The 50,925-nt window shown below is 73.0% G+C and carries 50 protein-coding genes, 1 pseudogene and 1 riboswitch (1 of these 52 cut by a window edge); of the genes and pseudogenes, 17 read left to right on the top strand and 34 right to left on the bottom strand.

Translation table 11 applies throughout. The features are described 5' to 3' along the window. Positions 1-390 precede the first annotated feature (390 nt). The 5 genes from ACZ7N4_RS16215 to ACZ7N4_RS16195 form a co-directional block, all read right to left on the bottom strand. Complete coding sequence (locus ACZ7N4_RS16215) at positions 391-819, bottom strand: PRC-barrel domain-containing protein (RefSeq protein WP_471358773.1); 429 nt, start codon at positions 817-819, stop codon at positions 391-393. A gap of 36 nt (positions 820-855) precedes the next feature. Continuing rightward, the gene (locus ACZ7N4_RS16210) at positions 856-1,422 is read right to left on the bottom strand and encodes a PRC-barrel domain-containing protein (protein WP_471358771.1); all 567 of its coding nucleotides are present in this window, start codon (positions 1,420-1,422) and stop codon (positions 856-858) included. Further along, positions 1,419-1,565: a hypothetical protein gene (locus tag ACZ7N4_RS16205; RefSeq protein WP_471358769.1), complete on the bottom strand. Its 147-nt coding sequence runs from the start codon at positions 1,563-1,565 to the stop codon at positions 1,419-1,421. Before ACZ7N4_RS16205 ends, ACZ7N4_RS16210 begins: the two co-directional genes overlap by 4 nt. Before the next feature lie 231 nt (positions 1,566-1,796). Continuing rightward, positions 1,797-2,021, bottom strand: a complete 225-nt coding sequence (locus tag ACZ7N4_RS16200) for a hypothetical protein (protein WP_471358767.1) — start codon at positions 2,019-2,021, stop codon at positions 1,797-1,799. A 272-nt stretch (positions 2,022-2,293) separates the two neighbouring features. After that, positions 2,294-2,668 (bottom strand): hypothetical protein, encoded by a 375-nt coding sequence (locus ACZ7N4_RS16195; RefSeq protein WP_471358765.1) that lies wholly within the window; start codon positions 2,666-2,668, stop codon positions 2,294-2,296. Between the two features lie 532 nt (positions 2,669-3,200). Between ACZ7N4_RS16195 and ACZ7N4_RS16190 the strand changes: the two genes are divergently transcribed. Beyond that, positions 3,201-3,605: a MerR family transcriptional regulator gene (locus tag ACZ7N4_RS16190; protein ID WP_471358763.1), complete on the top strand. Its 405-nt coding sequence runs from the start codon at positions 3,201-3,203 to the stop codon at positions 3,603-3,605. Positions 3,606-3,752: 147 nt separating this feature from the next. After that, positions 3,753-4,618, top strand: a pseudogene (locus tag ACZ7N4_RS16185) (SigB/SigF/SigG family RNA polymerase sigma factor). A 6-nt stretch (positions 4,619-4,624) separates the two neighbouring features. Here the strand turns inward: ACZ7N4_RS16185 and ACZ7N4_RS16180 are convergent. The 3 genes from ACZ7N4_RS16180 to ACZ7N4_RS16170 form a co-directional block, all read right to left on the bottom strand. Next, complete coding sequence (locus ACZ7N4_RS16180) at positions 4,625-5,083, bottom strand: response regulator (RefSeq protein WP_471358762.1); 459 nt, start codon at positions 5,081-5,083, stop codon at positions 4,625-4,627. Beyond that, positions 5,080-6,681, bottom strand: coding sequence for a sensor histidine kinase (locus tag ACZ7N4_RS16175; protein WP_471358826.1), 1,602 nt, complete (start codon positions 6,679-6,681; stop codon positions 5,080-5,082). Before ACZ7N4_RS16175 ends, ACZ7N4_RS16180 begins: the two co-directional genes overlap by 4 nt. Positions 6,682-6,781: 100 nt before the next feature. Continuing rightward, positions 6,782-8,026 carry a PP2C family protein-serine/threonine phosphatase gene (locus ACZ7N4_RS16170; protein WP_471358759.1) on the bottom strand — a complete coding sequence of 415 codons (1,245 nt, stop codon included), beginning with the start codon at positions 8,024-8,026 and terminating at the stop codon, positions 6,782-6,784. A 328-nt stretch (positions 8,027-8,354) separates the two neighbouring features. Here ACZ7N4_RS16170 and ACZ7N4_RS16165 point away from each other — a divergent pair, with 328 nt between their 5' ends. Next, positions 8,355-8,921 carry a MarR family winged helix-turn-helix transcriptional regulator gene (locus ACZ7N4_RS16165; RefSeq protein ID WP_471358756.1) on the top strand — a complete coding sequence of 189 codons (567 nt, stop codon included), beginning with the start codon at positions 8,355-8,357 and terminating at the stop codon, positions 8,919-8,921. Positions 8,922-8,969: 48 nt separating this feature from the next. On the opposite strand, the gene ACZ7N4_RS16160 is transcribed toward ACZ7N4_RS16165, so the two are convergent. From ACZ7N4_RS16160 to ACZ7N4_RS16135, 6 genes are all read right to left on the bottom strand, one after another. Continuing rightward, the gene (locus tag ACZ7N4_RS16160; RefSeq protein ID WP_471358753.1) at positions 8,970-10,157 is read right to left on the bottom strand and encodes a PP2C family protein-serine/threonine phosphatase; all 1,188 of its coding nucleotides are present in this window, start codon (positions 10,155-10,157) and stop codon (positions 8,970-8,972) included. Between the two features lie 42 nt (positions 10,158-10,199). After that, the gene (locus ACZ7N4_RS16155) at positions 10,200-12,173 is read right to left on the bottom strand and encodes a PP2C family protein-serine/threonine phosphatase (protein ID WP_471358750.1); all 1,974 of its coding nucleotides are present in this window, start codon (positions 12,171-12,173) and stop codon (positions 10,200-10,202) included. Positions 12,174-12,306: 133 nt separating this feature from the next. After that, positions 12,307-12,753 (bottom strand): anti-sigma regulatory factor, encoded by a 447-nt coding sequence (locus tag ACZ7N4_RS16150; RefSeq protein ID WP_471358747.1) that lies wholly within the window; start codon positions 12,751-12,753, stop codon positions 12,307-12,309. Beyond that, entirely contained in the window at positions 12,753-13,184 is a 432-nt protein-coding gene (locus tag ACZ7N4_RS16145) for an STAS domain-containing protein (protein ID WP_471358745.1), read from the bottom strand. Before ACZ7N4_RS16145 ends, ACZ7N4_RS16150 begins: the two co-directional genes overlap by 1 nt. Then, complete coding sequence (locus tag ACZ7N4_RS16140; protein WP_471358742.1) at positions 13,181-14,077, bottom strand: STAS domain-containing protein; 897 nt, start codon at positions 14,075-14,077, stop codon at positions 13,181-13,183. The genes ACZ7N4_RS16145 and ACZ7N4_RS16140 overlap by 4 nt, the downstream gene beginning before the upstream one ends. A gap of 132 nt (positions 14,078-14,209) precedes the next feature. After that, the gene (locus ACZ7N4_RS16135) at positions 14,210-15,382 is read right to left on the bottom strand and encodes a PP2C family protein-serine/threonine phosphatase (RefSeq protein WP_471358739.1); all 1,173 of its coding nucleotides are present in this window, start codon (positions 15,380-15,382) and stop codon (positions 14,210-14,212) included. A gap of 198 nt (positions 15,383-15,580) precedes the next feature. Between ACZ7N4_RS16135 and ACZ7N4_RS16130 the strand changes: the two genes are divergently transcribed. After that, positions 15,581-16,015, top strand: a complete 435-nt coding sequence (locus ACZ7N4_RS16130) for a MarR family transcriptional regulator (RefSeq protein WP_471358823.1) — start codon at positions 15,581-15,583, stop codon at positions 16,013-16,015. A 543-nt stretch (positions 16,016-16,558) separates the two neighbouring features. Here ACZ7N4_RS16130 and ACZ7N4_RS16125 read toward each other — a convergent pair. Beyond that, a complete protein-coding gene (locus ACZ7N4_RS16125) occupies positions 16,559-17,524 on the bottom strand; it encodes a LysR family transcriptional regulator (protein WP_471358737.1) in 966 nt (321 codons plus the stop codon). Between the two features lie 137 nt (positions 17,525-17,661). On the opposite strand from ACZ7N4_RS16125, the gene ACZ7N4_RS16120 reads away from it, so the two are divergent. The 7 genes from ACZ7N4_RS16120 to ACZ7N4_RS16090 all read left to right on the top strand — a co-directional run bounded on the left by ACZ7N4_RS16120 (position 17,662) and on the right by ACZ7N4_RS16090 (position 22,580). Continuing rightward, positions 17,662-18,582 (top strand): zinc-binding dehydrogenase, encoded by a 921-nt coding sequence (locus ACZ7N4_RS16120; protein WP_471358734.1) that lies wholly within the window; start codon positions 17,662-17,664, stop codon positions 18,580-18,582. A gap of 150 nt (positions 18,583-18,732) precedes the next feature. After that, positions 18,733-19,152, top strand: a complete 420-nt coding sequence (locus tag ACZ7N4_RS16115; RefSeq protein WP_471358732.1) for a nuclear transport factor 2 family protein — start codon at positions 18,733-18,735, stop codon at positions 19,150-19,152. Between the two features lie 286 nt (positions 19,153-19,438). Then, the gene (locus tag ACZ7N4_RS16110) at positions 19,439-19,624 is read left to right on the top strand and encodes a hypothetical protein (RefSeq protein ID WP_471358729.1); all 186 of its coding nucleotides are present in this window, start codon (positions 19,439-19,441) and stop codon (positions 19,622-19,624) included. A 166-nt stretch (positions 19,625-19,790) separates the two neighbouring features. Next, positions 19,791-20,141, top strand: a complete 351-nt coding sequence (locus ACZ7N4_RS16105) for a helix-turn-helix domain-containing protein (RefSeq protein ID WP_471358726.1) — start codon at positions 19,791-19,793, stop codon at positions 20,139-20,141. Positions 20,142-20,371: 230 nt separating this feature from the next. Beyond that, on the top strand, positions 20,372-20,575 hold the full coding sequence (locus ACZ7N4_RS16100) for a cold-shock protein (protein ID WP_031482971.1): 204 nt from the start codon (positions 20,372-20,374) through the stop codon (positions 20,573-20,575). A 213-nt stretch (positions 20,576-20,788) separates the two neighbouring features. Then, a complete protein-coding gene (locus ACZ7N4_RS16095) occupies positions 20,789-22,273 on the top strand; it encodes a DEAD/DEAH box helicase (protein ID WP_471358721.1) in 1,485 nt (494 codons plus the stop codon). Between the two features lie 19 nt (positions 22,274-22,292). Beyond that, complete coding sequence (locus tag ACZ7N4_RS16090; protein ID WP_471358719.1) at positions 22,293-22,580, top strand: SCO5918 family protein; 288 nt, start codon at positions 22,293-22,295, stop codon at positions 22,578-22,580. A gap of 22 nt (positions 22,581-22,602) precedes the next feature. Here the strand turns inward: ACZ7N4_RS16090 and ACZ7N4_RS16085 are convergent, their stop codons facing one another. Then, positions 22,603-23,346 carry a helix-turn-helix domain-containing protein gene (locus ACZ7N4_RS16085; RefSeq protein ID WP_471358716.1) on the bottom strand — a complete coding sequence of 248 codons (744 nt, stop codon included), beginning with the start codon at positions 23,344-23,346 and terminating at the stop codon, positions 22,603-22,605. A gap of 18 nt (positions 23,347-23,364) precedes the next feature. On the opposite strand from ACZ7N4_RS16085, the gene ACZ7N4_RS16080 reads away from it, so the two are divergent. After that, positions 23,365-23,589 carry a hypothetical protein gene (locus ACZ7N4_RS16080; RefSeq protein WP_471358713.1) on the top strand — a complete coding sequence of 75 codons (225 nt, stop codon included), beginning with the start codon at positions 23,365-23,367 and terminating at the stop codon, positions 23,587-23,589. A gap of 140 nt (positions 23,590-23,729) precedes the next feature. Here the strand turns inward: ACZ7N4_RS16080 and ACZ7N4_RS16075 are convergent, their stop codons facing one another. From ACZ7N4_RS16075 to ACZ7N4_RS16060, 4 genes are all read right to left on the bottom strand, one after another. After that, complete coding sequence (locus ACZ7N4_RS16075) at positions 23,730-25,352, bottom strand: ABC transporter substrate-binding protein (protein ID WP_471358710.1); 1,623 nt, start codon at positions 25,350-25,352, stop codon at positions 23,730-23,732. Between the two features lie 5 nt (positions 25,353-25,357). Then, a complete protein-coding gene (locus tag ACZ7N4_RS16070; protein ID WP_471358707.1) occupies positions 25,358-27,517 on the bottom strand; it encodes a hypothetical protein in 2,160 nt (719 codons plus the stop codon). Positions 27,518-27,770: 253 nt separating this feature from the next. Then, a complete protein-coding gene (locus ACZ7N4_RS16065) occupies positions 27,771-29,255 on the bottom strand; it encodes a hypothetical protein (protein ID WP_471358705.1) in 1,485 nt (494 codons plus the stop codon). Between the two features lie 221 nt (positions 29,256-29,476). After that, the gene (locus tag ACZ7N4_RS16060) at positions 29,477-30,076 is read right to left on the bottom strand and encodes a TetR/AcrR family transcriptional regulator (RefSeq protein WP_471358703.1); all 600 of its coding nucleotides are present in this window, start codon (positions 30,074-30,076) and stop codon (positions 29,477-29,479) included. 119 nt (positions 30,077-30,195) lie between these two features. On the opposite strand from ACZ7N4_RS16060, the gene ACZ7N4_RS16055 reads away from it, so the two are divergent. Both ACZ7N4_RS16055 and ACZ7N4_RS16050 read left to right on the top strand, forming a co-directional pair. Then, positions 30,196-30,342 (top strand): hypothetical protein, encoded by a 147-nt coding sequence (locus ACZ7N4_RS16055; protein WP_471358701.1) that lies wholly within the window; start codon positions 30,196-30,198, stop codon positions 30,340-30,342. Positions 30,343-30,436: 94 nt separating this feature from the next. Continuing rightward, the gene (locus tag ACZ7N4_RS16050) at positions 30,437-31,087 is read left to right on the top strand and encodes a peroxiredoxin-like family protein (RefSeq protein WP_471358700.1); all 651 of its coding nucleotides are present in this window, start codon (positions 30,437-30,439) and stop codon (positions 31,085-31,087) included. A 19-nt stretch (positions 31,088-31,106) separates the two neighbouring features. Here ACZ7N4_RS16050 and ACZ7N4_RS16045 read toward each other — a convergent pair whose 3' ends face one another. The 9 genes from ACZ7N4_RS16045 to ACZ7N4_RS16005 all read right to left on the bottom strand — a co-directional run bounded on the left by ACZ7N4_RS16045 (position 31,107) and on the right by ACZ7N4_RS16005 (position 42,666). Then, positions 31,107-32,459: a M64 family metallopeptidase gene (locus ACZ7N4_RS16045; protein WP_471358697.1), complete on the bottom strand. Its 1,353-nt coding sequence runs from the start codon at positions 32,457-32,459 to the stop codon at positions 31,107-31,109. 282 nt (positions 32,460-32,741) lie between these two features. Then, on the bottom strand, positions 32,742-33,407 hold the full coding sequence (locus ACZ7N4_RS16040; RefSeq protein ID WP_471358695.1) for a hypothetical protein: 666 nt from the start codon (positions 33,405-33,407) through the stop codon (positions 32,742-32,744). Next, positions 33,404-33,724: a hypothetical protein gene (locus tag ACZ7N4_RS16035; RefSeq protein WP_471358693.1), complete on the bottom strand. Its 321-nt coding sequence runs from the start codon at positions 33,722-33,724 to the stop codon at positions 33,404-33,406. Before ACZ7N4_RS16035 ends, ACZ7N4_RS16040 begins: the two co-directional genes overlap by 4 nt. A 1-nt stretch (position 33,725) precedes the next feature. After that, positions 33,726-38,921, bottom strand: coding sequence for an HD domain-containing protein (locus tag ACZ7N4_RS16030; RefSeq protein ID WP_471358691.1), 5,196 nt, complete (start codon positions 38,919-38,921; stop codon positions 33,726-33,728). Positions 38,922-39,097: 176 nt separating this feature from the next. Then, positions 39,098-40,045, bottom strand: a complete 948-nt coding sequence (locus ACZ7N4_RS16025; protein WP_471358688.1) for an MIP/aquaporin family protein — start codon at positions 40,043-40,045, stop codon at positions 39,098-39,100. An 89-nt stretch (positions 40,046-40,134) separates the two neighbouring features. Further along, entirely contained in the window at positions 40,135-40,425 is a 291-nt protein-coding gene (locus ACZ7N4_RS16020) for a hypothetical protein (protein ID WP_471358685.1), read from the bottom strand. A 43-nt stretch (positions 40,426-40,468) separates the two neighbouring features. After that, entirely contained in the window at positions 40,469-41,134 is a 666-nt protein-coding gene (locus ACZ7N4_RS16015) for an SDR family NAD(P)-dependent oxidoreductase (RefSeq protein WP_471358682.1), read from the bottom strand. Between the two features lie 32 nt (positions 41,135-41,166). Further along, the gene (locus tag ACZ7N4_RS16010) at positions 41,167-41,883 is read right to left on the bottom strand and encodes a DUF4328 domain-containing protein (protein WP_471358679.1); all 717 of its coding nucleotides are present in this window, start codon (positions 41,881-41,883) and stop codon (positions 41,167-41,169) included. A 96-nt stretch (positions 41,884-41,979) separates the two neighbouring features. Further along, a complete protein-coding gene (locus ACZ7N4_RS16005; RefSeq protein ID WP_471358676.1) occupies positions 41,980-42,666 on the bottom strand; it encodes a DUF6445 family protein in 687 nt (228 codons plus the stop codon). A gap of 255 nt (positions 42,667-42,921) precedes the next feature. On the opposite strand from ACZ7N4_RS16005, the gene ACZ7N4_RS16000 reads away from it, so the two are divergent. Beyond that, a complete protein-coding gene (locus ACZ7N4_RS16000) occupies positions 42,922-43,644 on the top strand; it encodes a DUF4142 domain-containing protein (protein WP_471358820.1) in 723 nt (240 codons plus the stop codon). A gap of 100 nt (positions 43,645-43,744) precedes the next feature. On the opposite strand, the gene ACZ7N4_RS15995 is transcribed toward ACZ7N4_RS16000, so the two are convergent. Both ACZ7N4_RS15995 and ACZ7N4_RS15990 read right to left on the bottom strand, forming a co-directional pair. Next, positions 43,745-45,403 carry a glycoside hydrolase family 13 protein gene (locus ACZ7N4_RS15995; RefSeq protein ID WP_471358673.1) on the bottom strand — a complete coding sequence of 553 codons (1,659 nt, stop codon included), beginning with the start codon at positions 45,401-45,403 and terminating at the stop codon, positions 43,745-43,747. Positions 45,404-45,483: 80 nt separating this feature from the next. Then, complete coding sequence (locus ACZ7N4_RS15990; protein ID WP_471358670.1) at positions 45,484-45,834, bottom strand: metalloregulator ArsR/SmtB family transcription factor; 351 nt, start codon at positions 45,832-45,834, stop codon at positions 45,484-45,486. Between the two features lie 81 nt (positions 45,835-45,915). Further along, a riboswitch (cobalamin riboswitch) is annotated at positions 45,916-46,099 on the top strand. Between the two features lie 26 nt (positions 46,100-46,125). Here ACZ7N4_RS15990 and nicT point away from each other — a divergent pair. Continuing rightward, entirely contained in the window at positions 46,126-47,196 is a 1,071-nt protein-coding gene (nicT, locus tag ACZ7N4_RS15985; protein WP_471358667.1) for a Nickel transporter NicT, read from the top strand. Here nicT and ACZ7N4_RS15980 read toward each other — a convergent pair whose 3' ends face one another. Then, positions 47,197-48,159 carry a nucleoside hydrolase gene (locus ACZ7N4_RS15980; protein ID WP_471358664.1) on the bottom strand — a complete coding sequence of 321 codons (963 nt, stop codon included), beginning with the start codon at positions 48,157-48,159 and terminating at the stop codon, positions 47,197-47,199. It lies immediately after the preceding gene. 31 nt (positions 48,160-48,190) lie between these two features. Next, positions 48,191-49,429 (bottom strand): threonine--tRNA ligase, encoded by a 1,239-nt coding sequence (gene thrS / locus ACZ7N4_RS15975; protein WP_471358661.1) that lies wholly within the window; start codon positions 49,427-49,429, stop codon positions 48,191-48,193. Between the two features lie 361 nt (positions 49,430-49,790). On the opposite strand from thrS, the gene ACZ7N4_RS15970 reads away from it, so the two are divergent. After that, entirely contained in the window at positions 49,791-50,582 is a 792-nt protein-coding gene (locus ACZ7N4_RS15970; protein ID WP_471358658.1) for a hypothetical protein, read from the top strand. A 4-nt stretch (positions 50,583-50,586) separates the two neighbouring features. Here ACZ7N4_RS15970 and ACZ7N4_RS15965 read toward each other — a convergent pair whose 3' ends face one another. Then, positions 50,587-50,925: the 3' end of a helix-turn-helix domain-containing protein gene (locus tag ACZ7N4_RS15965; RefSeq protein WP_471358655.1), read on the bottom strand. The gene runs 1,005 nt beyond the window's last position; only the last 339 of its 1,344 coding nucleotides appear in the window; the start codon falls outside the window, past its right edge; its stop codon occupies positions 50,587-50,589.

Genomic DNA, 50,925 nt, shown 5'->3' with positions numbered 1-50,925 from the left:
TGAGTTCTCAAGGAACGGTCGCTTCCTTTGTACTCACCCTCTCGGGCTTTCCTCCGGGCGCTTCCCTTCGGTCTTGCGTTTCCGACTCTATCAGACCCTTTCGGCGTCCGATCCCCGGTCGGCGGGGTTTGTCTTCCCGGCTGTTGGGCCGTTCCGACGTCTCAAACCTTAGCGGATTCTTCCGGCTGCTCATAATCGAGCCGACGGAACTAATTCGCGCATGCGGACATGCTCGAATCCGTCCCACGGGAGACCCGCCAGCGGTTTGCTGCTGTTGCCTGAGCGGCGATGAAATCGCGCTGTCGAGCCGTTACGGCTCCGGGCAACCTGAGCATGATACGGAGCCCGCCGGCGGGCGTCAACCTCGGGCAGAACAGGGGCCTGGCGGGCTCAGATGGGTTCGGCGCGCACCACCGCGGCGTAGGAGCCGAGGCCCATCAGGCGTGCGCCGGCGATCTCGCCGAGGGCGGTGTACAGCGTGACGAGGCGGCCGGAGGCGGGGTCGAAGGCGACGTCCCTGACCGTGCCGTGCTCGACGCCGTGCTCGGTCAGTACCCGGCTCCCCAGGAGTCGGTGATGGGCGGGCACGCGGTCCTGCCCCTGCTCGGCCGTGACGCGTGAGTGGACTATCACCGCGTCCGGGCCCACCGCCTCCACAGCGCTCCACGCCAGTGCCTCGGCACGGTCGGCCGCCCCGGACAGCCGTACCGCGGCCACTGTGGCGTCGCGTGCGTCGACGGTCAGGTCGGCCACCTTGCCGACGGTGGTCGCGTCATCGGCTGTGATCACCGGTAGGCCGAAGGCCTGGGAGAAGAGCAACGCGGGTCCTCCTTCGTCGGGCGGAGCGGTGCCGGGTCAGCGGTGCCGCATGTGGGTGAGGAAGGCTTCGACCTGGGCGGCGAAGCTGGGCAGGTCGTCGGCGACGAAGCGCTGTGCCTGCGCCGGAACCACCAGGGCCTCACCGGAGACGGCCAGGGACTGGCCGCGGGGCACGAACACCTTGTGGTGCCGGCGGTCGAGCTTGTCGTAGGCGGCGACCTCGAAGCCGACCACCTGGCCGCTCGTCCCCGTCTCGATCACCACGTCGGCCACGGTGCCTATGTCGGTGCCCTCTTCGGTGAGGACCGGAGCTCCCAGGACTCGGCCGCGATCGGCTTCACCGCGTCCGACGACCGCGTCCCGGTCCTCGAAGAGGGCCGGGCTGACGATCATCACCGCCGACGGTCCGACCGCGTGCACGCGGGAGAAGGGAAGGCTCTGTTTCAGCGGGCCGGCCAGCAGGCCGCGCCCGCTCAGGGTGAAACCGGTGATCCGGCCGGCCGGTCCGTCGAAGACGACGTCCTTGATCTGTGCCACCGCCTCCCCGCCGAGTGTCACCACCACCCGGCCGGACAGGTCGGAGGCGAGTACGAGCGTGCTCACCGTCCGCCTCCCCGGCCGGCGCGCCCGCGGTTGACGGCGATCACCGTCCCCGATCGGCGTCGCGCCTGGACGAGGGTCGTCGCCCCGGCGAGCAATGCCACCACCGCGACGAGGGCGACCAGCCAGACCCACCACATCGTCATCCACCTCCCTGCCGCCGGTCACCCGTCGTGACCGACGATGCGCTCAGCGACCTCTCCGTGGTAACCGGTTGCCCTCCGTACCGGCGGACACGCCTGCACACCGCGCGGGATTCCGAGTGGGACACCGGTCGATCGAGTGTTCAACCGGGGTCGGCGGAAAGGTACTTGCGCTTGTCCTGGTCGGGCGCCTGGTCGGATGGGGGCGACCGCTTCGTCGGGTGCCGTCCGGGTTCACCTGTCGGGGCCGGGCCACGTCGTCACGAGTGCCTCCCCGTCCGGGAAGCGGGGGCCGCCTGCCATCGCCGTCTCCCGCGTGGTCTCGCCGTTGCGCCGGCGCACCTGCTCGGGGCCGCCGTCGCCGGGGCCGAACAGGCAGCGCACTCCGCCGCCGGCGGCGGTGATGGCGGTGAACGCCTTCCTGATGGTGGCCGACCGCGCGAACAGGCGGCCGGTCACCGTCGGGCAGGGTGATCCCCAGCGGCTCTACGACACGGGCCGGTGGCGCCTACTCCGCCGGACCCGTCAGTGTTCTGGCGAGGTCGCAGCTTTTCGCGGCCCTCGCCTGGGGGCTTCCCCGGCAGGACGGAAGCCGACCCGGTCCGCGGTCGGCGTCACGTGGAGGATCCGGATCGAGGAGATCGAACGCCGCCTCGCCACTACGTACGCGTACGGGCGGGCGGGGGCCCGCCCTCGCGAGTGCCGGGGCGGCGACAGGCTTCTCCCGGCTCCTACTGGTCGAAGTAGCTGAGATCGCCCACGGTCCAGGCGCTGACGTCCTTGATCGCGACTCGGTACATGCCGCCCGACTCCGGGATTCCGAGGCTGCCCTGCAGGATCCGGGCGAGATGGAAGTGCAGATGCGTGGGTGCCTCGTCACCACCGGGCCGGTTCCCCCGCGGGCTGCGGGCGAAGACGTCCGAGAACGGGCCGAGACGGTCCGAGTCCTTGAGGACCTCCGCCACCCGCTCCCGCCACACGGCCTCGGGAGCCAGTCGGCCGGTGATGACGGCACCGCCGACGACCACGGTCAGCGACATCTGATTGCTTCGCTCGGACTCCACCGCGGCGGAGATGGCGACGAGCAGCTCATCCGGGTTCGACATGACAGCAGAGCTTATTCGGCCCGGCCGTGCCGGCACCGCCCGCGGGGCGAGAAGGAGTGTGCGCGGGCGGCGGGGTGCGGCGCGCGAAGTGACCTCGCGGTGACCTGCGCGTTTGATGACGGCAGGGTTTCCGCTCCGCCGAACGAATGAAAACTGCTTTAGTCAGGGTAGATTTTCACTCCCAGCATGGGTATGGTTCTTCTCGTAGACACGGTCGAACGAGACCCGCCGAAGACGACGGGCGGGTGACTGACGGGTAGTCGGTCCCGAGTGGACCCGAGAGGAACGGAGGAGCAGACGCCATCAGGATCGCCCGGTCCGAGAAGCTCGGCCCGGGTACCGCAAGACCCCGGATTGGATGGTGGTCCCCGGTCACGCAGCTGCGATCCCCCGCTCCGCGCCCTGTCGGGCCGGCTGGCGGACACAGAAGGTCGGCATGGCGGTAGCCGCCGACAGATGGTGTTGAATTTCCTTCGGGGCCCTGGTGCCGTACGGCATCAGGGCCCCTCGACGCGTTGCACAGCGAGGTGACATGACATCGGACAACCCTCTGAACGATCGTCTTGACGACGACGACTACCCCGCGTACACGATGGGCCGGGCGGCCGAGATGCTCGGCACCACCCCCGCCTTCCTCCGGGCCATCGGGGAGGCCCGCCTGATCACCCCGCTCCGCTCGGAAGGGGGACACCGCCGGTACTCCCGCTATCAGCTGCGGATCGCCGCTCGCGCCCGCGAACTCGTCGACAAGGGAACCCCGATCGAGGCCGCGTGCCGCATCGTCATCCTTGAGGACCAGCTCGAGGAAGCGCAGCGCATCAACGCCGAGTACCGCCGCGCCGCCGGCGAATCGGCGGCCAGGTCCGGTTCCGGAACCGGTTCCGGATCGGGAGCCGGAGCCCGATTCGGTGCGGGAGCCGGGGCAGGAGCCGGCTGAGCGCTTGGGCGCGGACGGGTTCCCGGCCCGTCGGGTGCCCACGTGGTGGGGGGCTCTTTGTCGGGCACATGACGTCCCGTCGACCGGGTGGGCGCGGAATGACGACCTGCTCGCGAAAGCGGGTGCCGACGGCAGGGAGGGCCTGGGATGACGACGGTGCTCGTCGCTACGACGACCGGTTCCGGTACGGCTTCCGGTACGGAACTCCCGGCACTCCCCGGGATCGCGGATCCGCAGGAGGTCGTACCCCAGGAGCCCGCGAGCTGACCAGGACGTTCCTGGACCGGCTCGCCGTGCTGGAGGACGGGACGCACGAGTACCAGTACGCGCGCAACACCCTCATCGAGATGAACATGTCGTTGGTGCGCTTCGCCGCTCGGCGGTTCCGCGACAGCGATGAGGACATGGAGGACGTCGTCCAGGTCGGCACGATCGGTCTGCTCAAGGCGATCGACCGGTTCGAGGTCTCCCGCGAGGTGCAGTTCACCAGCTTCGCGGTGCCGTACGTCGTCGGCGAGATCAGGCGGTTCTTCCGGGACACGTCCTGGTCCGTGCACGTGCCGCGGCGGCTGCGGGAGGCGCGTGCCAAATTCGCCAAGGCGAGCGAGGAGCTGCGCAGCCGGCTGGGGCGTGCGCCGCGGGTCTCCGAGCCGGCCGCGCTGATGAACCTCACCGAGGAACAGGTCGTGGAGGTCCGGATCGCGGCGAACGGCTACCACTCCGCTTCCCTCGACGCCGCGATCACCGGTGACACCGACGACGCCGAGGCGGCCCTCTCCGCGTTCATAGGCGAGGAGGACGCCGCTCTCGAACTCGTGGAGGACTTCCACAGCCTCGCCCCGCTCGTCGCCGGTCCGGACGAGCGCGAACGGCGGATCCTGCACCTGAGGTTCGTCGAGGAGCGGACTCAGGCGGAGATCGGCGAGGAGCCGGGCGTCTCGCAGATGCACGTCTCGCGGCTCATCTCGCGCACCCTGACGCGGCTGCGCTCGGGGATGCTCGTCACCGGCTGACCCGCGTCACCTCTGCATGGGGTACGGACGGGGCAGGCGTACGACCGTCACGAAGAACTCGTCGATCTGGCGGACCGCGGCGATGAACTGGTCCAGGTCGACGGGCTTGGTGACGTAGGCGTTGGCGTGCAGCTTGTAGCTGCGCAGGATGTCCTCCTCGGCGGAGGACGTCGTCAGGACGACGACGGGGATGTGGGCGAGGTCCGGGTCGGACTTGATGCGCTCCAGGACCTGTCGGCCGTCGTACTTGGGCAGGTTGAGGTCCAGGAGGATCAGGTCGGGGGTCGGCGCCTGGGTGTGGGCGCCCCGGCGGTAGAGGAAGTCGAGGGCCTCCTCGCCGTCGCGTACGACGTGCAGGGTGTTGCCGATCTTGTTGTCCTCGAACGCCTCCCGGGTCATCAGCTCGTCGCCGGGGTCGTCTTCGACGAGGAGGACCTCGATGGGCTGGGCGCCGGGCGTGGTCATGCGGGTTGTCCTTCCGGGGTGGTGTGGGCGGGGGCCGCTCCCTCGGGTGAGGCGGGGACGCCGGCCGGGGTGGTGGGCAGGGTGAAGCAGAAGCGGGTGCCGCCCGTGTGGGTGGGGTCGATCCAGATGCGGCCGCCGTGGAACTCCACGATCTTCTTGCAGACGGCCAGGCCGATGCCCGTACCGCTGTAGGCGTCCCGGCCGTGCAGGCGCTGGAAGATGACGAAGACCTTCTCGGCGAACTCCTCCGGGATGCCGATCCCGTTGTCCGTCACGCTCAGCCGCCATGTGTCGCCGCCGGCGCCGGCGCCGCCTTCGGTGCCGGCTTCGGTCGCGGTTTCGGAGTCCCGCTCGCAGGTGATCTCGATGTGGGGGGTCCGGTCGAGGTGGCGGAACTTGATGGCGTTGCCGACCAGGTTCTGCCAGAGCATGACCAGCAGCATCGGGTCACCGGTGATCTCGGGCAGGTCGGCGGGGCGCTGGATGACGGCACCGGCCTCCTCGGCCGCCGCGGTGAGGTTGGCCACCGCCTTGTCCAGGGTCTGCCCCAGGGAGACGGGGACATGGGCGTCGTTGACCCGGCCGACCCGGGAGAAGGTGAGCAGGTCGTTGATGAGGGTCTGCATCCGCTTGGCGCCGTCCACGGCGAAGGCGATGTACTGCGTGCCGCGTTCGTCGAGCTTGTCGCCGTACCGCTTCTCCAGCAGCTGGCAGAAGGAGGCGACCTTGCGCAGCGGCTCCTGCAGGTCGTGCGAGGCGACGTAGGCGAACTGCTCCAGCTCGGCGTTGGACCGGCGCAGCTCCACCGCCTGGGCGTCCAGGTCGGCTGCCTGCCGGGCGAGGTGCTCGTGCTGGACGCGGGAGGCGTCGAGTTCCGTCACCAGGCGTCGGCGCATGGCTTCGACGTCGTTGGACATGGCCCGGATGTCGGCCGGCCCCTCCGCGGGGATGTGGCGCTGGAACTCGCCCTGGGCCACCCGGCGCGACGCGGTGCGCAGGCCGGTGAGGGGCCGGGCGACCAGGGTGTGCACCAGCACCGCCAGGATCACGGCGGTGATCAGGAAGGCGGCGACCATGCCGGCCAGCACCCAGTTCCGTACGGTGCGGATGTGGGACAGCTCGCTCCGGCTGTGGTCCCTGGCCTCGACCAGGTGCCTGTTCTGGGTGCCGAACAGGGCGCGGATGTGGTCGAAGGCCGCCTTGCCGCGTTCGGTGGTGGACTTGCCGGCCGGCCGTGGAGCGCCCGGGGAGACCCCCGCGATCAGGGGATCGGCGTACGTGCGGCGCCAGTCGGCCGCCGCGCGCTCGATGGTGTCCAGGTCCCGGCGCAGGACCGGCCGGTCACCGATGCGGCGCCGCAGCCGGACGGCGGAGTCCTTCTCGGCCTGACGTCCCTCGGTGTACGGCGTGAGGAACTGCCGGTCCGCGGCGAGGACGTAGCCGCGGGCGCCCGTCTCCTGGTTCAGCAGGGCGTTCTGCAGGCGGAGTGCCTCGGAGCGGGCCGGCTGGATGTCCTCGATCAACTGGTCGGAGACGCGCGCGGTCCGCGCCAGCAGCTCCGCGCCCACCACCGAGCCGGTCACCACGAGGGCGATCATCACAGCGAGCACCAGGTGGAACCAGCCCTGCACGGTGATGCGGCTGCGCCGACGGGGGCTGGGCGATGCGGGGGACGTTGTCACCGTCAGGGTTCCTTGTTCACTCGGGCTGCCGGTGCCACCGCAGGTGCAGCACGGCCACGTCGTCGGCGAGACCGCCGTAGTCCTCGGCCAGTGCCTCGGCACGGCCGATCAGTTCGTCCACGAACGCCTCCGCCGGCAGGGTCGCCACCGAGCGGGCCAGATCCCGCAGGCCCTGCTCGCCGAGCCGTTCGCGTCCGGGCCCGGTCCGTCCCTCGAACAGACCGTCGGTGAAGAGGACGACTCCCGCGCCGTCCGGCAGGGCGAGGTCGACCACCGGCCAGTGGGCCGTACCGCTCGGCAGCACCCCGAGCGCCGGTCCCCCCGGCACCTCGACCCAGTCCACGCTCTCGCCGGCGCGCAACAGCATCCCGGGGTGGCCGGCGCGCATCACCCGTGCCGAGCGGCCGTCCGGCAGCAGTTCCAGGCTGGTCAGTGTGGCGAAGATCTGCTCACTGGTGCGTTCGGCCACGAGGATCTCCTCCAGCGTGCTCAGCTGCCGGGCACCGGTGGCACCGCTGACCACGAGGGTGCGCCAGGCGATGCGCAGTCCCACACCGAGCGCCGCCTCGTCGGGGCCGTGGCCCGAGACGTCGCCGATCAGCACGTGCACGCAGCCGTCCGGCGTCTGTACGACGTCGTAGAAGTCGCCGCCGAGCAAGGCCTGTTCGCGGCCCGGCAGATAGCGGGCGACCACCTCGAGGCCCGTCGCCTCGCGGAGCAGCGGCGTGGGCAGCAGTCCGCGCTCCAGCCGGCGGTTCTCCTCGGCACGCAACTGGCCCGCCTGCAAGGCCGCGGCCGCCTGTTCCGCCAGCTTGCGCTGGATGGCGTACCGGACGGCCCGGCCGAACAGCTCCGCTTCGACGCGTCCCTTGACCAGGTAGTCCTGTGCGCCGGCGGCGACGGCGGCCAGGCCGGTGCTCTCCTCGGCCAGCCCGGTCAGCACCACGACCGCGACGTCCGCGAACTGCCGTACCCGGGCCACGCCCTCCAGCCCGTGGGAGTCGGGCAGGTGCAGATCCAGCAGGACGCAGTCCGGCGCCTCCGCCACGAGTACGGCGCTCGCCTCGGCCAGGGACCGCACCCAGGTCAGCCGCATGCCCGGGGAGCAGTCGGCGACCAGTTCCTCCACGAGGAGGGCGTCCGCGTCGTCGTCCTCGACCAGGAGCACCGAAGGCTCCTGCCAGGCCCAGGAAGCGCCCGCCACCGTGGTGGAACCAGGGGTGACCCGTACGCCGACGAGCCCATGCTGTGTTGGGAGCATCCGTCCCTGCTTCCCCTCCAACGCCTCGGCCGAGCTTCTCGGAGCTCCTCATTGCCATAGGGCAATGAACGAAGCCTACTGGCAGCGATCCGTTCTGTCCCCTGGGGAGGCGATCGGAGCGGACTGTGGATCTCTTTCCGGCCACGGCCCGGTGATCCGCGTGCGTATCGTCTTTCCGTGAGCCGTGGGCGGACGCGGGGCTCGCCCGGCGGGCAGTGCGCTTGCCCTTGCCCCTCGGCCGGCGCGCTTGCCCGGCGGCTCCTCGGGTACCGCGTGTGTATGAGGGTGGTATCCGTATGGGCAGGCCATTACTGAAAGCGATGTGTTCGTGACTCGTCTCACCGGCTTCGGGGACGACCAGCCGAACGGCCCGGGTGACGATCTTCTGTCCGTCGCCCGGGAGGTCGCCGATGCCGTGGACGCTCTCGCGACCCTGTGGTCGGTGGCCGCCCAGGGGGCGAGTCTGCGACTGTCGCCGCACCAGTTGCGGGCCCTGCGGATCCTGGAGGCCGAACCGGGGCTCAATCTCACCGCGTTGGCGGAGGGCATGGAGATAGGCCCGCCGACGGCCAGCCGGCTGTGCGACCGGCTGGAGGCGGCGGGCCTGCTGGAACGCATGCTGCACCCGCACAAGCGTCGCGAGGTGCAGTTGGTCCTCACGGGGCGCGGCCGGCAGGTGCTGGGTGAAGTGGCCGAGCGCCGATCACAGGCGCTCGCCGTGGTCCTCGCCGGGATGGAGACCGCCGAGCGGGAGGCGCTGAGCCGGGGGATGCGGGCGTTCCTGGCCGCTCAGGACGGGACCGGCGGATCCGGCGGCACCGGCGGCACCCGTCGTACCAGCCGCGGCGGCGGTGGCGGCGGTGGCGGTCGGCAGGGCGACGCTCCGCGGGCCTGACCGGGGGCCGGGCGGGCGGACGGGCGGGGCGCGGGCGGGCGGAACGGGTCAGCTGCTGCGGCCGTGCCAGTCGAGGCAGACCACGGACGCGTCGGACACCAGTTCGCTGCTGCCGTAGTGCTCGATCAGTCCGGCGACGACCGCGCGCGCCGTCTCGTGGGGCGGTGCGGGACGGGTGGCGCCGAGGATCTGGCGCAGGACCTGTTCACCGAAGAGATCGCCCGCCGTGGAGCGGGTCCCGTGCACCCCGGTACTGACCGCGATGAGCCGGTCGCCCGGCTCGACCTGGAAGGTCTGCTCGGCGTAGAGGGTCTCCTCGAACATCCCGAGCGGTAGCTGCGCTTCCAGATCGATCCGCTCGGTGTGGCCGTCGCGCTGCCGGAACAGCTGGGGGGAGCCCGCGTCGACCGCGTGCACCGTGCCGGTGGCCAGGTCGAAGTGCAGCAGCAGCGTGGAGGCGTACACCTTGCCGCCGTACTGGGCGTACACGGCCTGATCCGCGAGGCACGCCTGGTCGGCGAGGCCTATGCCGGCCCGGCGGGCGTTGCGCAGGGCACCGACCGCGAGGCTGGTGAGCAGAGAGGCGTCGATGCCCTGGCCCATGCCGTCGGTGACGGTGAGGGCGAGGTGGTCGGCGCTGGTGGACCAGTCGAAGTTGTCGCCGCCGATGGCGTAGGCGGGTTCCAGATGGGCCCCGATGACGAACTCCTCCCGGGCGCAGCCGCGGCCGGGCAGGAGCTGCCACTGCATCTCGGCGGCGAGGGTGAGCCGGCGGGTGCGGCGGGCCTGGAGGTAGAGGTCGGTGTCGCGGCTCGCGGTGGCCACCTCGTGACCGAGTGCCGTGGCGAAGTCGCCGAGCCGGAGGACGGTGTCCGGGTCGGTGGCCCCGGCGGGCAGCCGTACGCAGAGGACTCCCAGGCGGTCGCCGCGCACCGTGATGGGCAGGTGCACCAGGTGGCCGGCCGGCTCGTGGAGGACTTCCACCACGGGTTTCTGGGTGAGGAAGGCGCTGCCCGCGGGGCCGTCGTGGGCGGGGACCGGAGTGCTGGTGTGCGGCAGGTGGGACACCGGTTGCAGGACGTTCAGGCCGTAGTCGGCGAGGAGGAGGGTCACCTCCTGGGCTCCCGCCCGCTCGCCGAGCAGCCGGCGGGCCGTGGCGACCAGCGCGTGCGGCGCGGCGGCGCGCAGTTGGGCTTCCGCGGACGGAAACGGTTCGAAGACTGTCACGGCATCCACCCTCTCGCCCTGTGTGCTCCACGCTACCGCCGGCGGCGGACGTCAGGGCCCGGCTGCGGACTTCAGGGTGTGGCACAGCAGCAGGCAGACGTCGTCGTCGCGCGCGCAGTCGTGCAGGAGGGGCTTGAGCAGGGCGTCGGCCGCGGCCTCCGGGTCCTGCTCCAGCTCGGCGGTGCCGAGGGTGCCCAGCGCCCGGCCGAGGCGTTCGATGCCGGGGTCGATGCCCTGCGCCCGGCGTTCGACCAGGCCGTCGGTGTACAGCACCAGGGACGAGCCGGCGGGCAGGTCGGCCCGGTGGTCCGTGTGGACGTACGGCACCGGGATGCCCAGCATCACGCCCGGTCTGGTGTCGAGGACCCGGACGGTGCCGTCGGCTCCGCGCACCACGGCGGGCGGGTGACCCGCCGACGCCCACACCACCTCCGGTTCGCCGGGCCGGAAGCGGGCGATCATCGCGGTGGCGTACAGCTCGGGTTGCAGGTGCCGGAGCATGCGGTGCAGGCGGGTGAGGATCGCCGCGGGGCTGTCGTTCTCGACGGCGTAGGCGCGCAGGGCGGTCCGCAGCTGGCCCATGACGACGGCGGCGTGCAGGCCGTGCCCGGTGACGTCCCCTATGACGGCCAGCAGGCTGCCGTCGGGCTGGAGGAAGGCGTCGTACCAGTCACCGCCGATGTTCAGGCCGCGGGTGGCGGGGAGGTAGCGCGCGGCCAGCAGCAGCCCGGCGGGGGTGGGCAGTTCGGTCAGCTGGGCGCGTTGCAGGGCCTCGGCGGTGTCGCGGTACTGCTCGTAGCGCAGGGCGTTGTCCAGGGCGATGCCGGCACGGCGGGCCAGTTCGACCAGCATCACCGAGGTGTCCGCGTCGAAGCGGGGGCCCGGGGAGGTGAGGGTGAGGACGCCCAGCGGACGGCGGGCGGCCAGGGGGATGGCCAGCAGGGGGCGCCGCGGGGACAGGACGGAGGGCGGGAGGTCGTCCACACCGGGCAGCGCGCCGGGGTGGGCGGCGGAGTGCTGGGGGCGGCCGGTGCGGGCGGCGACCACCGCGGCCGCGGAGCGCGGGCGCACCCCGCGGGGGTGTGCGGCCGCGTTCTCGTCGTGGTGCTCGCGAACCCGACCGTCGTCGCGTCCTTCGCGGCACCGGCCTCCTTCGCCGTCCTCGCGGCCTTCGCTTCCCTCGCGCCCTTCGCCGTCCTCTCGGGCTTCGCTCACCTCTCGGGCTTCGCCGTCCACGCGGGCCTCGCGCTCGTCCCGCTCGTCCCACTCCTCCCGCTCGTCCCGCTCCTCGCGCTCTTCCCGCTCCTCGCGCTCGTCCCGCTCCTCGCTCTCCTCGTCGAAGAGCCATACGTCGAGATGCTCCGCGTACTCCGGCACCAGGAGGTCGGTCAGGCGGCGCAGGATGGCCGGCGGGCTGAGGGATGCCGTGATGGCGGCGCTGGCGTCGCCGAGGAAGGTCAGCAGGCGCCGGGCCCGCTCGGCCTCGGCGCGTGCGGTCCGCTCGGCGTCCAGCAGGTCGCGCTGGACCAGTGCCGCGGCCTCCAGATCGGAGTGCAGGGCCAGGACGCCCTGGTTGGTGTGGTGCAGTTCCTCCCGGTGCAGCCGGACGAGGCGCTCCTGCTCGTCCAGGAGACGCAGGACGGCCGCGGTGTCCTCGTCGGCGCGCAGCAGGGCCTCGGGCAGCGGCGGATCGACGGGCGGGCCGCCCTGGGCGGGCCGGTGGCGCAAGGGGCAGACGAGGGCGGGCTCGTCGTCCGGGACCGGCGCGGACGAGGACGCGGCCGACCGCAGCCACACGGCGAGCCGGGCGTCGTGCTCGGTGGTGGCCTGCCGGACCCGGAGCAGCAGTTCCCACACGCCGCCCTCGCTGAGGCAGCGGCGCAGCCGTGCCGTGAGCGCCGTCAGGAAGCGGGCCCGTTCCAGGGCCGGCGCCCCTCCGTCGGCGGCGACGCCGGCGACGGCCGCACGGGCCCGGGCCGCGTCGGCCGCCGACCCGATCTTCCAGACCTCCGGGTTCGCCGTCATGGGCACCCGTCCCGTGGGCCGAGGGCCGCAGCGGCCGCAGCGGCCGCACAGGTGTCGTCGCACGGGGGACGTACGGCGCTGCCGGCGTCCCGCGCCCCGGTGCTCTCGCGGGCCGGGATGTCGCGGACCCCGCTCACGGCGCACCCGCGCGGGGTGAGGGCAGACCGGAGGCCCAGTCGGTGAGGGTGACGGTGGTGCCCCGGCCGGGGGTGGTGTCGAGGGCGAATTCCTGGACGAGCCGTCTGGCTCCGCTCAGGCCCAGCCCGAGGCCGCCCCCGGAGGTGTAGCCGTCGGTCATCGCCAGGTCCACGTCACGGATGCCGGGGCCGGCGTCGACGAAGGACAGGCGCAGCCCGCGACGGGCGCCGTCGCCGAGGAGCGTCATCTCCATGTGGCCGCCGCCTCCGTGCACGAGGGTGTTGCGGGCCAGTTCGCTGGCGGCGGTCACCAGTTTCGTCTGCTGCACCAGTCGGAATCCGAGGTCGGCAGCGGCCTGGCGCACCATCTGGCGCACCCGGGACAGATCCGCGTCCGAGCCGATGGGCAGACGGGTGGTGGGGACGAGTGGGGCAGCATGCATCACGCACCCTCTTCCGGGTGAGCGGATGGAATCGCCGGAGGACCGTGGCCCAGCAGGAACAGTGCTCGCTCGACATCCAGGGCCGTTTCCAGGCCGGGCAGGGTGAGACCCAGCTCGACCAGGGTGACGGCCACTGCGGGACGCATGCCGGCCAGAACCGTGCGGGTGGCCAGCAGGCGTGCGTGCGCGGCGGTCTCGACCAGGACGCGGCCGAGGAAGGAGTCGACGATCTCCACACCGGAGATGTCGATCACGACTCCGCCGACCGGCGCCGGGCTGGACGCGATGCGCCGGGCGATGTCGCGCTGAAGCTGCTCGGCCGCCCCGTCGTGCGGTTCTCCCTGCAGGGTGACCAGCAGGACGTCTCCCAGCGCCAGCACCGGCACCGGCACCGGCACGGGTCCCGCACGGGTGGCGGAGGGGCCCGTCACCGCGGGCCCGCTCCCGCGGCCGGACGTGGGGAGACGACGATGCCCTGCTGGGTGAGCGCGTACGCCAGGGCGTCGGCGAGACCGGCCCGCGTGATGATCGACCCGAGGTCGATGCCGAGGTGGACGATGGTCTGCGCGATGGCGGGACGGATACCGGAGACGACGCACTCCGCGCCCATCAGACGGGCGGCGGCGACCGTCTTCATGAGGTGCTGGGCCACGAGCGAGTCGACGGTCGGTACGCCGGTGATGTCGAGGATGGCGTACCGGGCCCGCTGGTCCACGATCGCCTCCAGCAGGCTCTCCATCACGACCTGGCTGCGGGCGCTGTCCAGGGTGCCGATCAGCGGTACGGCGACGATGCCCTCCCACACCTTGATGACCGGGGTGGCCACCTCCAGCAGCTGCTGGCGCTGCCGCGCTATCAGTTCCTCGCCGGCGCTGACAGTGGTCTCCATGACCACGAGACGGAGCGTGCCCATCAGAACCGTCAGCGCGAGCGTGCACGCGTGCGCGTGCGCGTCGGCGGGGTCCTCGGACTCGGCCCGCAGCAGGGCGGCGACCGGCTCGCGCAGACCGGCGACCTCGCCGGCGATCCGGGAGGGGTCGGATCCCGCCTGGGCCCGGGAGGCCGCCATCCGGCCGAGCTGCTCCCTGACGGTGCGGAAGCCCGGAGCCTCGACGTTCTCCAGCCGCCCGGTGCGGGCCACCTCGGCCAGGGCGTCCACCACCGCCTTGCACGCTTCGACCGCCTCGTCGCGGGAGACGGTGAAGACCGTACGGAACAGGGCGGCGTCCGCCCACCGCTGGGCGATCTGCTCACGGCGCCGTTCCAGGAAGGCGCCGAGATCCTTCGCCACCTCGGGTGCCGTGTGGTACTCCGCCACCTGCATCGTCTCCCTGCTCCGAGCACCAGCGGCCGCCCGCCAGGGCGAACCATCAGACAATTATTGCTGCACGACAAGCTAGCGTGCGTGGTCACGGGCGGACCACACGCGATCGTCACAACCGGGCGGTCCCGCCGCTCAGGCGCCGGCCGGCCTCCCGTGCCAGTCGAGGCACACGATCAGGGCGTCGTCGTCCGGGACGAGCCTGCCGCGGTGACCGGTCAGCTCCCGCAGGATCGCGCGCGGCACCTCGGCGGCGGGCAGCAGCCGCGTGGAGTGGATCGCCCGGGCGAGTGCCGAGTCCCCGTACGCCTCCCCCTTCGGGGAGGCCACCGCGTGCACCCCGTCGCTGACGAAGACGAGACGGTCGCCGGGCTCGACCTGGAAGTCCTGGGCGACGTAGTCGGTCTCCTCGAACATGCCCAGGGGCAGCTGCGCGTCGAAGGCGACGCGCTCCACGGAGCCGTTCCGCAGCCGCAGCATCTGGGGGGAGCCCGCGTCCACGACACGGGTCCGGCCGGTGGCCAGGTCGAAGTCGAACATCAGGACGGACAGGTAGCAGCGGCCCCGGTAGTGGGCGTAGACGGCCTGGTCCGCGAGGGCCGCCTGGTCCGCGATGGGGATGCCGGCGCGCCGGGCGTTGCGCAGCGCGTTGATGGCCAGGTTCGTCAGCAGCGACGCTTCTATGCCCTCCCCCATGCCGTTGGTGACGTACAGCATGAGGCGGTCGGCGGTGGCGGACCAGTCGAAGTTGTCACCGAAGATGGCGTACGCGGGCTCCAGCTGGGCACCCAGCTCGTACTCGGGGCGGGAGCAGGAGCGGCCGGGCAGCAGCTGCCACTGCATCTCGGCGGCCAGGGTGAGCCGGTCCTTGCGGCGCGTCTGCAGGTACAGGTCGGTGTCGCGCTCGGCCACGATCACCTCGCGCCCGAGCAACTCGGCGATGTCGGCCAGTTCCGGCTCCCAGCGGCGAACGGCGTCGGCGTCGGGCAGCGTCACGGTCAGCACCCCGAGCCGGTCGCCGCGCACACTGACGGGAAGGTGCAGGCGCGCCCGCCCGTCGCGTGCGTCCTCGCAGTACGGCCGCTGGGAGCCGAAGGCACGGCCGGCCGGGCTGTTGTGCACCGGCACCGGCTCCAGGGTGTCGGGCAGCACCGACACCGGCTGCAGCACGCTCATGCCGTAGTCGGCCAGAAACAGCTCGACGTCCTCCGCGCCGTACTGCTCGATCAGTACGGCACGGGTGGCGTCGAGCAACGCATGGGGGGCCGCTGTGCGCAGCGCGCGTTCAGCGGCCACGAATCTGTTCATGGGGATATTCACCAATCCTTCGCCGGACAACGTAGGTGCCTCACCCAAGAGGCCGGGTTGCTGCACGAGCCGCGTCGGCCACCCCGGTCACCCGTGACCGGTGCGCACGCCTAGTACGCTGACAGGCACCCCAGTGCCTGCGAGAGTGTGACCGTGACTGCCTTCCGCCGCCGCCCAGAGCCCGAAGAGGTCGCGCGGGTGACCACCACGGCCGTCGAGCTGCTGGAGGTCGTGTGGGGTCGCGCCTCGACCGCGCCCACCTCCGCGTCCCAACTGCGCGTGCTGCACATCCTGGAGCACCACGACGGGATCAACCTGCGCACCCTCGCCGAGTACCTGGCCTCCACCCCGCCTTCCACCAGCAGGCTGTGCGACCGGCTGCAGGCAGCCGGTTTCGTCGAGCGGATGGCGAGCCCGGGGGACAGGCGGGAGGTGCGCCTGCACCTCAGCAGCCGGGGCGGCGCCTTCCTCGCCGACCTGCGGGCCCGCAGGGAGAGGGAGTTGCGGAAGGTGCTGGCGGATATGCCCGCCGCCACGCGGACCGCACTGATGGAGGGGCTGGAAGCGTTCTGCGCCACCGCGGCGACGCAGATACTCGGCGACGCCTCGGAGCCGGGCAGCCAGACAGCCTGAGCCACTGTTCGCGGCACCGGCGCCACCGCCGCCTCTCGGCGAGGGTGGCCGGCACACGGAGCGGTCTCCGTCCACCGGAGCATTCCTGGTCCTTCCCCGCGCACGTCCGACACGGTTACTTTGTTGCCTGGTGGCTATTGTTGTCAAACGGCAACAATACGTTGGACAACCCTTGCTCCGACTCGGATACCCCGTGGCGGCCCGTTCTGCCAGGGGTGTGCGGCATGTCTCCGAAGGAGGGATGCGGCGCATGTTCGGAGCGATCCCGGGAAGCCGCCGCGCGAGGCCGCGCGGTGCGAGGCCGCGGGTTCGGTGTCCGGCCGGCCGGAGGCCTGGCCGACCGGGGGTGTGACCGGCTGGGGGCCCTTCCGGCCGGAGGCCTGGTCACCGGGGACCTGGCCGCTGCGGGCCGGGGCCTACCGACCCGAGGCTTGGTCACCGGGACCTGACCGACCGACGCCCCACCGGCCGAAGGCCACACCGCCGGAGGCCTGGCCGGCCGGTGCCTGCTGCCGGCTGGTGCCTCCTGCCTGCCGGTGTTCCCTACTGGCCGGGGGCCTGACGGCTCGCGAGTTTGGGGTGGTCGGTGTCCGGAAGCCAGTCGCGCCGCGGCCGGTACTCCAGCCAGCGCCGGGTGCGGCCGGATTCGGTGAAGCCGCGCAGCAGGGCGGCGAGCAGGGGGTGGCGGGACGACTCCCGCCAGGCCAGCGACCACGCGTACAGCGGGGTCGGCTCGACCAGCGGGATGGAACGCAGGCCCAGGTGGTCCGGCAGCGGCACGTCGGCGGGGAAGACGGTGAAGCCCTCGGGGGCGGTGCGCAGGTGCTGGGCCAGGTGATCCAGCCCCAGGTTGGGACCGTCATGGCGGCGCGTGATCCGGAACTCGTCGGCGAAGCGGCGCAGGAAGTCCAGGCGGTCCAGTTCGGCCGGGCACACCAGGACGCTGTCGCGCAGGTCGGCCGGGCGCAGCGCGTCGGCGGCGGCCAGCGGGTGGGACGGGCCGACCACCGCGTCGACGGGCTCCAGCCGCACCAGACGCTGGGTGAGTCCCGCGTCCCGGCCGTCGGGCAGCGGGTGCACCCGGCCGAACCCCAGGTCCGTGTCGCCGCGCAGCAGAGCCTGGGCGACGGACGGCCAGTCCCGCCCCGGGCCGGGCTCCCACCGCACCGCGTCGAGCGCCCGTACCGCCTCGGCGACCGTGCGCATCGGCGCGAACAGATGGCCCCACGTCTCGATCCGTACGACCGGACCGGCGCCCGTCACCGTCGCGACCGCCCGCTCCCCCGCCGTCAGCACCTCATGCGCGGCCGGCAGGAACCGCTCCCCCGCCTCGCTGAGCCGGACACCGCCCTGGCGCTCGAACAGCCGCACGCCCAGCACCGCCTCCAGCCGCGCGACGCGTTTGGAGACCACCTGCTGACTGGTGTCCAACTCCTCGGCGGCCTGCCCGAAGTGCAGTGTGCCGGCGGTCGCGACGAAGGCGCGGACCAGCGTGAGGTCGAGGTCCATGCCGCTGACCTTATGCGACAACCCGGCGTTGTCGGTCAGTCGGCCGCGTTGTTGGCCGGTACGCCTCTCCGCGCGGTCCGATGGTCCTGTCAGCCACACCAGGCAACGGCCGCAGACCACCGAGGAGTTGAACCACCATGAAGGCGTTCGTGCCCACCGGGGATCCCGCCGAGCCGGTCGTCCTCGCCGACGTCCCCGAGCCGACGCCGGGCCCCGGCGAGGCGCTGGTGAAGGTCGAGGCGTTCTCGGTCAACCGGGGCGAGACGTTCAAGCTGGAGAGGCCCGCCCCCGGCGATCGCCCCGGCAAGGACGTCGCGGGCCTGGTGGTGCAGCCCGCCGCCGACGGCAGCGGACCGTCCGGGATCACGCGGGTCCTGGGCCACCCCATGGCGGGCGGCTGGGCGGAGTACGTCGCGGTGCCGACCGGCGCGCTCGCCGAGTTGCCGGACGACGTCTCCGTACTGCAGGGCGCGGCGCTGCCGCTGGCCGGGCTCACCGCGCTGCGGCTGCTGCGCGCCGCCGGACCGGTGCTCGGCCGACGGGTGCTGCTGACCGGTGCCTCCGGGGGCGTGGGTCACTTCGTCACCGAGCTCGCGACCGCCGCCGGCGCTCAGGTCACCGCCGTCACCAGGGACGCCGCACGCGGTGCCCGGCTCGCCGAACTCGGTGCCGCCGAGATCGTCCACGACGTCGCCGAGGCCCGGGGCCCGTTCGACATCGTGCTGGAGTCGACCGGCGGCCAGGCGCTCCCCCGCGCGCTGGCACGGCTCGCCGGACGCGGCACGCTCATCTGGTTCGGGCAGGCCGGCCGCGTACCGGCGACGCTGGACTTCTTCGACTTCTTCGCCGGGCCGGAGTCGGCCGTCATCCGCCACTTCCACTACCTCGACGCCGACACCCGCCTCGACGACGACCTGGCGACACTCGTCCGGCTGACCGCCGAAGGCCGCCTGCACCCCGAGATCGGCCGCGTCTCGGACTGGGCCGACACCGCGACCACCCTCACCGACCTGCGCGACCGCCGCATCCGCGGCAAGGCCGTCCTCACCGTGTCCTGACCGCCGCGCCCCGGCCCACCCGTCCCGACCACACGTTCGCTCACCCACTCACCCACTCACGCACTCACGCACTCACGCACTCACGCACTCACGCACTCACGCACTCACGCCGGAACGACCGGACGCGAGAACGACCGAAGGAGCACTCCCATGACCAGCAACGACCCGCGGGCCGTCGTCATCCGCTACGTCGAGGCCGTCCGCGACGGTGACGCCGATGTCATCCGCGACAGCTTCGCCGAGGACGCGACCTGGCACTACCCGGGCGACCTGCCCGTCTCCCAGGTGTGGCGCGGCCGCGACGCGATCGTCGACGACTTCCTCGGCGGCATGGGAACGGTCTTCGTCCCCGGCACCGTGAAGATCGAGCTGGTCAGCACGATCGCCGAGGGCGACCGCGTGGTGGCCGAATGGACGTCCAGGGCCGAGACCGTCCACGGCGGCACCTACGACAACCGCTGCCTCGGCATCTACACGGTGCGCGACGGCAGGATCGTCTCCGTGGTCGAGTACGCCGACACCCACCACGTTGCCGCGACCCTCTTCCCCGGTGACGCGCTGCCCCGATGACCCTCAGTGGCCACGGGCGGTTCCCCGGCGGCCGACTCGGCCGCGGCTGCGCTGGTGCGGATCATGCCGCCGTCTCCTCGAAACCCCGCCCCGTGCCCAGCCCACGGAGTACCCGCGGTCCAGCGGCTCCGGGACCAGCCGGCCGCCCAGGTCACCGGTGGCACCGGTGACAGCCCTCCGGTCACGGCACCGGGCGGGCATCAGAGTGAGGCGCGGCAGCCCTGTGCGGGCCGGAGAGGCGCACAGATGGCCAGGGGGAGCAGCGAGCGGAAGCGGCGCCAACGGTGTGGAGTCGCGCCGCCGCACCCACCGGGAGACCAACGGCGACGCCGTCGACCTGGTGTCGATGTGCGAGCTGCACCCACGGCTGGTCCACGACACGGCGGCCCGCATGGCGGCGCAGAGGACACGGACGGGGGAGACGGGGGACACACGGACGGGTGAGGCGGGGGAGAAACGCGCGGGGGAATGACCCGCACGGAGGGCCGAGGAAATCTGTCACGGCGAGCCCACATCTCCGGGTCTGCCGGAGTTAGGGTTGTCGGACGACGACGCGGACGGTGCCGGATGCCGGATCCCGTGGAGGCCGGCGCCAGGCACGCCCCGGGCCCTCGCCGCGTCCCCGAAACGAAGGTGCCATGCCCGCAGAGAACGCCTCCGTCGCCGGCAACCTGGACGACGACGACTACCCCGCCTACACCATGGGGCGGGCCGCCGACGTTCTCGGCACCAGTCCCGCCTTCCTCCGGGCCGTCGGCGAAGCCGGGCTGATCACGCCGCTCCGCTCGGAGGGAGGCCACCGCCGGTACTCCCGCCGCCAGCTGCGCGTCGCCGCCCGCGCCCGTGAGCTGGTCGACCAGGGCACCCCCGTGGACGCCGCGTGCCGCATCGTCTCCCTCGAGGACCAGCTGGACGACGCCCTCCGTCTGAACCGGGACATGCGCCGGAAGCTGGACGAGGAGCCGGGCAGACGCGGCGCGGATATCTAGTCTCGCCACTGCAGAAATACACACAGGCGCGACAGGATGATTCCGGGACACCCGCGAAAACGTCTCGCCGCGTCCATCCGGCCTGTGTTAGCGTGATAGCAGTTGCAGTTTTGGTTGCCAGAGATTCTTTCTTTGCAGAGCTTTCCGGATCTTTCCGGAGGGGTGATCATCGCGGCGACTCGGCTTCGCAAGGTGCGAAGTCCGGCACTGCCCCCCAAGGGAGATTCAATATGGCATCTGGCACCGTGAAGTGGTTCAACGCGGAAAAGGGCTTCGGCTTCATCGAGCAGGAGGGTGGCGGCCCGGACGTCTTCGCCCACTACTCGAACATCGCCACCCAGGGCTTCCGCGAGCTTCAGGAAGGCCAGAAGGTTACCTTCGACGTCACGCAGGGCCAGAAGGGCCCGCAGGCCGAGAACATCGTTCCCGCCTGACGCTGACGCGAACGCGTCGTGAGCCCGTGGCTCACGCATGATGTGGCTGGGGCCCGCGCTCTTGGGGTGCGGGCCTCAGCCCATTCATCATTTCTGCCGCATTCTGCCGGCATTTCTTTTTCTTTTTACCTTCGGCTCATTCTTGCGAATCCTCGCGCGGTCGTCACCGCCGGACGGAATTCCTCGATACGCCGCATCGAGGAAGGTTCCTTCATGAACCGCACCCGTCGCTCGGACAGGTCCGCGCGTTCGGGGGGCTCCGCTCCCGGCAACCGCTTCCGAACGCAGGGCACGGGCCGACAGGGCCCCCGCCCCGGCACCGGACGGAAGACCGGCCAGGGCGCACGTCCCACCCCCCGCCGTCAGGAGTTCGCCCTGCCGGTCACGCTCACCGAGCCGCTGCCGGCGGTCGAGACGTTCGCGGAACTCGACATGCCCGCACGGCTGCTGGCCGCCCTGCGCACCGAGGGCGTGGACGTGCCGTTCCCGATCCAGGCGGCCACGCTGCCGAACGCGCTGGCGGGCCGTGACGTCCTGGGCCGGGGTCGTACGGGCTCGGGCAAGACGCTCGCCTTCGGCCTGCCGGTGATCGCCCGTCTGGACGGGCAGCGTGCCCAGCCCGGGCAGCCGCTCGCCCTCGTCCTCGTACCGACCCGGGAACTGGCCCAGCAGGTCACCGACGCGCTCACCCCCTACGCCCGCGCGCTGCGGCTGCGGCTCGCCACCGTGGTGGGCGGGGTGTCGATCGGCCGTCAGACGAGCGCGCTGCGCGCCGGCGCGGAGGTCGTCGTCGCGACGCCCGGCCGCCTCAAGGACCTCATCGAACGAGGGTCCTGCCGGCTGGACCAGGTCGCCGTCACCGTCCTGGACGAGGCCGACCAGATGGCCGACATGGGCTTCATGCCGCAGGTCACCGCGCTGCTCGACCAGGTCCCGGCCCGCGGCCAGCGGTTGCTGTTCTCGGCCACCCTGGACCGCAACATCGACCTCCTGGTACGCCGTTACCTCCACGACCCCGTCGTGCACTCCGTCGACCCGTCCGCGGGAGCGGTCACCACGATGGAGCACCACCTGCTGCACGTGCACGACGACGACAAGCACAGCGCCGCGACCGAGATCGCCGCCCGCGACGGACGCGTGATCATGTTCCTGGACACCAAGCACGCGGTGGACCGGCTGGCCAAGCACCTGCTGTCCGTCGGGGTGCGGGCCGCGGCCCTGCACGGCGGGAAGTCCCAGCCGCAGCGCAACCGGACGCTCGCGCAGTTCAAGGGCGGCCAGGTCACGGCTCTGGTGGCCACCAACGTCGCCGCCCGCGGCATCCACGTCGAAGGCCTCGACCTCGTCGTGAACGTCGACCCGCCCGGCGACCACAAGGACTACCTGCACCGCGGCGGCCGTACCGCACGCGCCGGCGAGTCCGGCACCGTCGTCACCCTCGTCCTGCCGCACCAGCGGCGCGCGATGGACCGCTTGATGGCCGACGCCGGCATCACCCCGAGCACCGCCCGGGTCCGCCCGGGCGAGACCGAACTGCACCGCATCACCGGCGCCCAAGCCCCCTCCGGCGTGCCCGTCACCATCGCCGCGCCGCCGGCCGACGGGCCGCGCGAGGGCAACGGATCCACGGGACGGCGCCGCAGGGGCCGGACCACCGCCGCCCGGGGCCGCCGGCCCGCCCGGAGGAACAACCCGTAGCCAGGACCAGGAGGCATCCATGCGCTGTGTCATCGCCCGTTTTCCGTTCGACCTGATCAAGAGTGAGGTCGAACAGTCCATGAGCGGCATCACGCCCGAACCCGTCACCAGCGTCTCCGTCACCATCGGCCGTCGCGTGTACCCGGTGATGCAGGTCGGAGAGGTGATCACCCGGCAGAACCGCCGCGACTTCACGGTCACCGAGATGCGCCGGGCCCTGACCCGCCTCGGCTTCACCTGCCACGACACGCCCCCCGTCGCACCGACCCGGGCCTCGCTGGCCGGGGAGGACGCGCTCGGCTGGTGACGCGGCCGGGGCCGACGTCCGGCTAGGGCCGCTCGGCGGCGTCGCCCGGCGCCGCCCCGGGCTTGCTGTGGAGGGTCTCCCGGGCCTGTTCCACCGCGCGGACGATGCTCTCGGAGACGAAGTCCACGAAACGGGCGATGGTGTCCAGACGGACGGCGGCCGGGGTGCCGGGGCCGAGGACTCCGACGCCCTGGCGGGCGGTCTCGCCGAGGTGGGCGGCGCCGCGGGCGCCGGCCATCATGGACTCGTACATGACGTCGTCGTCCACGACGTAGCGCTCGCGGCGGCGTTCGTCGCGTTCCCTGCGGACGAGACCCTGGCCCTCCAGGAACGCGATCGCCTTGGAGATGGACGCCGGGCTGACCTGGAGGCGCCGGACCAGTTCGGACGCGGTGAGGGTGCCCGCGTCGGTGGTGTAGAGGCAGGCCAGCACCCGGGACATCATCTTCGGCGCGCCGGACTGCATGAGCACGGTGGTGAGCGTCTCCTGGTACGCGCGCACCGCCTCCGCGTCCCGCCCGTGGTCCTGTGCCGGAGCCTGCGGCCCTCGGGGTGCCGGCTGCCTGCGGCGGCGGGCGCGCTGTTCCGTGGCGCGGTGGGCCAGGTCGGCGCGGTAGGCGGTGGGGCCGCCGTTGCGCATCACCTCGCGGGTGACCGTCGAGGTGGGACGGTCCAGGCGTCTGGCGATCTCCGCGTAGGCGAGGCCGTCCGCCAGTCCCAGCGCGATCTGCCGGCGTTCCTGCTGAGTGAGCCTGCCTCCCGGCATCCCGGCCTCCTGAGTTCGTTGCGTTCGACCGCAGCGCGTCGCAACGAAGTCCATCGACTGGCCTGCCTGTACTCGACCGACGTGCAGTCTTCTCGTTGCCGTGTTCCTGAACGCAACGTAGCGTTCCCGCTGCCGGGAACCAACGGTGCCGAGTCGGCCGCGGACGCCTCCCGGAGCCGGGACGTGGCGGCGGCCGAGGGGATCGAAACCGGCTACGGCGTCATCACCGCGCACGGCCTCTGAACGGCCGGAGACCGAGGGCCGGGCCGCTGAAGGCCTACGGTGACAAGGCCGTACCCACGGCGTCGTCCCGGCAGCCGTGGCGGGAGCGGTCCCGGGCGGCGGCGCCACAGCCCGGGACGCCCGGAGCAGTCCGCGGCCGTTCACGGCGTACGGCTGGGGATCACGCAGTTCCTCGGCTGTTCCCGGCCGGTCGGCCAGCCCAGGCCGACGAACCTCAGCTTGCCCCGGCCGCTCTGCTGGCCGGGGTCCAGTTCGACCACGGCCACCGGTTTGTCGTAGGCGTTGCCGCCGCTGGTCAGGCAGATCAGGCCGCTCGTGCCGTGCACCCGGTGCCGGGACTGGAGCTGGGACCACTCCCTGCCGACGTCCTCCAGACGGGGCACGGCCCCGGCGTTGCCGCTCTGCATCTGGTGCAGTGCGGTGCCGATGGTGACGAGGCCGTCGTAGACGAGCATCGTCCGGGAGTCCTCCAGGTCCGGGGCGGAGCCGAGGTCGACGCCCTGCCGGCGGGTGGACTCGATCAGGTTCCGCAGGCCGTCCAGGGCCGCCTTGGGCTCGGTGAGGTACTGGGGGAGTTCGTTCGCGGTGGGCGGGCGGTGGTGGGTTCTCCGCCAGCTCCGGGTCCAGTCGGCCAGTTCGGTTCTCCAGGCGTCGGGGTGCGCGGGGGCCGCGTACTGCACGGTCACCCTGGCCTTGCCGTCCGTGCCACGCAGCTGCTCCCAGTCCTTCTCCTTCATGTCCTGCCGCAGCGAGGCCGCGTCGGAGCCGCTGACGATCGTGTAGTGCCGGTTCTCGCAGCCCACCTGGGCGAGCTTCAGGGCGAAGATCCGCAGGTGCAGGGTGCGCCCCGCGAAGTAGACGGTGTCGGCGTCGGAGTCGCAGATGTTGTTGGCTATCTGGGTGAACTGGTTGCCCGTCGAGCCCGCCTCGTCGATCGCCGGGGACTCGAAGGGCATCGGGGCGGGACCGGGCGGCCCCTTCTCCTCGATGCCGCTGAACGCCTTCGCCAGCGACTCGTTGTAGTTGTCCGGCCGGGTGTCGTGGACCAGCACCGTCCTGCGGTTCTCCCGGCCGCGGTCGCCGTTGAAGTCGGCCAGCGCCTGCGCCGCGTCGCCGTTGGTGGGGATGATGCGGGCCAGGCCGGGGAACCGCGGCTTCGCCATGCCGTCCGCCCCGTCCTCGTTGGCTATCTGGTCACCGCTGATCCGGGAGGCGAGCACCGGGACCTTGTGGTCCGTCAGGCGCCGGACGGCGTCCTCCGTGCTGTCGAGGCTGAGGTTGAACCCGGTGACGGCGCGCAGCCGGTCCTTGGGGGAGGCGGCCATGCGCAGCAGGGTGTCCACGACCTTCGCCTGCCGCCCGTAGTCCCGCCCGGGGTTGGCGAGGACCAGCCGGATCCTGGGCGGTTCGCCCTCGCCCTTGTTGGCCTGGAGCTGGCCCAGGTAGGCGCCCTGGAGGTCGCTGCGCATCTGCCGCCGCAGCGCCGGCTTGTCCGACTGGAGCGGCATCATCAACGCCACCGTCACATGGGGCTGTCCCTCGATCTTCCTGTTCTCCTCGGCGATGGCCCGGGCCACGGCGCTGATCTCCGGGGTGCCGAAGTCGTAGCCCTCGCCGTCGACGCCGATGCACTCACCGCCGATCCGCTCGATCCCGTCGGCGCAGGTGTCCGGTTTCACGAGCAGGGACCAGCCGAACCAGCCCGCCGCCACGGCCACCGCCGCGATCAGGACCGTGTAGAGGAACTTCTTCCACCTGGGCATCCCCGCTACCTCCGTCGCCCGAGCTGTTCGGTGCAGGTGCAGCGCAGCAACGGCTGCTCGTTCTCCGCCAGGGCGCTCCAGTCGGTGGCCGTCCGGCCGAGCTGCCCGGCGCCGTCGAACTCCATGATCGAGAGAAGGTCCAGCAGCTTCTCCAGGGTGCCGGCCGTCTCCCTCCCGGTCGGCCGGGTGCGCTCCTCGCACAGCCACACGGCGTGCAGCAGCTGGTCGACCGTGCGGCGCAGCGCCGGCCCGGCCACCTCCACCCGGCCCTCGGCGCGCTGCCGGCGCGCGTCGGCGCCGCCCGGGTACGGCGCCTGGGCGATCTCCAGCAGCTCCGCGCACCACTCCGCGGGGCGGCCGGGCAGCGTGGCGGCGAGGTGGCCGACCACGTCGTCCACGCCTCCGGAGACCAGGTGGTGGTTCATCCGGTGCGCCACGACCGAGCGGAACGCGCCGCCCCGGGCGCCCTCCGGCCATCCGGTGTAGTGGTCGCGCAGCAGGTGGTGGTCGGCGTACCAGGCGGCGCCGTCCGGGCGCAGCCGGTACAGCCGGTGCACCAGCAGCTGACGCAGCCCGAAGTCCCCGATGAAGTGCCGTTCGCAGGCGGGCCACCCGGTGTCGGTGAGCAGCTGGGTGACGTTGTGCGCCGTCAGGCGGTGGACGCGACCGGACTGGTGGTGGCGCAGCAGGACGTCCGCGCACTCCTCGTCGTGCGCCACCGACAGGTGGGTGAGCAGGTCGAGCCACTGGTCCCGGTGCTCGGCCGGCAACCACACCGGCAGCTGGTCCAGCACCAGCTCCTTCAGCAGGACGTCCGCCACGGGTTGTTCGGGACCGCCGCCGCCCGGGGACCGCAGCGGGGCGTCGAGGATGTCCCGGTCGTTGGCGTCCGCCTCCATCCGGAACCCGGCGACGGCCTCGGCCAGCCGGATCACCGTGTGCGGCCGTCCCCCGCTCAGCCGGGCCACGGCGGCGTCGACACGACGGCGATGGGCGCCGCCCTCCGGCTCCGCCGACCGCTGTCTTCGCTCGGTCTCGCGGCGGAGCTGGTCCCCGGTGAGGTAGGGCATCCGCAGCAGGAGCACCCCGCCGGCCAGCGGGGCCCGGTCGCCGTCGGGGCCGGTGCGCCGGGTCCAGGTGGGCGGTACGCCGTCGGCGGGCCGGAACTCCGCCGGAGCCGGGACCTCCCGCGGTGGCAGTCCCCCGTACAGGAAGGCGCCGCCGTCCGCCCGGCGGGCCGTGCCGACGACCACCACGCGGTCGCGCCGGCCGTTGCGGCGGTCGTCGAGCACCGCGCGCAGCAGCCGCTCGCCGAGCGGCGTGTCGGCGCGGTCCAGCAGCAGCGCCGGGCGGCCGACGCGGCGCAGCCAGCCGGAAGCCGACGCGTAGGCCGCCTCCAGGTCCTCGCGCAGTGCCCGGAAGAGGAAGCTCTCCGCCAGCTCCCGCCCCTGGCCCCCGGCCCGGAAGTCGGCGGCGAGGTCGCGCAGGCCGTGCTCGGGCTGGTCGGCCGCGTTGGGGTAGGTGCCGTAGATCCGGGCCAGCTCGGCCTTGCCGCGGGGGGCCAGTCCGGCGAACAGGGCGTCGATCAGCGCGGTGCTCGCGGAGGCCGAGTACGGGTCGAGGGTCTGTCCGGCCAGGGTCGTCAGCAGGTTGCGGGCGGCCCCGCCGAGCACGCCGCGCCAGAAGTCGCCCGCCGCGAGGCCCCGCAGGCGCTGGCGCTGGGGTAAGTCCGCGTACCGCTCGACCTCGGTGGCCACCGCCTCCGGGGTGCCCTCCGCGACGCCGGTGGCGATCACCGCGAGGCCCGCGAAGAACCGGGGGAAGGCGAAGGAGCCTCCCGTGCCCTGCCAGGTGGAGAGCCGTCGGGCCGCCTCGACGAGCAGCTCGGTCGCGGCCGAGCGGGCGTCCGGCTCCGGCTCGGCCCGGTCCGCGTGGACCGGGGAGCCGCAGTCCAGGTAGATCACCGGCACCTTGGCGGCGAAGCGGTCGCGTACCGTCCGCAGCAGCCGCGCCTTGCCCATGCCCGGGCCGCCGGTGAGCAGCACCACGGGAAGGTCCGGGCCGTACAGCGGCTCCCGGCCGCCGCCCGACGGTGACCGTCCGAGCAGGCGCGCGAAGAGGCCTTCTTCACCGAGGAGTTTCTCGAACCCCAGGTCTTCACACACGGATCCCTCGTGGATGCTCGCCCGCCCGTGAGCGGGTGATGTGGCGGAGGGAGATCAGTGGAACACGGAGCGTTCGGTTCCGACAATAGTGGTCACAGGGAAGGAAGTTGGCGTGAGCGGGAGACGGGGCGAAACCCCGGGGGCGGGTCCGCTCCGGCGCCCCCGCGAAGCCGTGGCTCCTGCACGCCGTGGTGGACGCCGTGATGTACGTCGTCGGACCGGCCCCGCGGAACCGGCGGCGGCGCCGAGCAGGTCACGCCGCCAGCACCCGGGCCCCTCCCGCCGTTTCGGCGCGGGGCGCCTCCGCCCAGCCGCTCGCGCCGGTCAGGCGCCGCAGGACGGGGAGTTCGCGGGGCGCGGGGACCTCGCGGGCGGGGTGGGCGGTGGCGCAGTGCGCGAGGACCCGGGCGAGGGCCTGACGGATCGACGTGCCCGGCAGATCCACGCAGATACGTTCCTCCGCGTAGGCGCGGACCAGCTCGTGCAGCCGGAACCGACCGGGTTCCGGCTCCGTCAGCAGGTGCGCCGCCGTGAGGGCGTCGAGATGGTCGCGGACGGTCCGCTCCCCCTCGCCCGCGAGCGCGGCGGCGCCCGCGAGGTCCGTGCGCGGCAGCGGGTGCAGGGCGAGGAGGCGCAGCAGCCGGCGCGCGCCCTCGGTGAGCCGTGCGTCGGAGGCGGCCAGCGCGCTGCGGGCACCGTCCTCCAGGGCCAGGGTGATGACCGGCTCGCGGCCGTAGTCGTCCAGCGTCCAGCCGGGGTGGTCCCGCATGTGCCGGCCGATCACGGTCAGCGCGAGCGGCAGGTGGCCGAGGTCGGCGGCGATCCGGCGCAGCGCCCCGGTGTCCGTGCCGTCGCGTCCGGCCCCCGCCGTCCGCCGCAGCAGCTCCACCGACGCGGCCGGCGCCAGCGGCGGCACGGACAGGCGCGTGGCACCGGGCGGGCACAGGGCACGGCGGCTGGTGACGAGGGCACGGCAGCCGGGGTCGCCCGGCAGCAGCGCGTGGATCTGGTCCGCGTCCGCCGCGTCGTCCAGGACGACCAGGGCACCGGTCCCGGCCAGCAGCCGCCGGTACAGCACGCACCGGGCGTCGACTCCGTGCGGGACGCGGTCCCCGGCGACCCCGAGCAGCCGCAGGAACGTCTCCAGCACCGCGGCCGGGTCGGCGGCCGGGCTGTTCGGGGCGTGTCCGCGGAGGTCGGCGAAGAGAACGGGGGCGCCGGCCGGCCGCCGGGCGCGCAGCCGACGGGCCACGTGGAGGGCGAGCGAGGTCTTGCCCACCCCGGCCGGCCCGTCCAGCACCACCACGCCCGCCGGGCCGTCCGCCCGCAGCGCCGCCGCGGTTCCGGCCGTCGGCCGGGCGCGGCCGAGGAACACGGCCGGGGCGGCGGGCAACCGGTCGTAGGCGCTGACCCGGGCGGCCGCCTCGGCCTCGCCGAGCACCGTGCGCAGCGCCTGCCGCCACAGGGAGACGGCGGCCTCCTCACCGCGGACGAGCACGCGGACGACCGCCAGTAAGAGGTCCGAGTTGGGGCGCCGGCGGCCCAGCAGGAAGCAGTTGCCGACGGTCGAGCGGGCCGGCCACTCGTTGCGCGGCCGGCCGGCCCGCTGCCAGTCCCGGTGGACCCGGCGGGTGATCTCGGTGATCGACGGGCTGCCGGCCCACGCCTTCAACAGCCGCAGCTGCGCGATGAACTCGTCTATCGTGCGGGCTTCTCCCGGGTCCAGTACCTGCGGCACGAACATCCTCCCCCATGGGACACCTGGCCACGATTACCTTGGAACGATCAACCTGGAACAGTCGTTTCAAGTTAGAGGACGGAGGGGATCCGCTGTCAAGCGGTGCTCGGGTTCCGGACATCCCGCCAGCGGGTTCCGGACGCCCCGCCGGCGGACTTCGGGCATGCCGCCGACGAGTCCCGGACACACCGCCGGCGACTCCCGGACGCCCCGTCAGGGCGTCACGCCGCCGCCGGCCGGCCGATGGACTCCAGCGCGGCGGCCACGGTGCCGTGCAGGGCCCGCGCGTCGGCGCCGGCGCGGGAGCGCAGGTTCACCCCGTAGGCGAGCAGGGCCAGCAGGTCGGCCGCGGCGGCCGGGTCGGCGCCCGGGGCCAGCTGCCCGCGCGCCCGGGCCGTGACGAGCGCCGCGGACAGCGCGTCCCGCAGCTCCCGGTGATGCCGGTCGAGGACGGTGCGGACCTCCGGGTCGCCGTTCTCGGCACCCGCGTGGGCGTTGGAGACCATGCAGCCCCAGCGGGCGTACTCGCCCGCGCAGCGCGCCTCGATCAGGCCGTCGAAGAACTCGGCGACGGCGGGCAGCCCTCGGTCGTCCTCCGCGAGCCGGCGGAACACCGGCAGGGACCGCAGCTCCAGATAGCGGCGCAGCGCGGCCAGGTACAGCTCCTGCTTGCCGCCGAACGTGGCGTACAGGCTGGAGCGGTTGAGGCCGGTCGCGGTCACGATGTCCTGGATCCCGGTCGTGGCCATGCCCTGCTTCCAGAACAGCCGCACCACCGTGTCCAGGGCCGCGTCCGGATCGAAGTGCTTGATGTCCGGCATGTCCCACCCGCCATCTTGAAATCGTGATTCCAAGATACTCGCCGGACCCCGTGCGGCAAAGGCGTCCAGGTTCGTCCACGATGCGCCGCCGCGGACGGCCCCGGCGCGATCCTGCGGCCATGACTCGCATACCCCCGCTGTGGCGGGCCGCCTACGGCCGGCAGGCACCTGCGCCCCTCCGCCTGCTGGCCCGTACGGCGGTCCGGCTGCGCGAGTTCGTGCGCGCGCTCGCCCTGGCGGACCACCGCCCGTTCACGACCCTCTGACCATCGCCACGCCTGGCGCCGGGCCGCACCCTGCCGCTATCTTGGAACGAACGTTTCAGGTAAGGGCGCCGGCCGTCGCCCGGGAGGAGTTCCCATGACCAGCCTCAACGCCGAACTGCGCACCTTCTACGAGGCCCGCCAGCAGCAGATCCCCGCCGAGGTACGGGAGATCATGCAGCGGGCGGGCCGGGAACTCGCCGACTCCGGGCAGGCCGGCCGCGCCCTCGCCGTCGGCGACCGCGCCCCCGGGTTCCGCCTGCCCTCCGCGTCCGGCCGTACGGTGGCCCTGGAGGACCTGCTCGCCGAGGGCCCGGTCGTGCTGACCTTCTACCGGGGCGCCTGGTGCCCGTACTGCAACATCGCGCTGCGCGCCCTCCAGCGCCACCACGACGGCATCACGGCCCGGGGCGCCCGCCTCGTCGCCGTCTCCCCGCAGATCCCCGACGAGTCCCTCGGTCTCGCCGAGAAGCACGGCCTCGCCTTCGAGGTGCTCAGCGACATCGGCTCCGACACCGCCAAGCAGTACGGCCTCGCCTTCGACCTGCCCGACGACCTCGCCGCCGTCTACGACCGGCTCGGCTTCGACCTCCAGCGCGTCAACGGCGGCCACCCGCGCACCCTGCCGCTGCCGGCCACGTACGTCATCGACCGGGCGGGCACCGTCCGCTGGGCCTTCGTGGACTCCGACTACACCACCCGCGCCGAGCCCGCCGACGTCCTCGCGGCCCTCGACGCGCTGAACTGAGCGCCGCCGACACGGGAGTTCACCGTACGGTCCAGGTGAGGGAGCCGGCCGCGCGGGCACGCACGACCGGGTCCCGAACAGCGGCCGTACGGTCGGTCACGGCCGCGGTGACCCGGTGCCCGCGGCCGCGGACACCCAGCGCGCGCGGGGTCACCGAGCGCAGGCCGGCCGCCCACGGGACGGACTTGCCGTCGACGGACCAGGTGAGGCGGAGGTCGGCGAGACCGGTCAGCGGGGCCAGGCGCACGGTCAGCGGCCGGCCGGCACGCACCGGCTCGGCGGTCGGGACGGAGGAGGTCAGCGCGTCCGCGTCGGCGTAGAAGCCGCCGATCATCGCCTCGCGTCCGACGACGTTGAACTCGGCCGAGGCCAGGGTGCGCATGAGGGACGTGTCGGTCGGGCGGTGGATGCCGGTCTCGTAGTAGCCGCCGCCCTCGTACGTCCCCACGACCGAGCCGGTCGGGTCCTGGACCCCCGCCCAGCGGGCCCACTTGGCCTCGGCCGGGTCGCGCCGCAGGGTGAGGTTGGCCGCGGCGGGCTCCTCGGACCAGGGGTAGGGGCCGTAGCCCGGGTACTGGTACTCGTCGGCCAACCCGCCTATGGAATGGCCCAGTTCATGGGCGCCTATGAGGTACGACCGGTCGTTGCCGGAGGACATCGTCGCCACGCCGTGGAAGGGGGAGCCCGGCGGGAGGTCCGGGGCCGAGTAACCGGCGCCGCCGTACTTGGCGGAGTGGGCGACGACGAAGACGACGTCGGCGTCCGGGGCCAGGGCGGCGTACCGCGTGACCGCGCCCGTGTCGACGCACAGCAGCCGTTCGATGCCGTCGCAGAAGAAGGAGGAGCCGAGCGCGGTCCTCCGCACCACGTCGGCCGTCGGGTCGCCGGACACCCCGGACTCGGCGGAGACGGTGTCGACCAGCCAGACGTTGAAGAGGCCGCGGTAGCTCCGGTACGGCTCGATACGGAAGATCGCGTCGAGTTTCTCCTCCGCGTCCGCCGCGAACTCGCCCTGCTCGTCGGCGGTGTAGCCGTCACCCATCACCACCAGGTCGAGCCGCCCGGACACCGGACCGGTCCGCTGGAGCGGCCGCACCGCAGGGTCGGACGGGGCGCGGCCCGGCACACGGCCGGCCGCCTCGACGGCCGGCGCGTCCGCCGGGACGGTCACCCGGCGGGGCTCCGCCCCGGGGCCCGGGAAGTACTCGACACGCTGGGTCCGCTCCGGCGGGACGGCCGCCTCGGCCCGCCCCGGAACGGCCCCGCCGGCCCACGCCGCCACGGCGGCGAGGGCGAGGGTGAGGTCGAGGGCGACGGTACGGGTCCAACGGCGGTGCGGTCTTGCGCGGTACGGCACGGCGACCTCGCTCAAGTGAGGGGTTAAACGCACTTAACAGCGCGCTTAACTTAGGAGCGGGAGCGTCAAGTGGCAAGGGTCAGGGCCGAGTTGACTGCCCAAGCCTTCGAGGCCGGGCCTGCCGTCCTCGGTGACGGTGATGGTGTGGCGGCGCACGTCGACGGTCGCGGTCAGCGAGCGGCCGACGGCGAAGTGCCGTACCGCCTACTGGAAGCCCGGCGCCGGAACGCGAGACGCGAGGACCGCACCTGATGCCGGGTCAGCACGTCTCGGCGGAGGGCCGCACGTGGTGCCGGGTCAGCACGTGTCGGCGGGGGCCACGCTCACCGCGTCACGCTGCCAGGTGAGGTGCCGGACCGTCTCCTTGCCCTTGCCCTTGCCCTTGCCGTCGCCCTTGCCGCCGGTCGGGGGCTTGACCTTGACCGTGACGCCGCTGCCGTCGGCCGCGAGGAGTTCCCCGCACAGCGTCTCCGTCCTGGTCTGCACCCGGACCGTCTGCGCCGGGTCGTCCGGCGCCGGGGCCACCCAGGTGATCAGGATGCCGGCCGCGGTGGCCGCCACCCCGGCCACGGTCGCCCAGCGGGTGGTGCCGATGCGGGACGCGATCCGCTTCCGCTCCCGCTCCTCCCAGTCCAGCAGCTTCGCCGCGTGCGGGTACTCCAGCACGTCACCGGGCCGGCCGTGGGCGGCCGACGCGGCGGCGAAGGCGGCGACGAGCAGCAGGACCAGTCCGAGCGCCACCAGCACGACGACCGCCAGCCGGTAGCCGCCGGGCAGTTCGGCGACGTTCTCCCGGCCCTTGAGGACCAGCACCGCGGCGAGCAGCCCGGAGGCCACGGTGAGGAAGTTACGCCAGCCTTCCGCCTGTGCCCGCCCGATCTCCAGCTGGGCCTCGATCATCGCGTCCAGCCGCTGCTGGGCGGCCTCCAGTTCTTCGGGCAGATAGCCCCCGGGTGACGTCACGATCCGGCGCCCGTCTGCCGCACCGCCGTCCACTTGGCGCCGCAGCCGCCCTTCTCCCGGGTGTCCCCGGGGTGGGGCCTGCGGCACCGGCACTGCATGAACACCGCGCTCGGCACCTCCTCGTCGTCCGGGGAGGCGCCGCCCCCGCCCTTGGTCACCGCGCCGGGCGTGATGCTCCTCGGGATCGGATGACGGGTCTCGCCGGAGCAGGCCGGGCAGAGGCCGGTGATGACCAGCCGGCCGCCGGAGAAGTCCCAGACGAACCCGGTCTGGTCCGGAAGGTGCGCGGATTCGTAGTCCTTGGGGAGGTGCGGCACCTCAGGTCCTCTCGTGCGGCGGGAGTCGGAAGCCGAACAGCGGTGCGTAGTCGGTGAGGCGGACCCTGACGTCGTCCTCCGTCAGGTCCGTCTCCTCGGCGGCCAGCCGGAGCCGGTCCGCCGTGACGTCCCCGGACAGGGCCGGTTCCCGGCCGGTGAGCCGGGCGGTGAGCAGGACGACGTCCCGCCAGTCCGGTACGCGGTCGCAGGAGGGCTCGGCGAACGGCACGTCCAGCCCGATCCGGACGAACGGCTGCAGCCGGCGGTACGTCGCCCGCAGCCCCTCCCCGAGCCGCCCGGCCGCCACCACCAGGCCGAGGGGCGTCAGCGTCCAGGAGTCCTCCAGGCAGGGCTGGAAGAGCGCGTACTCGGCGGCCTCGTCGCGCTCCAGCGGTTCCTCCGGCCGTACCAGGTCCGGCGGAACCGGGACCGTCGGGGCGCCCAGGGAGCGGTAGGCGTTCAGGTCGGCGGCGGCGGTGGCGAGGTCGGTGCCGGTGTTGTTCGCGTAAAGGACCAGGTCGCGCAGCGAGACGAAGGCCTCCCACGACCCCGGACTGGGGCACAGGACCTGCCGCACCGCATGGCTCGGTCGCAGGGTGGCGAGATCGGCGGGAATGTCGGGTACGTCGATGTCGTAGGCGGCCATCTGCGCCCGGAGCCTCTCGGCGGCGTCGCCGAGGCTGCTGTGGAGGTCCACCGCCAAGTGCAACACGGTGGAGGGCTCCAGCCGGTCGTACAGTGCGACGTTCGCCGACACTTTGAACACCGTGTGCCGGGACCCGTTCAACGTCAGGCCACGACTCCACAGGCCACGGGCCGAGTGGGGAACCGACAGCAGGGTCCGGGCCGCGTCGACCGTCCGGGACTCGACCACGCCGGCGTCCGCCAGCGCCGTCACCGCGGCGATGTGCTGGTCTCCCGCGGAGTCGTCCCCCAGCTCCTCGATCAACGCCAGAACGGTCCAGGCGGATACCGGCCGCGGCCCAGGCCCGTCCACGTCTCCGACCCGGCCTTCGTTGGGCTCTTGCACCGGGAGTCGTTCGCACCAGGCGGGCGGCAGGAACGAGGCGAGCGGGCCAGGGTCCGCGACCTCGGCGCCCAGCATGCCTGCCCAGCCCGCCAGCCAGGCCGCCGTGGCGCCGACGGTCTGCCGGCGCCGAGCGGCCAGCCGGACCAGGTGCCGCAGACCGATCGGCGCCGGGGTGAGGAAGGGCGGTTCCGCGTCCAGGTCGCGGCTGAGCGCGGTGAGTTGCTGCGCATCCGGGAGGACGGTGAGGTCCGGCCCGGCGAGCCGGTAGCCGAGAGGTTCGAAGCGGCGTACGACCGCCTCGATCTCGGCCGGCGGAATTCCCGTCTGCACGGCCCGGTAGGCGACGTCCACCGGCCTCACCAGCCCGTCGAACGACCAGGCGGCATGGGTCATGAAGGGCTCACGGGACCGTACGTCGTTCAGCAGGACACGGCGTTCCCGCGCGTCCACGCGATGGGCGGCGAGCCCCTTCAGGTCCGGCGCCGCGGGGATCGACGGGTCGAGAGCGGACAACTGTCCGAGGAGTTCCGCCAGGGCTCCCAGAGTCACCTTCTCCTGGCCCGACACCCGCAACATCACCTGGCGCACCGACTGGTCCCCGGCGTCGTCCTCGTACAGGGTGCCCATGCCTCTTACGTCCTGGATCTCCTCGTACAGCACGGTCGCCAGGTGCCCTGGCACGAAGTCGGCCAGGGCACGGATGTCCGCCACCTCTGGAACCGTCACGCCGGTGAGGGCGTACCGGCGCTGCTGACGGACCACCTCCCGCAGCGCGCGTCCGGTGTCGGAGGCGGCGCGCAGGGGTTCCCTGAAGGACTTGTCGGGCGTACGACGGAACAGCACCGCGTCCAGCGGCTCCGGCCGGGGAAAGCCCTCGTGCGCGACGACCGCGTCCCAGTGACGCTTGACGCCGAGGACGCCAAGGCGCCAGGCCCCGAAGAAGCGCGTGTCCGTGCCGATCCGCCGGGTGTCCTCGTTGAGGATCTTCTCGTCGGCGGGCAGACACCCCACGGCGCGCAGCGTCTTGCGCCGCGGCTCGTACGCCCAGTCCCCGCCCCGCACGTCGTCCGGCACCGACACCGGCACGTCGTGGACCACCAGGTGGCTGAAGGCCTCCTCGGTGAGGCGCGGCCAGGCATTGGCGAGGTTCCACAGCCACTGCAGCGGGAAGGGCCGCCATGCCGAGCTGAACAGCGCCGCGTGAACCAGCGCCGGGACGGCCTCCTTCAAGTCCTCCTCGACGCGCTGCTCGTCATAGTCGAGGAAGCGGTTGCGGTCGACGCTCAGCTCGGGCCGGTGCCTGCCCCGCAGGTTCACCACGTACCCTTCCGGGCGCTCGGCCTCCGAGACCAGCAGCCCGTCCGCCAGCAGCATGCCCTTGCCCTGCACCCACCAGACGCCCTCGCCGGCCGGGATGCGGGGGCCCGGCAGAGAGGAGTCACCGTACAGCTCGCCCGGCTCCCACTCCGCCGGGTCGCCGTCGTCCTCCCGGGCGATCACCTTCACGGGACTGCACCACAGGAACTCGCGCAACGCCTCGATCAGTGACGGGGGCTGCTCGTCCGTCTCGGAGTCGTCGTGCAGGTACAGCCGGACCCGGGTGCCGCCGCGCGGCAGTGCCCGCTGCTCCCGCTTGAGGTGCATCAGCCCGGAACCGGCGGTGACCGTGGCCTGGTGGCCGTCGAGGGGGAGGTGGCCGGACAGGTCGACCGCCCGGGTGGTCACCTCGACCTCCTCGGCCAGCATGAAGTAACTGAAGACACCGATGCCGAACCGGCTGTTCAGTTCGGTGGTGATGCCGCGGCGGCGCCACCGGCGCATCTCGCGCATGCGGGCCGAGGACTGTTCGGAGCGGCGGCCTGCCTGGGCGAAGAGGTCCCTCAGCTCCTCCGCCGTCATCCCGACGCCGTCGTCCTCGCACTCGATGTAGGTGCGGCCCGCCTCGGTCGCCTGGGTGAACCTGACGGTGCAGTCGGCGAGCTGCTCCCGTTCGGTCTGCCCGGGGACCTGCCGTACGTTCTCCTCGTACCGGCGGCGGGCCTGGCGCACCCGGCAGGCGTCGAGAGCGTTCTGGTACAGCTCCCGCACCGCCAGCATCCGGTCTCCGTACAGCTGGGTGCCCATGATGAGCGGCTTGACCTCGTCCTCGGCCAGCCGGAACCGGGGCGGCGGCTTGTCGAAGCCGTGGTTGCGGGGCAGGAGACCCTCGGTCTTGACCATCTGGGGCAGGCCGAAGAGCAGGTCGCCGGAGCGCAGGGTGCCGAGGCCGCGCCGGGTCGCCTCCGACTCCGCCGCGATACGGGCGGCAAGCCGCTCCAGCGCCGTGAACAGGGCGGCGCTGGTGCACTTGAACACCAGCCGCCAGGAGCTGTCCGGGGCGCGGCCGGGCAGGGCCGTCGGTTCGCTGCCGTCCGGGGTCTCGGGGGCGTGGGCCTGCACGGGGAGGAAACCGCTGTTCGCGGCGATCTCTCCGATGATGCCCTTCGGCCGGACCTGGGTGGGCTCGCGCGGGCCCAGGTGGTCGATGAGCACACCGTCGAGCATGCGCGGGTCGATGGCGAGCAGCCCGGCGAGGTGCAGCAGGGTGGCCAGTTCGCGCGGGCGCCAGCTCCACCGCTCGGGTTCCCCGCACAGGTAGGCGCACAGTCCGCCTTCGATGTCCCACGGGGTGCCGTCGGGCGCGACGGAGTCGGCGGGGGTGCCGGTGCCCAGCTGGGAGACGACCTTGACCACGGCATGGCGCAGTTCGGCTCGTTCGTCCTGACCCAGGGTGAGGCCGGCGGCGCTCTCCGCCGCCCGCACCAGCAGGTCGACCGCGGCGCGCAGGCTGTCCAGCTCGGCGTCCGTGCGCCCGTGCTCCCACAGCAGGTCCCAGTCGGCGAGGAAGCGGTGCCGCAGCCAGTACTCGGCGCCGGCGGCGTCCTCCTTCTCCCCGCGGCGCAGCAGTGTCCGGCGGGTCGCCTCGATCTGCCGGTGGGCGCGCCGTACGTCCCCCATGTCGCGCTCCAGGTGGGGGATGAAGCCGTCCTCGTCCGCGGGAGTGCCGTCGGAGCCGTGGTCGTCGAGGGTGCGCAGCGCGGCCAGGCCGCAGGAGAGGGCGGCCTCGCGCAGGAACGGCGCGCCCAGCAGCACCACGGTCTCGACGAGGCTCAGCCGTGCGCCGGAGGCGTCCACGAGCTGGTCGAGCCGCTCGATCAGCCGCTGGGGGACCTGCTCGTCGTCCCACGGGTCCGCCTCGGGATCGCGCTGCCTGCGGATGGCGACGGTCTTCTTCACGACCTCGGCGAGGTGGTCCTTGGCCGTGGTGCGCTGGGCGGGCGTGCCGTCGGTCCGTTCCCACAGGGTCGACCGGAGGACGGCGTCCGTCCAGGGACCGGCGGCCGGAACGGCCTCGCACAGCGGTACGTCGGCGTGGGCGCCGCCTGTGACGTCCCCGCCCAGCCAGCGGTGGGTCGCCCTGGGCGGCCTGCTGTACCGGTAGGCGGCCGCGATCTCCTCCGCGCGCTGCTCCACGCGCTCGACCACCTGGCGAAACGTGCGGGCCGAAGACGTCGGCAGCAGGGTCTCGCCCAACGCCCTGGCCAGGACACTCCCGTCGTCGGCGTGCCCCAGGGCCTCCTCGCCGGGGGCGCAGGCGCTGAGCACGACGACGTTGTCCCAGGCGCGGCTGACCTTGATCGCCTCGAAGGTGGCCGACGGGGTGTCCCCGCTGCTGCGGCAGGCGTCGAGGCAGAGCATCACCGTGGCGTTGGAGCGCAGGGGCGCGAGCAGTTCGTCGGGCACGCTCTCGATGAGGCTCTGCGGGCGAAGGGTGCGCTGTTCGTCGGCGCCCCAGCGGGCCCGGGCGTCGCTGGGCAGGAGATAGTCGGTGTCGCCGAAGCGGACGCCGTGGCCGGAGAAGTAGACGAGGCCCACGTCGCCGTCCTCGCACGCGTTCAGGAACCGGCCCAGCGCGTCGTAGATGCTGCCATGGCAGGTCGCTTCCTCGTCGTCCAGCACGGTCACGTGCTCCGGCAGGTAGCCGCTCTTCAACAGCGCGCTGCGCAGGGCCGCGACGTCGTTCCTGGCGAAGGGCAGGCTCGGGAAGTCCTCCCGCAGCTTCGGCACGTCCAGCTGGGGGTACGCGGACACCCCGATCAGCAGAGCCCGCCGACGACCGCCACTCATCGTGCTCGTACCCCCCTCGCCCGGGGGCACGGTGACGCCCCGTCATGGCATGGAGCGCGATTATCGCAGAAGACCCCCGGGCGGGACGGGGCTCCGTGAACCCCACCGGGAGGGCGACCGGTCCGGCCCCGCCGAGGGTTCTCCGCGGAGTCCCGGCGGGGCCGGGTTCTTGGTCCTCACTCCTCGTCGGTGGTGCGCACCGGGGTGGAGCGGCCGGGTTCGGGCAGTTCCGCCGTCTCGGCCCGCACCAGCAGGACGTCGCCGATGAAGAGGTCGTAGACCAGGATGCCGATCGCACCGCCGATCAGCGGCCCGACGATCGGGATCCACCAGTAGCCGCTGTACGCCCCGGCGACGCTCCCCGGGAACGCGAGGCCGTCCCAGCCCGCCGCGTAGGTGAACAGGCGCGGGCCGAAGTCGCGGGCCGGGTTGATGGCGTAGCCCGCGTTGGCGCCGTAGGACATGCCGATGGCGGCCACGACGAGGCCCACGACCAGCGGTCCGAGGTTCGCCTTCACGGCCTGGTTGCGCAGGTCGATGACGGCGGCGATCAGCATCAGCAGGAACGCGGTGCCGACGATCTGGTCGATCAGCGGGCCCCAGACGCCGCCGTGGAAGTACGGGGCGGGGAAGGTCGCGAAGATCGAGAAGGTGGCGTTGGTGTGCCCGTTCACCTTCGGCCCGGCCGCGGCCTGGTCGTAGGCGCTGATCGCGTTGTGGTAGACGAGGTAGACCAGGGCGGCGCCGGTGAGGGCGCCGACGACCTGCGCGAACCAGTACGGCAGGACCTTGGCCCAGGGGAAGCCGCGGCGGATGGCCATCGCCAGGGTCACCGCCGGGTTGAGGTGGGCGCCGCTGACGCCGCCGGCGACGTAGACGCCGAACACGACGGCAAAGGCCCAGCCCCAGGTGATGAGGAGCCAGTCACCGGCCGCGAGGAAGATCGTGGTGGCGGTCTGGGCGCGGCCCGAACCGGGCAGGGCGGCGACCGCCATCGCGACGACACCGCAGCCGAAGGAGATGAGGACGAAGGTTCCGAGGAACTCCGCCAGGCACTCGCCCAGCAGCCCGCCCCGGCTCCTGAGGCGGGAGGGTTTGACGAGCGCAGGGATGTCCACAGCCATGGAGGCCCCCTCAGAAGAGAGCATTGCGGCCAATGTCACCATATTGGCTCATAAAGCGACTCTTCGCAGGGTGACGGTCCCGTCACCGCTCAGTCCTGTACGGGCAGCCCCGGATGCGTGGCCAGGTAGAGCAGGTACGCGACCGCGGCGGCCGTGCCGAGCAGGGACAGCACGCCGCCGGCCACCGCCCGCGCCCGCCCGCCGCCCGCCCGGTGCTCGACGACGCACCGCACGAGCCCGGCCAGACCGGCCGGCAGGGCGACGCACGACACCAGGGCCCAGAAGGGGCAGCACAGCCAGCAGCCGACGGACACCGCACCGAGCCAGACCGCGATCTCCGCCCTCTGCCGCGGCTCCTCCGCCACCTGTGTCCTGTCCATGCGGGGCAGTCAAGCAGGCACCGCCGCCCGCGCCCGCGCCGGGTCAGCCGGCGAGGTCGTCGGCGTAGTGGCGGAAGCCGTGGCGGTCCCGGTGGAGGCTCCACAGGGTCTCGGCGAGGACGTCCGGGTCCTTGCGGGCGTGGCCCGCCGTGATCGCGCCCGGGATCACCAGCTGGGCGACGTGGATGCCCTCGCCGGCCAGCCGGTCGTGCAGCAGGTGGCCGTAGGCGCTCTCCGCGGCGAAGGCGATCGAGGTGCCGGCCCGCTCGGGATGGGGGACGGCGGCGCTCCCGCCGTTGACGAAGAGGATCGTGCCGCGCCCGAGCCGGCGCATCCCCGGCAGCACCTGCTGCACGGCGGCCACCGGCCCGTACACGGAGAACTCGATCGGCCCGACCAGGTCCCGGTGCCCGGTGTCCAGCACGGGCCGCATGAAGTCCCGGTGCGGCACCGGGCTGTACTGGAGCACCTCCACGGTCCCGAGGGCCTCGGCCAGCTCCCGCAGCGCCGCCGCCAGCGCCTCGGGCCGGCGCACGTCGGCGGTGAAGCCGCGCGTGGTGATCCCCTCGGCCGCCAGCCCGCCGGTGATCGCGTCCAGCCGGCCCCGGTCCCGGGCGACCAGCCCGACGGCGAACCCCTCCCGTCCGAACCGGCGCGCGACGGCGGCCCCGAGCCCCGGTCCGGCTCCCACGACGGCGACACTGCTCATGCCCGTCATCCGTACCCGCGCGGGCCGCAGCCTCACACCGGCTGCGGCAGCCGGTGCGGGGCGGCGGCCGCCCGCATCCGTGCCACCTGGGCGGCGGTGACCGCCCGTACGGCGAACGCGCCGGCGACGGCGGCGCCGACGACCGCCGCGTCACTGGCGAGCAGCGGCCACACCTCGGTGTAGGCGCGGGCGATGATCTCGTCGGTGGAGTCCTCGTAGACGATGCCCACCCCGCTGAGCATCCCGAGCAGCCAGAGCCCCCACCACACGTTCACGGAGGCGGGCAGCCGGCGCCCCGGGGCGGAAGCGCGGAACGCGTCGGCGACGATGCCGCGCGGGAACCACAGGTTGACGACCGGGACGATCCAGCCCGCGTACACCCAGATGCCGGCGTACCTGGGCGGCCGGCCGGACAGCAGGCGCGCGTTGTCCCGCAGCCGCACCACCCAGGAGAGGAAGAGCAGGGCGCAGACCAGCACGGCGGCACCGCCGAGGGACGTGACGAGGTGGTACGAGTCCTCCAGCGCGGTGAGCGGCCGGTGCACCCCCTCGCCCTGGTCCGGCGGCCCGGAGCCGGGTTCGCCGGCGAGAGCCAGCCGCGTCTCCCACACGCCCCGCGCCACCCAGGCGGCGCCCGCGAGCAGCAGCCCGGCGGCGGCCAGCCGTCCCGTCACCCGGACGTCCCGGTACGGCGTCGCCTCCCCGGCGGCCCGCTCCTGCCGCGCGGCCGGCGCGTCCTCGTGTCCCATCGCCCCTCCCCTTGCCGGTGTCCGGACTCTTCCCGGCCTCCTCCGGTGAGGACGACGGCGTGCGGCCCCCCGTTCCGCCCGGGGGGAACGTCAGGGTCAGGCCATCCAGAAGAACACGGCGGTCATCCGCTTCTCCGCCAGCGTCCGGCCGGAGTAACCGGTGGCGCTGTGCACCAGGTTGGCGTGGTACAGCAGCAGCCGGTTGTACCTGTGCGGGACGCGCACGTCCTCCTCGAAGGCGTCCGCGCCGACGTACCGGGTGCCGAGGGCCTCGACCAGGTTGGTGTGCGGGGCCTGGACGACGTTGCCGCCGAGCCGGCCGCCGGGCAGGGACTGGCGGTAGAAGCTGGTGCCGCAGTCCTTCGGCACGTCCGGGTTGAGGTAGAGCACGGCCGCGTACCGGCACAGGGCCCTGGAGTCGGTGTGCGGGCGGGGCGCGCTCTCGCCCTCGCCGACCACCTGGACGCAGTTGTGGTTGAGGGTGCCGCCGCCGGGCGTCCGCTGCACCCACAGCTCCTTCGCCCCGGTCGCCTTCTTCACCAGGCGCTCGATCCGGGCGAGTTCCGCCGGTTCCAGACCGGGCATGGCGCGCAGGCCGGGCCAGGTCTCGGAGGTGTACGGGTACCCCTCGACCCAGTCGTCCTTGGCCAGACACCGCTGCCGTACGGCGTCGGCGTCCGGCAGGACGTCGTCCAGCACCCAGTAGTCGCGGCCCTTGGTGGGCTTGCGGTAGGGCAGGACGGGCAGCGCGGCGGGGGTGCGCGGCGGTGGCTGTGGGGGCATGCGGCGAATCTAGGCGGCCGGCCGGTCTGCCTTCTCCCGGGCGCAGGTCAACCTTCTGCCCGGCAGCGGCCAACCTTTGGCCAAGGGCACCGGGGGATTCTTTACCCGGGGCCGCCGATCTTTACCCGGGACCGCTGAGAAGAATCGCCGTCGCGTCCGTACCGCTGTGTGTCCGAACCATGGGCGGGATCCCCAGCAGGAGGAACGGTGCGCTTTTCGCGGAACGCGACGGGAACGCTCTTCGTGGGCGGTGCCATGGCTCTGACCCTCGCGGCACTCGCCTACCCGGGCATGCTCGGCCTCGACACCGTCTCCAGCTCCCAGACGCGCATCATCGCCAACACCCAGTGGGGGCCGCTCACCGAGGGGGACCGGGACTTCGTGGTCAAGGTGCGGGCGGCGGGCCTGTGGGAGTACCCGCTCGGTCAGATCGGGCTGCAGAAGGGCAGCTCGAAGGGGGTCAAGACGGCCAGCGCGCACCTGGTGGACGGGCACGCGGCGCTGGACGCCTCCTGCCGCAAGCTCGCCCCGATGCTGAACATCACGCTGCCCAATGTGGCGAGCCCGCAACAGGAGGGCTTCGTGAACCAGTTGAAGGGCGAGAGCGGCAAGCAGTTCGACACCGACTTCGCCAACATCCTGCGGATGACGCACGGCTCGATCTTCAACACCATCGCGAAGATCCGTTCCACCACGAAGAACTCGCTGGTCCGCGCTCTCGCCGACCAGGCCAACGACACGGTTCTGGACCACATCACGGTGATGGAGAAGACCGGTCTGGTCGACTTCGACCAGACCATCTTCAACCAGACCACCCCGCCGAAGCTGCCCTCCTCCGACCTGACCCCGCCGGCCCCGCCGGCGGGCCAGCCGGAGGTGGTGCTCACCCCGCCGCCGACCGCCACGTCCACCCCGCTGGACCTGAGCGGCCTCCCCGGCGGCGGCACCGCCCCCGGCCCCAGCCCTTCGGCCGGTTAGGGCCTCGCGACGTCGCGCGTGGGGGAGTCGGCAACCGGCGACAACGCCGCAGACGTGCGTGCCGGACCCCGCGACCCCGGCACGTTCCGGACGAGAGGCCCTAGGCCAGCCACACCGTGGTGTCCGGCGGCAGCGCGCTCCCCTCCGGCAGCGGGGTGCTGCTGAGCAGGATCTCGCCCGGCGGCAGCGGTACCGGCTCGGCGGCCAGGTTGGTGACGCTGCGCCAGCCGTCGGAGCGGCTGAAGTCCAGCACACCGGCCGGCGCGTCCGGGGTCCAGGTCAGGGTCTCGCCCGCGAGCAGCTTGCGGCGCAGCCGCAGGGCCGTGCGGTACAGCTCCAGCGTGGAACCCTCGGTCCCGGTCTGCGCGTCGACGGCGTACGCCGCGAAGGACGCGGGCTGCGGCAGCCAGGAGGCCCCGGGCCCGAAGCCGTAACTGGGCCCGGTCGTCGTCCACGGCAGCGGCACCCGGCAGCCGTCGCGGCCCTTGCGGACATGGCCGGTCTGCTCCCAGATCGGGTCCTGGAGCACCTCGAAGGGCAGATCGGCGACCTCCGGCAGGCCGAGTTCCTCGCCCTGGTAGAGGTAGGCCGAGCCGGGCAGCGCCAGCATCAGCAGGGTCGCCGCCCGGGCCCGGCGCAGCCCGGCCGCCGCGTCGACCGCGGGCGCGGCACCGTCGGCGAGCAGCCAGGCGGCCGGGTCGGTGTCCGGCGGCAGCATCAGCCGGGAGGCGTGGCGTACGACGTCGTGGTTGGACAGCACCCAGGTCGCGGAGGCCCCGGCGGCCCGGGCCGTGGCCAGCGAGGCGGCGATGACGTCCCGCAGCTCCCCGGCGTCCCAGCGGGCCTCCAGGTACTCGAAGTTGAACGCCTGGCCGAGTTCGTCGGGGCGGGCGTACAGGGCGCGGCGGTCGCCCGGCACCCAGGCCTCGGCGACGGCCATGCGCGGCGGGCTGTACGCGTCGAAGATCTTGCGCCAGTCCCGGTAGATCTCGTGGACCTCGTCCCGGTCCCAGTACGGGTGGCTGCCCGGCGGCACCAGCGGCAGCGCCTCCTCGCCGGTCGCACCGAGGCCGCCGACGTCCCGCAGTGGCTCGGTGAGGTCTTTGGCCAGACCGTGGGCGACGTCCACGCGGAAGCCGTCCACGCCCCGGTCGGACCAGAACCGCAGGGTGGTGCGGAAGTCGGCGCGGACCTCCTCGTTGTCCCAGTTGAGGTCGGGCTGTTCGGGGGCGAAGAGGTGGAGGTACCAGTCCCCGTCGGGCACCCGCCGCCAGGCGCTGCCGCCGAACACCGACTGCCAGTCGGTGGGCGGCAGCTCCCCGTGCGCGCCCCGCCCGGGCCGGAAGACGTACCGCTCCCGGGCGGCGGAGCCGGGTCCGGCGCGCAGCGCCTCCTCGAACCAGGGGTGCAGGTGGGAGGTGTGGTTGGGGACGATGTCCACGACGACCTTGAGGCCGAGCCGGTGCGCCTCGGCGACCAGGGCGTCGAAGTCGTCCAGGGTGCCGAGGCGCTCGTCGACGCCGCGCGGGTCGATGACGTCGTAGCCGCCGTCGGCGAGTTCGGAGGGGTAGAAGGGGCTCAGCCACAGGGCGTCCACGCCGAGCGTGGCGAGGTGGTCCAGACGCCGGGTGACACCCCGGAGGTCACCGAGGCCGTCTCCGTCGGCGTCGGCGAAACTGCGCGGGTACACCTGGTAGATGACGGCCTGGCGCCACCAGTCGGGGTTCCTGGGCGAGAGGTCCGGCGAGCGGTCTGCCATACGGGCTCCCATGGGACGGACGACAGTACGGAATCTGTATCTGTCCACATTGCCCGGAAAGGGAACCTTTTCGTGGGCGGTCAGACCGTGCAGTGCTCCAACAGGCCCTGTACCTCCACGTCCACCACCCGGTACCGCACCACGCGCCCCTCCTTCTCCCCGGCCACGACCCCGGCCGCCCGCAGCAGCCGCAGGGCCTGGGAGACGGCCGGGTCGTTCATGCCCGTGGCGACCGCGAGGTCCGACACGGCGAGCGGCCCGGTGCGGTGCAGGGCGAGCAGCAGCGCGAGCCGGTTGGCGTCGGCCAGCAGGGAGAAACGGTCGGCCCAGGTGCGCAGGAGCCCCGCGTCGCCGATGGCGGCGATCGCCTCGCACACCCGGTGACCGTCGATGGTGCGACGGTCGGCTCGGTCGGCAGGCACGAGATGCATGCCCCCCATCCTCGCAGGCGCACTTTTGTGATCTTGCATACCTGCGCGGGTGCGCAGCTATGCAGGAAAGCGCGCACCCCTCTACGGTGGGCGGGCCGTGGTGTTCGGGAAGTCGATGCAAGGTCGACGCGGCCCTCGCCACTGTGATCGGGGAGTTCCCGTCCCGTCCGGCACCCGCCGGGCCACTGGTCGTACGACCGGGAAGGCAGGGACGGCGGACGTACGACCCGTAAGCCAGGAGACCGGCCACGGCACTCATGAAGTGATCCACGAGGTGCTGGAGCATGAACGATGGCCGATGCCACGACCTTCCGCTGGCGACGCGAGGACACCGTCAGGACGGCGGGCCTGATGGCGGTGATCATCGCCCTGCACGTCGTCGCCTTCGGCATCCTGTACCTCCTCGTGGCCCCCCGGCACTACAGGATCGGCACCGACGTCTTCGGGGTCGGTCTCGGCATCACCGCCTACACCCTGGGCATGCGGCACGCCTTCGACGCCGACCACATAGCGGCGATCGACAACACCACCCGCAAGCTGATGGCCGACGGCAAGCGGCCGGTGTCGGTGGGCTTCTGGTTCGCGCTCGGCCACTCCAGCGTCGTCGTCCTGCTGGCCCTGCTGATCGCGGGCGGCACCTCGCTCGCCGGCAAGGTGATGAACGAGGGCTCCACCACCCACCAGGTGCTCGGCTTCCTCGGTACGACGATCTCCGGCACGTTCCTCTACCTCATCGCCGCCCTGAACCTGATCGCCCTGGTGGGCATCCTGAAGGTCTTCCGGGCGATGCGCGCGGGCGCGTACGACGAGAAGGAGCTGGAACAGCACCTGGACTCGCGCGGCTTCATGAACCGGATCCTGGGCCGCCTCACCAAGTCCGTCTCCCGCCCCGGCCAGATGTACCCGCTGGGCTTCCTCTTCGGCCTCGGCTTCGACACGGCCACCGAGGTCACGCTGATGGTGATGGCGGGCTCCGGCGCGGCGGCCGGCCTGCCCTGGTACGCGGTGCTGTGCCTGCCCCTCCTCTTCGCCGCCGGGATGAGCCTGTTCGACACCCTCGACGGCACGTTCATGAACTTCGCCTACCAGTGGGCGTTCGCCAACCCCGTCCGCAAGGTCTTCTACAACCTCGCCATCACCGGCCTGTCCATCGCCGTCGCCTTCTTCATCGGCACGATCGAACTGGTCGGCGTCCTGCACGAGAAGTTCGCCCTGCACGACGCGGTGACCGGCTGGATCGCCGGCCTCGACCTCGACAACGTCGGCTACCTCATCGTCGGCCTGTTCGTGGCGGTGTGGGCGGCGGCCCTGACGTACTGGCGGCTGGCCCGCGTGGAGGAACGCTGGTCGGCCGCCGACTGACTACCGCTCCACCGTCTCCAGGTACAGCTTCACGTACCGATCGGCGTCGACCTCCAACGCGACGTCCACCAGCGCCGTCTCACGGCCCCCCTCGTGGATCTCCGACTCGCCCAGCCGGGGCCGCCGGTCGACGATGGTCTGGCCGCGGGTCGGGCCGGGGGCGAGGGAGACCTCGACCGGGAGCAGGCGGGTGGTGATGCCCTGCGGGTCGGCGACCGCGCACACCGCGCCGGCGTCGCCGAGACCGCCCGCCTCCTCGGCCTCCGGCGGCTCGCCCTGGTGGGCCGGCCGGTGGGCGAGGAGTTCGCCGGCCAGGCGGGTGCCCGGCTCGCCGCTCCCGCGCAGCCGGTGCACCTCGGCGCTGTCCACGACGACCTGCCGGAAGACGTCCAGGCCGTACATCGTGATCGGCACCCCGGCCGTGAGCAGGATCGCCGCGGCCTCCGGATCGTGCCAGACGTTGAACTCCGCGACCGGCGTGGCGTTGCCGACCTCCACCGCCCCGCCCATGAACACGATCCGCTCGATGTTCCGGGTCACCTCCGGGTGGGTGCGCAGGAGCAGGGCGATGTTGGTCAGGGGCGCCGTCGGGATCAGGGTGACCGGGCGCGGGGAGGCCAGGATCTCGCGGTGCAGGAGCGTGACCGCGTCGACGTCCACCGGGGTCCGGGCGGGCGCGGGCAGGCCCAGGTCGCCCATGCCGTCGGCGCCGTGCACGGGGGCGTGACGGGCGGGCTCCAGCAGCGGGCGCTCGGCACCCCGGGCCACCGGGATGTCGGGGGCGCCCGCCCGCTCCAGCACGGTGAGGGTGTTGCGGACCACGCCGTCCACGTCGGTGTTCCCGGCCACGCAGGTCACCGCCCTGAGGTCGAGTCCGGGGTGGCGCACGGCGAACAGCAGGGCCAGGGCGTCGTCGACACCGGTGTCGCAGTCGATGATCACGGGGATGGGCTGACCGGTCACGGCGGGCTCCTTCCGTCGTCTCGACCTTAGATCAGGCCCAGAGCGCGGTGCCGCGTGCCGCCACCCGTTCGGCGACGCGCCGCAGCAGCTCGCTCCCGGGCAGCGCACCGGGCCGGCGGCCGTCCCGCAGGCGTACGGCGGCCAGCCCGGCGCCGGCCTCCCGGGCCCCGATCACCGCCTGGTACGGCACCAGGCGCGCCGCGCGGACCCTGGCGCCCAGGGTCCCCTCTCCCGGCCCGGCGAGTTCGGCGCGCAGGCCCAGCGCGAGCGCCTCCCGGACCAGCGCCGCCGCCGGCTCCACCTGCTCCTCGGCCACCGGCAGCACCACCAGCTGCACGGGGGCCAGCCAGGCCGGGAACGCGCCGGCGTGGGTCTCCACCAGGTGGGCGACGACCCGTTCGACACTGCCGATGACGCTGCGGTGCACCATCACCGGCCGGTGCTTCGCGCCGTCGGCGCCGATGTAGCGCAGGTCGAAGCGGGCGGGCTGGTGGAAGTCGATCTGCACGGTGGACAGGGTGGACTCGCGGCCCGCCGGGTCCGCGATCTGCACGTCGATCTTCGGGCCGTAGAACGCGGCCTCGCCCTCCGCCTCCTCGTAGGCCACCCCGGCCTCCGCGAGGGCCTCCCGCAGCAGCCCGGTCGCCCGGCGCCACAGCTCCGGGTCGGCGACGTACTTGCCGCCCGCGCCGGGCAGCGAGAGCCGGTGGCGCACGGCCTCGATGCCGAGGTCGGCGTGGGCGCGGGCGATCAGCTCCAGCGCGGCGCGGGCCTCGGCCACCGCCTGGTCCGGGGTGCAGAAGACGTGCGCGTCGTTGAGGTGGACGGCGCGGACCCGGGTCAGGCCGCCGAGCACGCCGGACGGTTCGGCGCGGTGCATGGTGCCCAGCTCGGCGATGCGCAGGGGCAGTTCGCGGTGGCTGCGGGAGCGGGAGCGGTAGATCAGGGCGTGGTGGGGGCAGAGGCTGGGCCGCAGGACGACCTCCTCGGCGCCGAGCCGCATCGGCGGGTACATGTCGTCGCGGTAGTGGTCCCAGTGCCCGGAGATCTCGTACAGCTCGCGCTTGCCGAGCGCGGGCGAGTAGACGTGCCGGTAGCCGGCCCGGCGTTCGGCGTCCCGGATGTACTCCTCCAGGGTGTGCCGCACGACGGCCCCGTCCGGCAGCCAGTAGGGCAGCCCGGCGCCCATCAGCGGATCGGTGCCGAAGAGCCCGAGGGCCCGCCCGAGCCGCCGGTGGTCCACGGCCTGCTCTTCCGCCTTGCCGTTCATCCGTTCCTCCTCCGTCGGGAGGCGGACGCCCCGGTGCACGACGAAGCCCCGGGGCGTGCGCCCCGGGGCTTCGATGCTGGTCAGGTGTCAGCGCGCCGGGACGGTGTCCGGCGTCGTCGTGCTCGACGGATGCGAGTGGGCGCGCTGCATGCCGGGCACGCTACCGCGCCCGCCTTCCCCGGCACCACGGACTTTTTCCGCCGCCCCCTCCCCCGGCACCACGGCTCTCCACCGCCCCGCCCGGCGCCACCGGTCTCCTCCGCGCCCCTCACCCGTACGGCCCGGAGCGCTGGTGAGCGGATCGGCCCGGTGGTGCCGTGAGATCAGGCACCGTCGGCCGCACGCAGCCCAGGAGGCACCCATGATCCCCGCGATACGCACCCGCGTCCCCCGTGGCGTCCTCCTCACCGTCCTCGCCGCCGGCCTCATAGCCGCCGGCGGCTGCGCGGCCCTCGGCCTGAAGCACCCGGCGAGCGCGCCGTACCCGCTGCCCACGATCGACCGGCCGAGCCAGACCTCCAGGGCGTCCGCGCGGGCCGACGGTTCCACGCTCAGCGACGAGCAGGCCCAGTCGGCGCTGATCAACGAGACCGACCTGGGCGCCCCCTGGACGCCCACGCGCGGCGCGGCCACCTGGCGGGACGGCCTGCTGAAGGCCCGGACCACGGCCGGGGAGTGCCAGCGGCTGCTGGACGCCCTGTACAGCGACGAACTCCTCGGCGCCCCGGCCCGCGTCGCCGTCGGCCTGGACGACGCCGACACCGACGCCCAGCTCCGCTACCAGATCGGCGCCCGCCGCCCCGCCGACGTCGACGCCGTCCTGTCCTGGCTGCACACCCTCCCCGTGCAGTGCGCCCGCTTCACCGCCACCACGGACACCGGCCTGGTGGAGGACGTCCGGGTCGTGGAGGCCCCGCTGCCGGAGGTCGGCGACGCCCGGCAGGGCCTGCGCCTCACCCTCGCCACCACGAACGACGACGGCGAGGCGTACCTCCTCACCATGGACCTGGCCGCCGTCCGCGTCGGCGAGGACGCCTTCGCCCTCACCAACGCGGGCCTCGGCGACGTCCCGAACGACGCCACCCAGGCCGCCGTCCAGATCGGCGCCCTGCGGCTGGCGGACATCCGCAGGCAGGGGCGGGCCCAGGTGTGAGGGGTCACAGCGGCGGCTGCGCCGGTGCCGGCCCCAGGGTCGTGGTGCCGGGGGCGGTGCGGTGGCCGAGGCCGGTGCGGTAGGCGTCCAGCGCGGCCTCGACGCGGCCCGTGCGGCGGAGCAGGTCGCCGAGGAGGCGGCACAGGTCGGCGAGGTCACCGGCGGCGCCCGCGCGTTCCAGGAGGCTGAGGGCGCGGACGTAGTGCTCCTCGGCGGCCTCCGTGTCGCGGGCGTCCTCCGCGATGATGCCGAGCAGGCGGTGCGCGGCGGCGGCGTGGACGGCGCCGCGCTCGGAGGAGAAGTCGCCGAGGACGCCCCGCAGCAGCCCGGCGGCCTCCTCGGA

This window comes from Streptomyces sp. NPDC107654, assembly GCF_055639035.1.
The sequence above is the reverse complement of the archived record's forward strand: the minus strand, read 5'-3'. Positions and strand labels throughout refer to the sequence as shown.

What these genes read in the sequence shown, in the direction of transcription:
- ACZ7N4_RS16205 (WP_471358769.1), bottom strand. Translation starts at nt 1,565, where the DNA reads ATGACGATGTGGTGGGTCTGGCTGGTCGCCCTCGTCGCGGTGGTGGCA.
- ACZ7N4_RS16195 (WP_471358765.1), bottom strand. Translation starts at nt 2,668, where the DNA reads ATGTCGAACCCGGATGAGCTGCTCGTCGCCATCTCCGCCGCGGTGGAG.
- ACZ7N4_RS16190 (WP_471358763.1), top strand. Translation starts at nt 3,201, where the DNA reads ATGACATCGGACAACCCTCTGAACGATCGTCTTGACGACGACGACTAC.
- ACZ7N4_RS16180 (WP_471358762.1), bottom strand. Translation starts at nt 5,083, where the DNA reads ATGACCACGCCCGGCGCCCAGCCCATCGAGGTCCTCCTCGTCGAAGAC.
- ACZ7N4_RS16175 (WP_471358826.1), bottom strand. Translation starts at nt 6,681, where the DNA reads ATGATCGCCCTCGTGGTGACCGGCTCGGTGGTGGGCGCGGAGCTGCTG.
- ACZ7N4_RS16170 (WP_471358759.1), bottom strand. Translation starts at nt 8,026, where the DNA reads ATGCTCCCAACACAGCATGGGCTCGTCGGCGTACGGGTCACCCCTGGT.
- ACZ7N4_RS16155 (WP_471358750.1), bottom strand. Translation starts at nt 12,173, where the DNA reads ATGACGGCGAACCCGGAGGTCTGGAAGATCGGGTCGGCGGCCGACGCG.
- ACZ7N4_RS16150 (WP_471358747.1), bottom strand. Translation starts at nt 12,753, where the DNA reads ATGCATGCTGCCCCACTCGTCCCCACCACCCGTCTGCCCATCGGCTCG.
- ACZ7N4_RS16140 (WP_471358742.1), bottom strand. Translation starts at nt 14,077, where the DNA reads ATGCAGGTGGCGGAGTACCACACGGCACCCGAGGTGGCGAAGGATCTC.
- ACZ7N4_RS16135 (WP_471358739.1), bottom strand. Translation starts at nt 15,382, where the DNA reads ATGAACAGATTCGTGGCCGCTGAACGCGCGCTGCGCACAGCGGCCCCC.
- ACZ7N4_RS16125 (WP_471358737.1), bottom strand. Translation starts at nt 17,524, where the DNA reads ATGGACCTCGACCTCACGCTGGTCCGCGCCTTCGTCGCGACCGCCGGC.
- ACZ7N4_RS16120 (WP_471358734.1), top strand. Translation starts at nt 17,662, where the DNA reads ATGAAGGCGTTCGTGCCCACCGGGGATCCCGCCGAGCCGGTCGTCCTC.
- ACZ7N4_RS16115 (WP_471358732.1), top strand. Translation starts at nt 18,733, where the DNA reads ATGACCAGCAACGACCCGCGGGCCGTCGTCATCCGCTACGTCGAGGCC.
- ACZ7N4_RS16105 (WP_471358726.1), top strand. Translation starts at nt 19,791, where the DNA reads ATGCCCGCAGAGAACGCCTCCGTCGCCGGCAACCTGGACGACGACGAC.
- ACZ7N4_RS16100 (WP_031482971.1), top strand. Translation starts at nt 20,372, where the DNA reads ATGGCATCTGGCACCGTGAAGTGGTTCAACGCGGAAAAGGGCTTCGGC.
- ACZ7N4_RS16095 (WP_471358721.1), top strand. Translation starts at nt 20,789, where the DNA reads ATGAACCGCACCCGTCGCTCGGACAGGTCCGCGCGTTCGGGGGGCTCC.
- ACZ7N4_RS16090 (WP_471358719.1), top strand. Translation starts at nt 22,293, where the DNA reads ATGCGCTGTGTCATCGCCCGTTTTCCGTTCGACCTGATCAAGAGTGAG.
- ACZ7N4_RS16085 (WP_471358716.1), bottom strand. Translation starts at nt 23,346, where the DNA reads ATGCCGGGAGGCAGGCTCACTCAGCAGGAACGCCGGCAGATCGCGCTG.
- ACZ7N4_RS16075 (WP_471358710.1), bottom strand. Translation starts at nt 25,352, where the DNA reads ATGCCCAGGTGGAAGAAGTTCCTCTACACGGTCCTGATCGCGGCGGTG.
- ACZ7N4_RS16060 (WP_471358703.1), bottom strand. Translation starts at nt 30,076, where the DNA reads ATGCCGGACATCAAGCACTTCGATCCGGACGCGGCCCTGGACACGGTG.
- ACZ7N4_RS16055 (WP_471358701.1), top strand. Translation starts at nt 30,196, where the DNA reads ATGACTCGCATACCCCCGCTGTGGCGGGCCGCCTACGGCCGGCAGGCA.
- ACZ7N4_RS16050 (WP_471358700.1), top strand. Translation starts at nt 30,437, where the DNA reads ATGACCAGCCTCAACGCCGAACTGCGCACCTTCTACGAGGCCCGCCAG.
- ACZ7N4_RS16030 (WP_471358691.1), bottom strand. Translation starts at nt 38,921, where the DNA reads ATGAGTGGCGGTCGTCGGCGGGCTCTGCTGATCGGGGTGTCCGCGTAC.
- ACZ7N4_RS16025 (WP_471358688.1), bottom strand. Translation starts at nt 40,045, where the DNA reads ATGGCTGTGGACATCCCTGCGCTCGTCAAACCCTCCCGCCTCAGGAGC.
- ACZ7N4_RS16020 (WP_471358685.1), bottom strand. Translation starts at nt 40,425, where the DNA reads ATGGACAGGACACAGGTGGCGGAGGAGCCGCGGCAGAGGGCGGAGATC.
- ACZ7N4_RS16015 (WP_471358682.1), bottom strand. Translation starts at nt 41,134, where the DNA reads ATGAGCAGTGTCGCCGTCGTGGGAGCCGGACCGGGGCTCGGGGCCGCC.
- ACZ7N4_RS16010 (WP_471358679.1), bottom strand. Translation starts at nt 41,883, where the DNA reads ATGGGACACGAGGACGCGCCGGCCGCGCGGCAGGAGCGGGCCGCCGGG.
- ACZ7N4_RS16005 (WP_471358676.1), bottom strand. Translation starts at nt 42,666, where the DNA reads ATGCCCCCACAGCCACCGCCGCGCACCCCCGCCGCGCTGCCCGTCCTG.
- ACZ7N4_RS16000 (WP_471358820.1), top strand. Translation starts at nt 42,922, where the DNA reads ATGGCTCTGACCCTCGCGGCACTCGCCTACCCGGGCATGCTCGGCCTC.
- ACZ7N4_RS15995 (WP_471358673.1), bottom strand. Translation starts at nt 45,403, where the DNA reads ATGGCAGACCGCTCGCCGGACCTCTCGCCCAGGAACCCCGACTGGTGG.
- ACZ7N4_RS15990 (WP_471358670.1), bottom strand. Translation starts at nt 45,834, where the DNA reads ATGCATCTCGTGCCTGCCGACCGAGCCGACCGTCGCACCATCGACGGT.
- nicT (WP_471358667.1), top strand. Translation starts at nt 46,126, where the DNA reads ATGGCCGATGCCACGACCTTCCGCTGGCGACGCGAGGACACCGTCAGG.
- thrS (WP_471358661.1), bottom strand. Translation starts at nt 49,429, where the DNA reads ATGAACGGCAAGGCGGAAGAGCAGGCCGTGGACCACCGGCGGCTCGGG.
- ACZ7N4_RS15970 (WP_471358658.1), top strand. Translation starts at nt 49,791, where the DNA reads ATGATCCCCGCGATACGCACCCGCGTCCCCCGTGGCGTCCTCCTCACC.